The organism is Acinetobacter sp. YH12129 (assembly GCF_013418685.1).
In the GTDB taxonomy this organism is placed as follows: Bacteria; Pseudomonadota; Gammaproteobacteria; order Pseudomonadales; family Moraxellaceae; genus Acinetobacter; species Acinetobacter amyesii.
This window is the reverse complement of sequence record NZ_VPBP01000010.1, coordinates 1-57,671: the sequence shown is the minus strand read 5'-3', so window position 1 is coordinate 57,671 and position 57,671 is coordinate 1. Positions and strand designations below refer to the sequence as shown.

At 41.0% G+C, this 57,671-nt stretch carries 52 protein-coding genes, 3 tRNA genes and 1 pseudogene (1 of these 56 running past the window's edge); 29 read left to right on the top strand and 27 right to left on the bottom strand.

Annotated elements, in window-relative coordinates; genetic code table 11:
- The 3 genes from pgi to FTU65_RS07335 form a co-directional block, all read left to right on the top strand.
- Positions 1-1,548 carry the 3' portion of a glucose-6-phosphate isomerase gene (gene pgi / locus FTU65_RS07345; RefSeq protein WP_373886726.1) on the top strand. It extends 120 nt beyond the left edge of the window, so 1,548 of the gene's 1,668 nt are visible here — the last part of the coding sequence; its start codon lies beyond the left edge, outside the window; its stop codon occupies positions 1,546-1,548.
- Positions 1,541-2,557, top strand: a complete 1,017-nt coding sequence (galE, locus tag FTU65_RS07340) for a UDP-glucose 4-epimerase GalE (RefSeq protein WP_180066557.1) — start codon at positions 1,541-1,543, stop codon at positions 2,555-2,557. Before pgi ends, galE begins: the two co-directional genes overlap by 8 nt.
- A 183-nt stretch (positions 2,558-2,740) precedes the next feature.
- Complete coding sequence (locus FTU65_RS07335; RefSeq protein ID WP_180066555.1) at positions 2,741-4,198, top strand: capsule assembly Wzi family protein; 1,458 nt, start codon at positions 2,741-2,743, stop codon at positions 4,196-4,198.
- Positions 4,199-4,301: 103 nt separating this feature from the next.
- Here the strand turns inward: FTU65_RS07335 and FTU65_RS07330 are convergent, their stop codons facing one another.
- The 7 genes from FTU65_RS07330 to FTU65_RS07305 all read right to left on the bottom strand — a co-directional run bounded on the left by FTU65_RS07330 (position 4,302) and on the right by FTU65_RS07305 (position 13,475).
- Positions 4,302-5,672, bottom strand: a complete 1,371-nt coding sequence (locus FTU65_RS07330) for a phosphomannomutase CpsG (protein ID WP_180066552.1) — start codon at positions 5,670-5,672, stop codon at positions 4,302-4,304.
- A gap of 88 nt (positions 5,673-5,760) precedes the next feature.
- Entirely contained in the window at positions 5,761-7,356 is a 1,596-nt protein-coding gene (locus tag FTU65_RS07325) for a Tn7-like element transposition protein TnsE (protein ID WP_026056512.1), read from the bottom strand.
- Positions 7,357-7,364: 8 nt separating this feature from the next.
- Positions 7,365-8,891 (bottom strand): TnsD family Tn7-like transposition protein, encoded by a 1,527-nt coding sequence (locus FTU65_RS07320; protein WP_180066550.1) that lies wholly within the window; start codon positions 8,889-8,891, stop codon positions 7,365-7,367.
- Positions 8,892-8,916: 25 nt separating this feature from the next.
- A complete protein-coding gene (locus tag FTU65_RS16305) occupies positions 8,917-9,627 on the bottom strand; it encodes a hypothetical protein (RefSeq protein WP_257222965.1) in 711 nt (236 codons plus the stop codon).
- The gene (locus tag FTU65_RS16300; protein WP_257222964.1) at positions 9,597-10,568 is read right to left on the bottom strand and encodes an ATP-binding protein; all 972 of its coding nucleotides are present in this window, start codon (positions 10,566-10,568) and stop codon (positions 9,597-9,599) included. Before FTU65_RS16300 ends, FTU65_RS16305 begins: the two co-directional genes overlap by 31 nt.
- Positions 10,565-12,685, bottom strand: a complete 2,121-nt coding sequence (locus tag FTU65_RS07310) for a Mu transposase C-terminal domain-containing protein (RefSeq protein ID WP_180003572.1) — start codon at positions 12,683-12,685, stop codon at positions 10,565-10,567. Before FTU65_RS07310 ends, FTU65_RS16300 begins: the two co-directional genes overlap by 4 nt.
- A complete protein-coding gene (locus FTU65_RS07305; protein ID WP_180003570.1) occupies positions 12,672-13,475 on the bottom strand; it encodes a TnsA endonuclease C-terminal domain-containing protein in 804 nt (267 codons plus the stop codon). The genes FTU65_RS07310 and FTU65_RS07305 overlap by 14 nt, the downstream gene beginning before the upstream one ends.
- A gap of 429 nt (positions 13,476-13,904) precedes the next feature.
- Between FTU65_RS07305 and FTU65_RS07300 the strand changes: the two genes are divergently transcribed.
- Positions 13,905-14,171, top strand: coding sequence for a DUF1778 domain-containing protein (locus tag FTU65_RS07300; protein ID WP_039890759.1), 267 nt, complete (start codon positions 13,905-13,907; stop codon positions 14,169-14,171).
- Complete coding sequence (locus FTU65_RS07295) at positions 14,161-14,637, top strand: GNAT family N-acetyltransferase (RefSeq protein WP_180066548.1); 477 nt, start codon at positions 14,161-14,163, stop codon at positions 14,635-14,637. The genes FTU65_RS07300 and FTU65_RS07295 overlap by 11 nt, the downstream gene beginning before the upstream one ends.
- A gap of 592 nt (positions 14,638-15,229) precedes the next feature.
- Here the strand turns inward: FTU65_RS07295 and glmS are convergent.
- From glmS to FTU65_RS07255, 8 genes are all read right to left on the bottom strand, one after another.
- Positions 15,230-17,068, bottom strand: a complete 1,839-nt coding sequence (gene glmS / locus FTU65_RS07290) for a glutamine--fructose-6-phosphate transaminase (isomerizing) (protein ID WP_180065122.1) — start codon at positions 17,066-17,068, stop codon at positions 15,230-15,232.
- Positions 17,069-17,080: 12 nt separating this feature from the next.
- On the bottom strand, positions 17,081-18,445 hold the full coding sequence (gene glmU, locus FTU65_RS07285; RefSeq protein ID WP_180065121.1) for a bifunctional UDP-N-acetylglucosamine diphosphorylase/glucosamine-1-phosphate N-acetyltransferase GlmU: 1,365 nt from the start codon (positions 18,443-18,445) through the stop codon (positions 17,081-17,083).
- A gap of 21 nt (positions 18,446-18,466) precedes the next feature.
- Positions 18,467-18,943, bottom strand: a complete 477-nt coding sequence (locus FTU65_RS07280; protein WP_180065166.1) for a phosphatidylglycerophosphatase A — start codon at positions 18,941-18,943, stop codon at positions 18,467-18,469.
- Between the two features lie 22 nt (positions 18,944-18,965).
- Positions 18,966-19,883, bottom strand: coding sequence for a thiamine-phosphate kinase (gene thiL / locus FTU65_RS07275; protein ID WP_180041647.1), 918 nt, complete (start codon positions 19,881-19,883; stop codon positions 18,966-18,968).
- Between the two features lie 20 nt (positions 19,884-19,903).
- Positions 19,904-20,353, bottom strand: a complete 450-nt coding sequence (gene nusB / locus FTU65_RS07270; RefSeq protein ID WP_067765594.1) for a transcription antitermination factor NusB — start codon at positions 20,351-20,353, stop codon at positions 19,904-19,906.
- A 4-nt stretch (positions 20,354-20,357) separates the two neighbouring features.
- The gene (gene ribE / locus FTU65_RS07265) at positions 20,358-20,828 is read right to left on the bottom strand and encodes a 6,7-dimethyl-8-ribityllumazine synthase (protein ID WP_067765591.1); all 471 of its coding nucleotides are present in this window, start codon (positions 20,826-20,828) and stop codon (positions 20,358-20,360) included.
- Between the two features lie 11 nt (positions 20,829-20,839).
- Complete coding sequence (gene ribBA / locus FTU65_RS07260) at positions 20,840-21,961, bottom strand: bifunctional 3,4-dihydroxy-2-butanone-4-phosphate synthase/GTP cyclohydrolase II (protein ID WP_067765588.1); 1,122 nt, start codon at positions 21,959-21,961, stop codon at positions 20,840-20,842.
- A gap of 309 nt (positions 21,962-22,270) precedes the next feature.
- Complete coding sequence (locus FTU65_RS07255) at positions 22,271-22,849, bottom strand: TetR/AcrR family transcriptional regulator (RefSeq protein WP_180066546.1); 579 nt, start codon at positions 22,847-22,849, stop codon at positions 22,271-22,273.
- A gap of 151 nt (positions 22,850-23,000) precedes the next feature.
- On the opposite strand from FTU65_RS07255, the gene FTU65_RS07250 reads away from it, so the two are divergent.
- Together FTU65_RS07250 and FTU65_RS07245 are read left to right on the top strand one after the other, a co-directional pair.
- Entirely contained in the window at positions 23,001-23,744 is a 744-nt protein-coding gene (locus tag FTU65_RS07250) for an SDR family oxidoreductase (RefSeq protein ID WP_180066544.1), read from the top strand.
- Between the two features lie 48 nt (positions 23,745-23,792).
- Positions 23,793-24,386, top strand: coding sequence for a 2-hydroxychromene-2-carboxylate isomerase (locus tag FTU65_RS07245; protein WP_180010826.1), 594 nt, complete (start codon positions 23,793-23,795; stop codon positions 24,384-24,386).
- Between the two features lie 91 nt (positions 24,387-24,477).
- Here FTU65_RS07245 and FTU65_RS07240 read toward each other — a convergent pair whose 3' ends face one another.
- Positions 24,478-25,989 (bottom strand): aldehyde dehydrogenase family protein, encoded by a 1,512-nt coding sequence (locus tag FTU65_RS07240; protein WP_180003560.1) that lies wholly within the window; start codon positions 25,987-25,989, stop codon positions 24,478-24,480.
- A gap of 221 nt (positions 25,990-26,210) precedes the next feature.
- On the opposite strand from FTU65_RS07240, the gene FTU65_RS07235 reads away from it, so the two are divergent.
- Positions 26,211-27,392, top strand: coding sequence for a transcriptional regulator (locus FTU65_RS07235; RefSeq protein ID WP_180065117.1), 1,182 nt, complete (start codon positions 26,211-26,213; stop codon positions 27,390-27,392).
- A 21-nt stretch (positions 27,393-27,413) separates the two neighbouring features.
- Here the strand turns inward: FTU65_RS07235 and FTU65_RS07230 are convergent, their stop codons facing one another.
- The gene (locus FTU65_RS07230) at positions 27,414-28,376 is read right to left on the bottom strand and encodes an alpha/beta hydrolase (protein WP_180066542.1); all 963 of its coding nucleotides are present in this window, start codon (positions 28,374-28,376) and stop codon (positions 27,414-27,416) included.
- A 246-nt stretch (positions 28,377-28,622) separates the two neighbouring features.
- Positions 28,623-29,834, bottom strand: coding sequence for an iron-containing alcohol dehydrogenase (locus FTU65_RS07225; RefSeq protein WP_180010822.1), 1,212 nt, complete (start codon positions 29,832-29,834; stop codon positions 28,623-28,625).
- 400 nt (positions 29,835-30,234) lie between these two features.
- Between FTU65_RS07225 and FTU65_RS07220 the strand changes: the two genes are divergently transcribed.
- On the top strand, positions 30,235-31,935 hold the full coding sequence (locus FTU65_RS07220) for an NAD-dependent malic enzyme (RefSeq protein ID WP_180010820.1): 1,701 nt from the start codon (positions 30,235-30,237) through the stop codon (positions 31,933-31,935).
- Between the two features lie 138 nt (positions 31,936-32,073).
- Here FTU65_RS07220 and FTU65_RS07215 read toward each other — a convergent pair.
- The 3 genes from FTU65_RS07215 to FTU65_RS07205 all read right to left on the bottom strand — a co-directional run bounded on the left by FTU65_RS07215 (position 32,074) and on the right by FTU65_RS07205 (position 32,391).
- Positions 32,074-32,149, bottom strand: a tRNA-Gly gene (locus FTU65_RS07215).
- A gap of 46 nt (positions 32,150-32,195) precedes the next feature.
- A tRNA-Gly gene (locus FTU65_RS07210) sits at positions 32,196-32,271 on the bottom strand.
- Positions 32,272-32,318: 47 nt separating this feature from the next.
- Positions 32,319-32,391 (bottom strand) — tRNA-Gly (locus FTU65_RS07205).
- Positions 32,392-32,632: 241 nt separating this feature from the next.
- Here FTU65_RS07205 and FTU65_RS07200 point away from each other — a divergent pair.
- The 5 genes from FTU65_RS07200 (at position 32,633) to FTU65_RS07180 (ending at position 35,564) form a co-directional block, all read left to right on the top strand.
- Positions 32,633-32,944 carry a BolA family transcriptional regulator gene (locus FTU65_RS07200; RefSeq protein ID WP_078191519.1) on the top strand — a complete coding sequence of 104 codons (312 nt, stop codon included), beginning with the start codon at positions 32,633-32,635 and terminating at the stop codon, positions 32,942-32,944.
- Between the two features lie 8 nt (positions 32,945-32,952).
- The gene (locus FTU65_RS07195) at positions 32,953-33,345 is read left to right on the top strand and encodes a SirB2 family protein (RefSeq protein WP_180066540.1); all 393 of its coding nucleotides are present in this window, start codon (positions 32,953-32,955) and stop codon (positions 33,343-33,345) included.
- A gap of 63 nt (positions 33,346-33,408) precedes the next feature.
- Positions 33,409-34,245 (top strand): ParA family protein, encoded by an 837-nt coding sequence (locus FTU65_RS07190; RefSeq protein WP_180066538.1) that lies wholly within the window; start codon positions 33,409-33,411, stop codon positions 34,243-34,245.
- A gap of 13 nt (positions 34,246-34,258) precedes the next feature.
- A complete protein-coding gene (locus FTU65_RS07185) occupies positions 34,259-34,663 on the top strand; it encodes a hypothetical protein (RefSeq protein WP_180066537.1) in 405 nt (134 codons plus the stop codon).
- Positions 34,664-34,970: 307 nt separating this feature from the next.
- Positions 34,971-35,564: a LysE family translocator gene (locus FTU65_RS07180; protein WP_180035118.1), complete on the top strand. Its 594-nt coding sequence runs from the start codon at positions 34,971-34,973 to the stop codon at positions 35,562-35,564.
- A gap of 19 nt (positions 35,565-35,583) precedes the next feature.
- Here the strand turns inward: FTU65_RS07180 and FTU65_RS07175 are convergent, their stop codons facing one another.
- The gene (locus tag FTU65_RS07175; protein WP_078191514.1) at positions 35,584-36,210 is read right to left on the bottom strand and encodes a DedA family protein; all 627 of its coding nucleotides are present in this window, start codon (positions 36,208-36,210) and stop codon (positions 35,584-35,586) included.
- 194 nt (positions 36,211-36,404) lie between these two features.
- Between FTU65_RS07175 and FTU65_RS07170 the strand changes: the two genes are divergently transcribed.
- The 3 genes from FTU65_RS07170 (at position 36,405) to FTU65_RS07160 (ending at position 39,767) form a co-directional block, all read left to right on the top strand.
- Positions 36,405-36,827, top strand: a complete 423-nt coding sequence (locus FTU65_RS07170; RefSeq protein ID WP_180022191.1) for a DoxX family protein — start codon at positions 36,405-36,407, stop codon at positions 36,825-36,827.
- Between the two features lie 212 nt (positions 36,828-37,039).
- Positions 37,040-38,608 carry a glutamine-hydrolyzing GMP synthase gene (gene guaA, locus FTU65_RS07165; protein WP_078194056.1) on the top strand — a complete coding sequence of 523 codons (1,569 nt, stop codon included), beginning with the start codon at positions 37,040-37,042 and terminating at the stop codon, positions 38,606-38,608.
- A 223-nt stretch (positions 38,609-38,831) separates the two neighbouring features.
- Positions 38,832-39,767: a restriction endonuclease gene (locus FTU65_RS07160; RefSeq protein WP_180065112.1), complete on the top strand. Its 936-nt coding sequence runs from the start codon at positions 38,832-38,834 to the stop codon at positions 39,765-39,767.
- A 47-nt stretch (positions 39,768-39,814) separates the two neighbouring features.
- Here the strand turns inward: FTU65_RS07160 and FTU65_RS07155 are convergent, their stop codons facing one another.
- Both FTU65_RS07155 and FTU65_RS07150 read right to left on the bottom strand, forming a co-directional pair.
- Positions 39,815-41,149: a GGDEF domain-containing protein gene (locus FTU65_RS07155; RefSeq protein WP_257222971.1), complete on the bottom strand. Its 1,335-nt coding sequence runs from the start codon at positions 41,147-41,149 to the stop codon at positions 39,815-39,817.
- 143 nt (positions 41,150-41,292) lie between these two features.
- On the bottom strand, positions 41,293-42,468 hold the full coding sequence (locus FTU65_RS07150; protein ID WP_180010806.1) for a diguanylate cyclase: 1,176 nt from the start codon (positions 42,466-42,468) through the stop codon (positions 41,293-41,295).
- 392 nt (positions 42,469-42,860) lie between these two features.
- On the opposite strand from FTU65_RS07150, the gene FTU65_RS07145 reads away from it, so the two are divergent.
- From FTU65_RS07145 to FTU65_RS07135, 3 genes and pseudogenes are all read left to right on the top strand, one after another.
- The gene (locus FTU65_RS07145) at positions 42,861-43,808 is read left to right on the top strand and encodes a pirin family protein (RefSeq protein WP_078194052.1); all 948 of its coding nucleotides are present in this window, start codon (positions 42,861-42,863) and stop codon (positions 43,806-43,808) included.
- A gap of 68 nt (positions 43,809-43,876) precedes the next feature.
- Positions 43,877-44,275, top strand: a pseudogene (locus tag FTU65_RS07140) (OsmC family protein).
- Positions 44,276-44,426: 151 nt separating this feature from the next.
- Entirely contained in the window at positions 44,427-45,104 is a 678-nt protein-coding gene (locus FTU65_RS07135) for a glutathione S-transferase family protein (RefSeq protein ID WP_180010804.1), read from the top strand.
- On the opposite strand, the gene phoR is transcribed toward FTU65_RS07135, so the two are convergent.
- From phoR to FTU65_RS07120, 3 genes are all read right to left on the bottom strand, one after another.
- Positions 45,101-46,459, bottom strand: coding sequence for a phosphate regulon sensor histidine kinase PhoR (phoR, locus tag FTU65_RS07130; protein WP_180065111.1), 1,359 nt, complete (start codon positions 46,457-46,459; stop codon positions 45,101-45,103). The two genes, FTU65_RS07135 and phoR, sit on opposite strands and share 4 nt — an antisense overlap.
- Before the next feature lie 23 nt (positions 46,460-46,482).
- Positions 46,483-47,193 (bottom strand): phosphate regulon transcriptional regulator PhoB, encoded by a 711-nt coding sequence (phoB, locus tag FTU65_RS07125; protein ID WP_078191504.1) that lies wholly within the window; start codon positions 47,191-47,193, stop codon positions 46,483-46,485.
- 228 nt (positions 47,194-47,421) lie between these two features.
- On the bottom strand, positions 47,422-48,105 hold the full coding sequence (locus tag FTU65_RS07120; RefSeq protein WP_180065110.1) for a TetR/AcrR family transcriptional regulator: 684 nt from the start codon (positions 48,103-48,105) through the stop codon (positions 47,422-47,424).
- A 224-nt stretch (positions 48,106-48,329) separates the two neighbouring features.
- Here FTU65_RS07120 and FTU65_RS07115 point away from each other — a divergent pair, with 224 nt between their 5' ends.
- The 9 genes from FTU65_RS07115 to FTU65_RS07080 all read left to right on the top strand — a co-directional run bounded on the left by FTU65_RS07115 (position 48,330) and on the right by FTU65_RS07080 (position 57,415).
- Positions 48,330-49,160, top strand: coding sequence for an SDR family oxidoreductase (locus tag FTU65_RS07115; RefSeq protein ID WP_180010800.1), 831 nt, complete (start codon positions 48,330-48,332; stop codon positions 49,158-49,160).
- An 881-nt stretch (positions 49,161-50,041) separates the two neighbouring features.
- Positions 50,042-51,523 (top strand): carbohydrate porin, encoded by a 1,482-nt coding sequence (locus tag FTU65_RS07110; protein WP_180065109.1) that lies wholly within the window; start codon positions 50,042-50,044, stop codon positions 51,521-51,523.
- Positions 51,524-51,555: 32 nt separating this feature from the next.
- A complete protein-coding gene (locus tag FTU65_RS07105; RefSeq protein WP_257222628.1) occupies positions 51,556-52,296 on the top strand; it encodes an ABC transporter substrate-binding protein in 741 nt (246 codons plus the stop codon).
- Positions 52,244-52,612, top strand: coding sequence for a hypothetical protein (locus tag FTU65_RS16295; RefSeq protein WP_257222627.1), 369 nt, complete (start codon positions 52,244-52,246; stop codon positions 52,610-52,612). Before FTU65_RS07105 ends, FTU65_RS16295 begins: the two co-directional genes overlap by 53 nt.
- 9 nt (positions 52,613-52,621) lie before the next feature.
- Positions 52,622-53,875, top strand: a complete 1,254-nt coding sequence (locus FTU65_RS07100; protein WP_180010794.1) for an MFS transporter — start codon at positions 52,622-52,624, stop codon at positions 53,873-53,875.
- A complete protein-coding gene (locus tag FTU65_RS07095) occupies positions 53,872-54,720 on the top strand; it encodes an ABC transporter permease (RefSeq protein WP_180010791.1) in 849 nt (282 codons plus the stop codon). The genes FTU65_RS07100 and FTU65_RS07095 overlap by 4 nt, the downstream gene beginning before the upstream one ends.
- Positions 54,717-55,511: an ABC transporter permease gene (locus FTU65_RS07090; RefSeq protein ID WP_180010789.1), complete on the top strand. Its 795-nt coding sequence runs from the start codon at positions 54,717-54,719 to the stop codon at positions 55,509-55,511. The genes FTU65_RS07095 and FTU65_RS07090 overlap by 4 nt, the downstream gene beginning before the upstream one ends.
- A gap of 12 nt (positions 55,512-55,523) precedes the next feature.
- Complete coding sequence (locus FTU65_RS07085) at positions 55,524-56,579, top strand: ABC transporter substrate-binding protein (RefSeq protein WP_180010787.1); 1,056 nt, start codon at positions 55,524-55,526, stop codon at positions 56,577-56,579.
- Between the two features lie 2 nt (positions 56,580-56,581).
- Positions 56,582-57,415, top strand: a complete 834-nt coding sequence (locus tag FTU65_RS07080) for an ABC transporter ATP-binding protein (RefSeq protein ID WP_180010785.1) — start codon at positions 56,582-56,584, stop codon at positions 57,413-57,415.
- Positions 57,416-57,671: the final 256 nt, after the last annotated feature.

Here is a 57,671-nt window from a genome sequence, read left to right as displayed (position 1 = left end):
TTCGAAAAATTCTCTGTAACTTTAGAGCCGGTGGTTTTTGATTTTAGTAAACATAGAGTCAATCAGCCCGTTGTCAAAAATCTAGTCCAGTGGGCACAGACACAAGATTTAACGTCGTGGATAAAGCGTTTATTTTCTACTGAAGAAATTAACTATACCGAACAGCGTGCAGCCATGCATTGGGCGCTACGGTTACCTAAAGATGATCAGTCTCATCCTGAATTAGCAGAACAAGTGCATACACAACTTGAGCGTATGTATGCTTTGGTAGAAAAAATTCATGCCGGCCAATGCCGCGGTGCAACGGGTGAAGTCATTCAAGACGTGGTGAATATTGGGGTCGGAGGGTCAGACTTAGGACCACTGATGGTCAGTCATGCCTTATCTGATTTCAAAAAATCCACACATAAGCCACTCGATGTACATTTTGTTTCGACCATTGATGGTAGTCAGCTTTCAGATTTATTGCATCAACTTCGCCCCGAAACCACGCTATTTATTATTTCTTCAAAATCGTTCGGGACCATTGATACCTTATCCAATGCGCAAACAGTGCGTTTATGGCTCGAAAAAGCACTTGGACAAGAATCACAAATTTTAAAGCATCATTTTATTGGCGTATCTACCAAAGCAGATAAAATGACAGAATGGGGTATTGCAGCCGAAAACCAATTTTTGCTCTGGGATTGGGTAGGCGGTCGTTATTCACTTTGGTCATGTATTGGTTTACCGATTGCACTGACAATTGGTGTTGATGGCTTTAAACAACTGTTAGCTGGCGCATATGCAGTAGACCAGCATTTTCAGACGGCACCTTTCGAACAAAATATTCCTGTATTAATGGGCTTATTGGGTGCGTGGAATAATAATTTCCTTGATATTCAGACTCATGCAGTACTGCCCTATGATGGGCGTTTGAAATATTTCGCCTCTTATTTGCAGCAGTTGGAAATGGAGTCGAATGGTAAATCGATTCAGCGTAATGGTCGAAAAGTGGACTGGGATACTTGCCCGATTATATGGGGCGAAGTGGGACCAAATGCGCAGCATGCTTTTTATCAATTGCTGCATCAAGGCAGTCAAGCAGTGAGTTGTGATTTCATTGCGCCAGTGCAGCGTTATCAGGCCCAACAATTTACCTATGTCGATAATGCAGAGGCGCTGGTGGCACAGCATCATTTGGCCTTATCCAATTGTTTGGCTCAATCGCGCTTGCTGGCATTTGGTAATCAGGCTTTGGATCAACAAGAAGTACAAGATTTGCCGGAATATAAACAATATGAAGGCAATCAACCAAGTTCAACCATTTTATTGCAAGAGCTAAATCCATATAGTTTGGGCATGTTGATCGCAATGTATGAACATAAAGTTTTTGTACAGTCCGTGCTTTGGAACATTAACCCGTTTGATCAATGGGGTGTAGAGAAAGGCAAAGAAATTGCCAATCAGCTACTTCCAATATTAAATGGTGATCGAAAGGATATTTCGGATTTAGATGGCTCAACGCAAGGCTTACTACACATATTATTAGGAAAAACCAATGGCTAAAATTTTAGTAACAGGTGGTGCAGGTTATATTGGTTCACATACTTGTATTCAACTTTTGAGCGCAGGGCATGAGGTTGTTGTACTGGATAATTTGTCCAACAGTTCTGTCGAATCTTTAGCACGTGTTCAAGCGTTGGCAGCTAAAAAATTAGATTTTGTTGAAGGTGATATTCTCGATCAGCAAATTTTAGATCAAATTTTTCAGCATCATTCTATTGATGCAGTGATTCACTTTGCAGGCTTAAAAGCTGTGGGTGAAAGCCAAAAAGAGCCACTAAAATATTTTGAAAATAATATCTCAGGTTCTATTAGCTTAGTTAAAGCGATGGAGCGTGCTCAAGTCTTTAAGTTGGTCTTTAGTTCATCGGCAACAGTCTATGATGAAGCCAATATTTCACCCTTGAATGAAACCATGCCTACAGGTATGCCAAGTAATAACTATGGCTATACCAAACTGATTGTCGAGCAATTACTAGAGAAATTATCGGCTGCAGATGAGCGCTGGTCAATTGCATTGCTGCGTTATTTTAACCCTGTAGGGGCACATCAAAGTGGTCAAATGGGTGAAGACCCACAAGGGATACCCAATAATTTGATGCCTTATGTCACACAGGTGGCAGTCGGCCGTCGTGATAAGTTGTCAATTTTTGGCAATGATTATGACACGGTAGATGGTACAGGTGTGCGTGATTATATTCATGTAGTTGATTTGGCCAATGCACATTTATGCGCATTGAATCATCGTTTAAAAACGCAAGGATGCCGCGCTTGGAATATTGGTACAGGCAATGGGATTTCAGTAAAACAAATTCGAGATACTTTTGAGAGGGTAAATGGTGTTGAGATACCATTTGAATATGTACCTCGTCGAGAAGGTGATGTTGCTACTTCATTTGCTGATAATGCCCGTGCTGTCGCAGAGTTAGATTGGCAGCCTCAATATGGTTTAGAAGATATGTTGAAGGATAGCTGGAACTGGCAAAAGCAAAATCCAAATGGTTATAACTAATATTAAAATTTAGTATGTAAATTCATTAAAGACAGTATGGCAAATTTTGTATTTGCCATACTTCTCACTATTTAACTTAAGTATTGAATCATGTATGGATTGTGCAAAAATGATGATAGATCTTATCTTTTATTTGAAAAAAATCGTTATCATATGTGAAAGATAAATTGACTGAAATAATATATGAAATATCAAACCCTTAGAGTTCTATCGCTTGCGATTTTTTCTTCTCTAGCTCTGCCGGTTTACGCTCAAGGGATCATTTTGAATAATAATGATCTACGTACAGATCTAAATTGGCTAAACCAACAAGGTGTGATCCAAATCAGTACCTCGACTTGGCCATTGAGTGGTGAAGAAATTCAGCGTGCATTATCTACTGCGAAAATTGAAAATAATGCTCAGCAGAAAGTTGTCAATTCGGTTATGGCAAATTTAGAAGCAGAAAATACCTCTATTAAGCTGGCTTTATTTGCTGAAACAGATCCACAAAATATCCCGCAAAAATTTGCAGATGAGCAAAAATCGCAATATCAAGCGGCACTTGAATTGAATGCAGGTGGAACGCAGTGGGATGCAAGACTGCGAGTCAATGCTGAAAAAGATCCAATCATTGACCATGGACATGATGTCAATTTAGAAGGTTCTTATATTGCAGGAAAATTGTGGAATCAATGGTTGATTGCGGGACAAATCCCAACCTATTGGGGACCTGGACATGAAGGAAGCCTAATCCGTGGTGATGCAAGCCGCCCAGTTTATGGTTTGACCATGCAGCGTGCTGAACAACAGGCCTTTGAAACAAAGTGGCTGTCATGGATTGGACCTTGGCAATATCAAGCTTTTGCTGGCCGATTAGATGATTATAAAGCCGTTCCTGATACGAATTTATTAGGCCTACGCTTAACTGCACAGCCATTACCTTATCTTGAGCTCGGTGCCTCAAGAACTTTTCAAATTGATGGTCAAGGGCAACCAGGTAGCTTAAAAGCATATTGGAATGCTTTTGTTGGGAAAGATAATGGATGTAATGATGGAGTATGTGTTGGTGAAGACAATGCATCGAATCAAATAGCAGGTTTTGATGCGCGCTTGAATCTGAATCATTTTACAGACATCCCTATGAGTATGTATGCTCAATATGTGGGTGAGGATGAGGCAGGACTTCTACCTTCTAAGAAAATGTATTTGGCTGGAGTTGATTATTCCTCTCAACTGAATAGCATGCCTTATCAAATTTATGCAGAGTGGGCAGATACACGAACCAATGGTGATGCACTTGGTATTTCTTACGATCATCATATATATACAGATGGCTATTACCAACACGGCTTCCCGTTAGGGCATACCATGGGTGGGGATGGTCAAATGCTAAGTCTCGGTGGAGACATTCGCTTTGATGTTATGAATCGCTTAAATGGTCGAGTAATGATGGCCAAAGTGAATCAGTCAAATTCAATAAATAATCATGCATTTGCGCAAAAAGATGAAATTAAAGCTTTAGATCTTACTTGGACACATTACTTAAAACCAAATGCGCCATTGAAGCTGAATGGATGGGTGAGTGATTCTGATGTCTATGGTCAAGATGCGGGAGTGTCTATCGGAGTCGAAATTCCATTGGATCGTTCATTATTTTAATCAGTTGTCAGCTTAAATAGAATTTCTTTCTAGTTGAGCTAAGAAAAAAACCATTCAACTTAATGAATAAGTTGAATGGTTTTTTATTAGCATGCAGAAAAATTTACCCTTGAATCAACTGCGTTAATTCATCGACATAATCTTGCATTGGTTTTGGATTTTGGTCTTTTCGGCTTTCAATATTTAAGCGTAAAAGTGGTTCAGTATTCGATGCTCGAACATTGAGACGCCATGCACCAAAATTCAGACTGACACCATCCGTTTCATCAATTGCAGGATGTTGATCGGCAAAGTGATCAAAAATCTTTTGAATGGTGGCTTGAGTATCCGCAACTTTAAAATTGATTTCACCCGAACAAGGGAACTTTTCAATCATACCTTCAACCAGTGAAGACAATGTTTGCTGGGTTTCTGAGAGTACAGAAATTGCCAATAACCAAGGAATCATACCGCTATCACAATAAGAGAAATCACGGAAGTAATGATGTGCTGACATTTCACCGCCATACACTGCATTGTGCTCACGCATTTTTTCTTTAATGTATGAATGCCCTGATTTAGACTGAATCGCTTCACCTTGGTATTGTTCAATGACATCAAAGGTATTCCAAACCAGACGAGGGTCATGCACAATTTTTTCACCAGCTTGCTTGAGTAAAAATGCTTGAGCTAAGAGTCCAACAATATAATAGCCTTCAATAAATTGACCTTTCTCATCAAACAGGAAACAGCGGTCAAAGTCACCATCCCAAGCAATGCCCATATCCGCAGCATGTTCAAGCACTGCATTTTGAGTACTGTCACGATTTTCAACTAAAATTGGGTTGGGAATACCATTCGGGAAAGTACCATCGGCATCATTGTGAATTTTGACAAATTCAACAGGCATATTGAGCTGTTTAAATTTTGCTTCAATGGCATCAACCACATGACCAGCCGCGCCATTGCCTGCATTCATGACCAATTTAAGTGGGCGAATTTTGGCAGGATCAATATAAGACATTAAATGATCAATATATTCAGGAAGAATATTGTATTTTTCAGTTTTGCCTTTAGTGATAACTTCATTAAAGTTGCCTGATTCAGCCAATAAGCGAATTTCTTTTAACCCTGAATCGGCTCCAATCGGACGTGCATTTTCGCGGACCAATTTCATGCCGTTATAGTCCATCGGGTTGTGGCTTGCCGTGATTTCGATCCCACCTTGAACATCTAGATGAAAGGCACCGAAATAGACTTCTTCAGTCCCCGTCATACCTAAATCTAATACATCAACACCCGCATCATTCAGACCTTTGATGGTGGCTTGTTTTAAATCTTCACTGCTGAGACGGATGTCGCAGCCCACAACCACTGTTTTAGGTTGATAAATTTGCCCATAGGCACGGCCAATTTTATAAGCAATCTCTTCATTGAGTTCTGTACCAAGTTTGCCGCGAATGTCATAGGCTTTAAAACAAGTAAGTTGTGTCATCTAAATTCTCGAAATAATTCCTGCGAAGTAAGGAAGGTATGATTATAGAAGGAAAATCGCTCCTATATGCCAAGATACTGTTTAACCTTTATATTGATTTTGCTTTTGCTAAGATCCGTTGAGCCCAGTCAACATAATAATTTACATCGTCTAGTTGTTCCTTTTTTGAAGGATGATTAATTGTAGTAAAGGCGGTAATACCTCTTACTTCAGATATAAACTTTTTAGGCCAACTGAGTGATTGAGAAAGTATTGAATTGTTTAATTTTTCGAAATCTATCTCAATTAATAATTGAGTTTTTTCTTCATATCGGAGTAATAGTGTAGAGATGTTCTTTTTTCCATCTGATGTATCAATTTCACATAGATAGAATTGTTCATCATTTTTTGTGTTTATAATTCTATAGACATAAAAGTATCGTAGTTGATTGGCGTTAGAAAACTTGTGGCCTCGGAAACGTTTATATTTTTTAAACGGTGAATTCTTAATTTCTTTGATTTCATATCCTTTTTGTTCAATTTTGTCCAATACCTTAATCAAGTCTTTATGAGTGACTCGCTCTAGTTGAATATCTGATTCTGTTGTAACTCCAGGCAGAGTACCCTCTATATCTCCTTCTCCGCCAGCAAATCCTTCTTCTTGATTTTGGTCTTTATCCATCTGCTTTCGTCTTTGCCGTATGGTAGTTTCGGAAGGGGGCGTCTCTAAAGAAATTTTTAATTCTTCTATCGTATAAATTTTTCCTGGGAGGTTTCTTAGTTTGGCTATTAGTTTATCGATATCTGCATCAGCTTTTTGATTTAATTTTTCTCTAGGTGGACATGTTGGTGTTGACTGCTTGGGATTTTGTCCTTGAGCATTTTTTATTTGTTGTATAATCTTTTTTGAAGTGAAATGAAATTGAATAGGGCGGTTGATAGCTGTATCAAGATTTTTGAAAGACGTGATGCGCTCAATTCTGTAAATACCTGTTTTTTTATTAAAAATACCCTCTACTGTTAGGTTAATATTTTTGATATTAGGAGCTTCCATATCAAAATTAAAGCTTTTAACACCTTTTTGATCAACAATTGTTTTTTGATAAATACTAAGGAAGGCCTTATTTAAGTCCGGCTGTAATAAAATTAAAGCTAGCTTCTTTAAAAAATGAGGATCAGAGATATCAGCTCTCATAATTTTTTTGTTTTGCGCAATATTAATATGTATAGCATTTTCATCATTCATATCCACTAAAATATCTGTTGAATAATTTTCTGCAAAAAGTGCTGCACGTAAAAGATAGGGGTGTGAAAAAAATAGATCCCGAGCAAGAATAAGCTTAGGTAAAAGAATTGTCATATTTTTCTTTAATATGGGTGAATCATAATTAAACTCAAAGTATAACTGACCGTTATGCGTTTTTTGATAATTGTTCTTGGATAAATCTAAAACGTTGAGCGCTGAAAAATCCACTGATTTCAGGGTGTGGTTAAATAATTTCTGTGGATCAGGATTGGCAATTGGAGTTTTATGGTAATAAAGAAGAATACTTTCAATTGGCAATTTAAGATGAATATACCGTTTAATAAGAGGGTTAAATAAACAAGTATCAATATCAAACCGAGTTTGACCATGTCGACTAATTTTTTTCGCAGTATAATAAATCATATCTTTCGGTAAATATTCGATCAGACAATCACTCATTTTTAATTTCACCCCCAAATACTATTAAAAAATCTACGAGCTTCTGGCGTTAATCGTTCAGGGCTTAATCCGGATAGTCGAAGAAAAACACTCGGTGGATAGAACTGATTTTCAGTGTATTGGCGAATAAATGTTCGTGTCAGACGACGTATTTGATAACAATCCACCGACTCAGCGTAGCGCTCCAAAAATGCTTTGGTCAACGGCAGAAAATGCCAGTTTTTTTCAATTAGGCTGACATGCCCAAGTTGTTTAATTAAAAACTTTTTGGTCCATTGTGGGGAGTCTAAGTCTTCTAATAATTCATCACGTATTTTAATCAATTGTTTCATAAACTGACGATCCCGAATACTCCAATCGACACGTGGTTTGGGTAGAGAGAGTGGTGTCATGATAGCGGTTTGATTGATTTGTAACAGCCAATCTTTATGATTGCGATATAAACGTGCGTACAGTGCACCATCATGTTTACGAGCTAGTTTGACTGACATATCCTGAATCAATTGTATCCATTTCAGTTGATCATCTGACAGGACTTGGTAAGTCTTGTGTTTTACAGTGACAGGAATGGCTTGTTCCTCTATACCTACTGTCGCTAGATCCAAATACTGTTGGTATGTATAAATAGGACTTTGTTCGGGAACAAGTGCCTTTAATACGATGAGATGCTCAAGATAAGAAAATGCTTTACGATGTTTTCTACAGATATTCTTGAGCCAGCAGTTCTCAGAGCTCAGATCACCTAATTGATAATATTGAAGAAAACTTTCGCCCCAATAATCGACAACAAGCTGACGGACTTTTTCGTAATTGATATTTTTTTGACCTGACAGTAAGTCTCTGTCTTTCAATAGATTGAAGTAGGCATTTGATAAAATCGAAACATCTTGTACTGCATTATGGCTAGATTGAATAAGTAGATCCTCGATTATTTTTGCTAACTCTAGATGACGCTTTAAGTCTTGTGAATTAATAAAAAGTTGTGAGGAGTCAATAAGGACATTTAAATGAGCATTATAAAATCTTCGGTCTAGCCCATTGCAAGGAACAGAGCTGACAAAAAGGGCAGATTCATGCTTTATGCAATATTCATATCCTGTAATCTGCCAGCTACGTTTCCAATACACTTCACCATATTGTTCCATCTGTTCTTGCCAACAATGCGGACAGAACCGAAAAAAATTCACAGATTTGATTCGCGACGCATTTTTTCCCAACTTGGTATGTAATGATTGATACTGTTCACCCTGTAATACATGTACAGCATAACGCATCACTGTATCAGGTTGAAATGGTTGATAAATTGGTAATAAGGTGTGGTGGTTGATTAAATAGAGTGCATCATAGCAATCGGGTAAATAACTAGCCAATTTTCCTATATGAGATGGTAAATCGTAAGTTGGCGTCAAATTTCTATTATTGAATAATTCTTCAGTAAGGTATTTGGGACTTAAAATTCCATTGTGAATAGCATAACGTGCAATCACACTGTAAATTAACTCATCTGGATATGGTATTGGAAAATTTGAAATCATAATACACTTACTCTCTATTTTTTGTTTAATGCAACACAGGAGAGGTGGGATCAAACAAATAGTGAGATGATTTTAATAGCTCATAAACATCTACTTCCTTTTCTTGTGCTTGACTGAAAAAATTCCGTAAGTCATTGGCTTCAGTGCTCTTCCATTCTTCTGCTTTCATGACTTTGCGTGATGTTCTTGGTTTTCTTACCGAAGTTGTGGTCTGAGGCTGGTCCAATTTATCTTTTGCTACAGAGCCGTCTAATACTTCCAGAATATGCTGGAGTAGTACCTGTAAGTTCTCGTTTGGATATTTTTTTAATGCAGAAGTGACATGCAGATCTATTGTAGCAGCGGGGTGACCTAAGGCCGTTAGCATACCTATAAGTGTGGAATAATGTGGTCCTAGATCTTTACGCTGTATTTCCGTTTTTAATGCAGCTTTTAAACGGTGTTGTTCAACATATTCCTCAATTTGAACTTGAGGGATAGTTAAGTCAGAATACCGTGCAATACGTGTGGGGTTGCCTGAGCGGAGTGCATCCAAAATATCGTGGACTGGCTGTAATTGTTCTTCGTAGACTTTTTTAAAAAGTTCAGATGTAATTTTTTCCAGACCAATGGTGATTGCATGAATCTGCACCAAGCAGAACAGTTTAACCACTAAATCTGGAATGCCCTGCGTATAATAATACCAAGTGTTTCTTAATTCATCGGTCAGTTCAGCTTGTTGGTGAAAGCATACCATTCAGAAATGATCATTTGATCAGGGGTGCTAGGATCGGGAGTGGGTACTTCATTGCGCATAGGTTCCCAGATTAAAGAGCCTAATCCCGCACTGCGTCTAGCTGATCTTAAGTCTTCTTGCAGAATTTCATTGGCTTTGGGTGTCCCAATCATCACAATTGGAATGGATGCCACATTCACAAGGGTGACAAAGAAATTAAGAATGATTTCAGCCCCGCCAGATTTTTTTGTATTCAAATGCTGGATTTCATCAATGATTAAAAGTCCAATTGAATAATTATTTGCGATAATTTTCATCTGCTGCAGCATGGCATTCACATTTAAGCGACTTCTGGTGAAACGATGCTCGAAGTTCGTATCTCCTAATGCTAAATCTACTGCTCTAAAAAAGTTTGAGCATAAGTTTTTTAAAGAGCTGTCATGCGGACAATCAATTTTAAGGTAAACAATTTGTTTTAATCCCAGCTCTCTATGTTCAATCACTTGCGGGTAATAACGCAAAATTTTGTTCATTGTCGTTGTTTTACCGCTTCCCGAACATCCTATAATTGACATGCTAGTTGCAGTCGACTCTGGAGGTGCATAGCGGTAACAGCTTTCATTTGATGGTTCTAGTTGCTGAAAAGCAGCGTGTAAATGTCGATGTCTATCACCATTAGTGATGTTTCTACTCACATAACCTTGCCGAATCATAATAGAAATTTTTTGCTCAAGGGATAGATGTTTGGTCAGTGGTTGAAAAAAATCATGAGGCAACTGAGCAATCAGATGGATTCTTTCTGGTTGGGGTAAGAAACGCTGTTCTGGAATAAATTTCAGTTTCCCTCGTAGGTGTTTAATGACCGATTTTGTGTCAAGGATAGGCGGTAATTGAGTAATGAGAGGATTATCCCCATAGATATCTTCTATCGATGTGTTGACCGCGAGTTCATTATTATTCATTCTTCATCGTCCTCTTCAAATAATTGTCTCATTAAGTCTGGTTGACTGGTCAAATCCAGATTGCTGCTGTGAGATGGGGGTGTTGGAGTATTGTCTTGGTTGGAATGGATAGTCCGGATAGAATTGACGGACCTATTTTGGAGATGTTCCTCACGTTCCACCTGAATTGCTTCTTGTTTGTTCTGACGAATATCCCGAGTACGTTGTGCTTTAGAAAGTTGGTGAACTCCTGCTTGAGCCTGCCGGCTCTGTGCTGTGTGGATGATTTTGTCAGTAAAATCCTGTAATTCACTAATGGCTACAGACTTTAGTTGTGAATGTTGTTTTTCAACAGTTTTGATTGCTTTTTGAATTTGTTCAGCTTCCCACCAGGTCAGATGCTGATATTGACGTGAGGCATCACTTAAGTGCGCTTCCCAGTATTCCAACTTATTTTCATCAAAGAAAACATAAATGGTATTTACTGAGTATGGGTCAAAACCAATCCGCAACTTTTTCGGGCGGGATTTGGTCGTGTTACGAATAAACCAGCCTTGTTGATGCATTTCCAGACATTGATAGAGTAAGCCTTTGACTTTAAGTCCCTTGTCACTTAAGGAGGCGTCGGTCCTAGGTAACAAGCCAACATATAGTGATTTGTTATCCACTTGTCTTAACATCCCAGTACGGTGCTGTAGACCCCACTGCCAGAGCTTAAGGGGGATAGAAGGCAGGTCAGTCGGCATATCGGCACTACGATCGTATTTCGTCAAAATATCAAAATTATTGCGTAACAAGACGCAGCTTAAGATGATTTTTCTGAACTCTTCCAGAGTTAGACAAGCTTCTAGTCGATAATCATGTCCGCCTTTCTTTTTTTCCTTGAATCCAGAAACAACACCAATATTCTCGTAGGATTTAAAGCGTGACTGAATGATTCCAAAAGCCCTCTCCACAATACCTTTGGCATCGCTTCGATACGGTGGCGCATTTTCAATACGAACAGAAAAGTTTTTTTCAAGAAGTTCAATTTGATAGCCAATTAGTTCACCGCGGTCTGCAAGTATGGCACCAGGTAAACCATAAATAGGCCAGTCTTCTGGTTGTATTTGCAAGCCATAACTCTGACAGAATGTCACTTTATCTTGGATTGCAACGCTGAGGCATTGTATAGCTGTGTTAAATGAACTGTTTTCCATACCGACATAAAGTCCAGTAATCATCCTGCTGAATACATCGATAACAATATATACGGTAGGTCGGCCAATAATCTGTGATGGATCTCGTGATGATACTAGATAGATGTCAGCGACTGTTGAATCTATCTCATAACGTGCACCAGGACCATTTGCTTGCTTGGTCGCTGTTGAAGTCAGAGGTTTGTGATCTTTCAGGGTTTTCTGATTCTTCAGAATTTCCTTGGAATTGTTCTTATTTCTATATCGCGTATTATAAAAGTAGTAGAATTGAGCATACGTTGGAATATCTCCAGCTTGCACTTGATGAAAGTGCTTGGAAAATAAATTTTTAAACCGAAGATAAGTTTCGTTAATGGATTGTTTTTTGACAGGAACTAAATACTCTTCGATGGCTTTCTTAAAATATAATTCAACCTGTTCAGTAACATTCTTACCTTCATTTGATTCATAGATGCGTGGTCTGCCAATTTTTTTATCACCTATCGTTCTTTTTTGGCCTTTTCCACCTGAGTTTTCATAGTCCGGTACCAAAGCATTTATCGTTTGACCACGCTGCCAGTAGCGTCTTAGGAGTCGTAGAATTTTATTAATTGATACTTCTTTCTCTAGATGTAGAGTTTTAATTTTTGCAGTCCTGATTTTTGCATTGATAAGAACTTGTTCATCATTAATTAAATCTTGAATAATTAAAAAGTTTTCATCTCTTTTTTTGAGTTGAATAGAATCTTCACTCAAGTTTAATCGTTTTAAGTATTCATAAGGATCTTGCGCTGGTATCAGGCTTTGATCATCTGAGAGAGTTTGAAGTTCCTTAGACAAAATGAGTTCAGGAAAAGCATTTTTATTATCAATCGCAATCCATACCGTATACTGCGGTAAGAATTTGAGTATTCGGTATTGTGTTGAATTCAAGATGTAAACTGAATTAATTAGTTGCATGGACTGTATTCTCATTCTGGAGCAAATTACTTGCATGAATATCAGAGAGTTTAAGCTCCAAGTACGAAATTTCTAGATTAAATTGAAGTATTCGCAGTGCAAATAATTTTCTAAACAATGCGAGCGTCGCTCCGATACCCATTTTTTGAGTTTGGTCAAAATGCTTACAAAATTGGATTAATGAGCTTTGAGGGTACTGGCTAATTTCTTCCATAAAATAAACTGCTAGATCGATCATGTGATTTGTTATTTCAAGGTCATTTTTTTCTACATACAACCATTTAATGTTCTCTAGTACCGTAGCAGGAATGTCTTTTTCAGTAATCAACTTGAACGGCGTATTGTGCTCTTCTTCCCAGTAGCGACGTTTAATTTCTAATGACTCAATAACATGAGCTTTATTCAGATCTTTGCTGTAAAGAGTGTCAAGGGCTATAGAAAACTTACCAAAATCAACTAAAAAATCTGAAGATAGGGTAAAAGGTATATAGTCAATCGACACTTTTTTCATTCGGAAACGAGAACAGATGGAGTTAAGATCATAGATATCCAAAGGATAATGCTCGCGAATATCTGTAACGTTCTGATTCCAGTCAAGCAGTAAAAAGGTAGATAGCTCTAGATCAGAAAATAAGTGATGAAGACGTTTACTGACACGGCCTTGTACTCTGTGAGAGCGACCAATTGAACTGAAGTTTTGAACAGTTTTACAAGGTTTATAATCGCGTCCATGGCCCTGGCCATACCCTTCTGTTACTAGTTCTTCATAGTTTTTTATAATTTTTGCCATACAGAAGACCTGTGGGTTTTGGTGGATAATTAATCATATCTGAAGCGGGTTAATTTTGTATTTAGCAAAAACATACAAACTTAAATATATTTATATACAAACAAAATTTTATAATTTTTATTTAATTATTTATTTAATTCAGCAACTTAATAATTAATATGGTATTTTAATACTCAATTAATGAGTTTAAAAAAACGTTGATGATAGGCAAAAGTATTCAAATTACATCTTAGTAAACATCGTTGCATATTCTTATGTAAACCAATTGCATATTCAGACTCAAACCCGACCATTCATTTTGGTTCATAGTAAAATGCTTATTTTCTATTCCAAATATTTTAGAACAAAATATGTAAATTTGGATCTTAAAGTACTACCTTAATCTGCTATAATTTGTACATCATTATGATGTACAAATTGGTGGAAAATATGGCTAACTTAGCAACAGAACGAATCAATGTTCGTTCAACCGTAGATGCAAAGAATGTAATTGAGCAAGCTGCGAATTTATTGGGTCTTAGTGTGAGTTCCTTTATGATCCAATCCTCATTTGAACGAGCAAAAGAATTACTTAAATCTAATCACGAGTTAAAAGTAAATAATGCTGATCGTGATATGTTAATGAATTTGCTTGAAAATCCACGCCCTGCAAATGATGAGATGAAAAATTTAATGAGTTTATTGGATGAAAATTGAGGTTTTACAAGCCCATCATCAGAAAAAATCATTTAATTGTGGGCAAGATGATTTAAATAAGTTCATAAAACAATACGCATCCCAACATCAGAAATCAGGAACAAGTAAAACCTATGTTGCTATTGATGATGCACAGGTGAGGGGATTTTATTGTCTATCAAGTACCTCTATAGGATTTGATGCTGTTCTCACTAAACGATTACCTCGTTATCCCTTACCTTGTGTGGTTGTGGGTCGCTTTGCCGTTGATCAAGCAGCACAGGGGCAAGGAGTTGGAAAAGTACTTTTAGCACATGCTCTTAAACAAGTTTCAAAAGTTGCTCAAATTATTGGCGTAAATTTTGTTGTAATACATGCTAAGGATCAAAAAGCTATGGAGTTTTATCAGCGGTTTGGCTTTATCTCATTAACATCAAATCCATTAACATTAATATATCCAGTGAATGAAATACCTCATTTTAAATAAGGTGGGCTGCTAGTAACAGGAATAGCTAATAGACTTATTCAGAGTTTGCACATAGTTCCTTATCCCTTATTTTGCTTTATGACCAAATACTGCGTCTAATTATGGTAATTTAATTAAGTTTGTTTTATTTTTTATCTTAAGTTGTTGATATATCTTATTCATTATTTTTTATTTTTAAAATTAAGTTTGTATTAATATTTACTATCTTTAATTCTAGATGAAATTAAGTTTGCATAATATTCTTCCGCATTTAAAATGCGAATTCTTGCGCAGAAAGGCGAAGCATACTTTAAATAAAAATGAAATTTTTTCAAGGTGAGGTCAAAAAGGAATGCTTTTTGAATCTAGGGTGAGATTTTTATATATTTATCTAATTGAATATATTAGTAATAATTTTATATTTCTGGTTTGACTCTAATTTGAATTTAATTATATTAAAAACCCTGTAGACTTGGTGAAGAATCACTGGTTCTACAGGGTGGGGGGTTATTCGTTTACTTCATTAATATCCAAACTTAAATAATTAAATCTAAACTTAATTATTTGGTACAAACTTAATTATACGAACACACCAGCCCTTGATCAAAAATTATTATTCCACCGTCACTGACTTCGCCAAGTTACGTGGCTGATCGACATCTGTTCCACGCAGCACGGCAACATGGTATGAGAGTAATTGCACGGGTACGCTGTATACGATTGGTGACAATATTTCATTCACACTTGGCACATAAACCACGTGTTGACGATCTTTCGCTTTGATGCCGCTGTTTTCATCTGCAAAAACAAACAACTCACCACCACGCGCTTGCACTTCTTCCATATTCGATTTGAGTTTATCCAACATGTCATCTTGTGGAGCAAGAATCACCACAGGCATATCATTATCAACCAGTGCCAATGGACCATGTTTTAACTCACCAGCCGCATAGCCTTCAGCATGGATGTATGAAATCTCTTTAAGTTTCAAAGCACCTTCAAGGGCGATAGGGAACTCAGTTCCACGACCCAAGAATAGACAGTGATTTTTTTCAACAAATAATTCTGATAGACGTAGAATCTCAGCATTATTTTGTAAAGTATCTAAAATCACTTTCGGTGTATGCCAAAGCGCAGCAATAATTTCAGAGACACGGTCAGTTGAAATGCTTTGCTTAATTTGACCAATTTTCAATACCAATAGCATCAATGCCGCAAGCTGTGTGGTAAAGGCTTTGGTCGAAGCAACACCAATTTCAGGGCCTGCAAGCGTCAACAAACTGTAGTTGGTTTCACGTACCATTGACGAAGTTGCCACGTTGCAAATAGTCATGGTCGTGATATTCAAGCTCTTCGCTGCTGCACGTTTTTGCGTATCACGCAGTGCAGCTAAAGTATCGGCTGTTTCACCTGATTGAGAAATACAAACATACAGTGTGTTATTCACAATCACAGGCGAGCGATAACGGAATTCACTGGCAATTTCGACTTGGCAAGGCACATCAATCAGTTGTTCAAACCAATATTTGGCAATCATGCCGGCATGGTAGCTAGTACCACAAGCGATGATTTGCACTTGTTGAATTTGGCTGAAATCTTGAGCTGCATTGGCAAGGAAATCATCACGAAGCGCATTACCATTTAAGGCTTGTGAAATCGTTTGTTTAATCGCTTCAGGCTGCTCATAAATTTCTTTGAGCATATAGTGTTTATATTCACCTTTTGAAGCATTGCTTACAGTCGCATCAAGCTCTTTGATTGGACGATTCACCAATTTACCCTCGACGAATACTTCAATGGTATGACGTGTTAAACGTGCAATATCACCTTCTTCAAGGTAGATAAAACGGTTGGTAATCGGTAAAAGTGCCAATTGATCCGAGCTAATAAAGTTCTCGCCAATACCGACACCAATCACAAGAGGTGAACCTTCACGCACCGTGATTAATTCATCAGGATGGTCGGTATGTACGATACCCAGTGCATAAGCACCTTTGAGTTGAGGCACGACACTTTTAACTGCTTCTAAAAGACTCGGAGTGCTTTTTAAAGCATCATTGACTAAATGCGCGACAACTTCTGTATCTGTTTGTGAGGTAAAGACATAACCAAGTGCTTCAAGATCATCTTTAAGCTCTTGATAGTTTTCAATAATACCGTTATGAACAACAGCCACATTGCCTGAGATATGCGGATGGGCATTATTTTCAGTCGGTTTACCATGGGTTGCCCAGCGTGTATGTGCAATACCGACCGAACCTGCGATATCTGCTTCTTCAACGGCTTGTTCAAGATTTGCAACTTTACCTACGCGACGTTCACGTAGAACATGGCCTTTATTAATCAGCGCTAAACCCGCAGAGTCATAGCCACGATATTCAAGACGCTTTAAGCCTTCAATTAAAATATTGGTAATACTACGTTCTGCAACGCCGCCGACGATACCACACATAATGAATTCCTCTTATTTCTTAATCTTTTGCGGACGCGGATAGTTTTCTTTGGCAAATTGCTTTGAACGCTCCACCGCTAAACTGTTGTCTGCTACATCGCGTGTAATCGTTGAACCGGCACCGACAGTTGCGCTATTCCCAATGTGTACTGGAGCAACCAAAGAGCTGTTTGAGCCGATAAAGGCGCGATCACCAATGATGGTTTTAAATTTGTTGGCGCCGTCATAATTGCAGGTAATGGTGCCTGCGCCAATGTTTGAACCTGCGCCTACTTCTGCATCGCCTAAATAGGTAAAGTGGTTGGCTTTTGAACCTATGCCAATGCTTGAGTTTTTGACTTCAACAAAGTTGCCGATGTGCACTTCATTCGCAAGTTTTGCACCTGGACGCAAGCGCGCAAACGGGCCGATTTGCACATCTTCGCCGACAATGGCGCTGTCAAAAACGCTATATGGTTGAACTTTAGTACCTGCCGCAATCTTGGTGTCTTTAATGATACAACCTGCACCAATTTCTACGTTATCACCGAGTTCAACATCACCTTCAATAATCACGTTAATATCGATACGGACATCTTGACCAACAGTCAATGTACCACGTAAGTCGAAACGTGCAGGATCAATCAGGTGAACGCCTTGTTGCATCAGTTGTTTAGCTTGGAATGCTTGAAATTCACGTTCAAGTGCAGCTAACTGTACACGGTCATTGACACCTTCCACTTCGAACGCACGTTCTGGTTCAACAGATGCCACTTCGAGACCGTCTGCAATCGCCATGGCAACGATATCGGTCAGGTAATATTCACCTTGCGCATTGTTGTTGCTTAATTTTGGCAACCATTCGTGCAATTTAGCATTACTTACGGCATAAATACCGGTATTAAATTCTTTGATTTTACGTTGTTCTTCAGAGGCATCTTTGTGTTCAACAATGGCTTGAATTTTGCCATTTTCACGTACAATACGACCATAACCAGTCGCATCATTAACCGTTAAAGTTACTAAGCCAATACCTGTTTGAGCAGATGCATCTAATAGTTTTTGTAATGTTGTTTCAGTGATACAAGGCACATCACCTGAGAGAATCAAAGAAATCCCGGTTTTTGCTAGGACAGGCAGAGTCACTTTGACTGCATGGCCTGTACCCAATTGTTCTGCTTGTTCAACCCATTTGACATTTTCATGTGCAAACGCGTTTTGAACCAATTCACCGCCATGCCCATAGATGGTAATTATTTCTTCTGCATTTAGTTTTTTCGCAGTGTTGATGACATGGCCGAGTAGAGGTTGTCCTGCGAGTGGTTGTAATACTTTGGGTAAACGAGAACGCATACGTGTCCCTTTACCTGCAGCAAGAATAATAACGCTAGTAGACATGTTTAATCCTAGGTGTTTCTATTACATAGACAAAATATAAAAATAAATACAGATGCAAAGCGCGGCCCAAAGACCCGCAATGATGTCGTCAAACATGATGCCAAAGCCACCACCGACTTGACGGTCAATGACACGAATAGGCCACGGTTTCCATACATCGAATAGACGGAATAGGGCAAAACCAATCAGTGCCCAAGTCCAGCTCATTTGCCCAAGATATAAAATTGGGAGGAAGGTAATGGACTGACCGGCAAATTCATCCCATACGATGCGGCCATCGTCATGAACACCCATGACTTTGGCGGTTTGACCGCAAATAAAAATGCCGACAATTGACATGATGATCATGACAATAATGGAGTTGATAAATCCAATTGCAAGCCAACCAGGAATAAACAATAAAGCAAACGCAGAGCCAAATGTTCCCGGTGCTTTGGGAGCAAGACCAGAACCAAAGCCCACGCCACAGAATGCGATGACTCGGTTAAACCAAGACATGGATTTAAAGTTAATGGCTGGTTTATGCAAAATGCTGATATCCCTGAAATTTTATGACTTGGTCCACACCGTGGTTGTTATAACGGATTCCCAAATTTGGGGTGATTTGACCGATTTTACTAATGTTTACATCTAATTTTAGTTGCAGAATTTTTTGATAATTCTGCGGGCTTATTGTAAAGCATAACTCATAGTCATCACCACCCGCGAGTGCGTACTGCCATTGGGATTCTTGTTGTAATTGTTTTACATGGTCGTCGATAGGAAGTTGATCTAACTCGATTTCTGCACCCACTTTAGAGGCATGCAAAATATGTCCTAAGTCCTGAGCCAAGCCGTCAGAGACATCGATCATGCTATGAGCTAAGCCTTTGAGCTGTTGACCAAGTTGGCAACGTGGTGTTGGATAATCTAAACGCTTTTGCAGTGGGTGTCCTAAATGCTGTAATCCGTACGCAGCATCGCCAACTTGACCGCTGACACAAATGAAATCACCAACTTGAGCGCCTGAGCGGGTTACTGCTTTGCCTATATCGACCCAGCCTAATGCTGTGACTGAAATCGTCAGATGAGGACTTTGTGTGGTATCACCACCGATTAAACTCACACCAAATTGATCGCAACAATCATATAAACCCTGACTAAAGCCTTTGAGCCAGTCATGATCAATTTGGGGTAGGCTCAATGCCAATAAAATACTGTGTGGTTTGGCACCCATTGCAGCAATGTCAGAGAGGTTGACAGCAACAGATTTCCAGCCGATGGCATGTGGTTTTGTGTCGAGAGGGAAGTGACGTCCAGCAACCAGTGTATCAGCACAGATGACCAATTGTTGCTGTGGAGGAGGGGTGAGCAAGGCTGAGTCATCACCGACCCCTAAATCGACAGAATTAATATTCTGACGATTAAAATAGGTATCAATGATCGAGAACTCAGCCATACAACGTACTACTTAAAAAATTAATTAGCTTGTTGTTTTTCTGCTGCACGCAATGTAGTCGCTAAACGATCCAATACACCATTGATGTATTTATGGCTGTCTGCACCGCCAAAATGTTTAGCTAACTCGATCGCTTCATCTAACACGACGCGATATGGAATCTCAAGGTGTTCTTTGAGTTCATATGCACCAAGACGAAGTGTTGCAAGTTCAACGCCATCTAAGGCTTCAACTTCGCGATCGAGTACAGGGATTAAAAGCGCATCCAATGCTTCATGATTGGCAACAACCTCGGTCAATAACTCGTGGTAATAGCCGAGATCGACCTTGTGCATGGCATTTTCCACACGCGTACGTGCTTCAATCTCATGCACAGGATTGCGGCTCATTTGCCATTCATAAATTCCTTGTACAGCAAAGCGACGTGCTTTACGTTTTGCTGCATAAGTTGCTTGAAGTGTTTGCGACATAGCGTTAAATAGCCTTTAACAAGTTAACCATTTCAATAGCAGTTAAGGCAGCTTCACTACCTTTATTGCCTGCTTTTGTACCTGAGCGTTCAATCGCTTGTTCAATACTATCCGTAGTCAATACACCATTAATTACTGGTAAGCCAGTATCTAGACCAACAACGCCTAAACCTTTGGCACATTCGCCAGCAACAAAATCGAAGTGAGGCGTGCTACCACGAATCACTGCGCCAAGCGCGATGATGGCATCGAAACGATCTGAAGCTGCAAGTTTCTTTGCAACCACTGGAAGTTCCCAAGCACCCGGTGCATGAACAACAGTGATATTATCCTCTGATACGCCATGACGTTTCAATGTATCAACGGCACCTTCTAGCAAATGTTCAACAACAAAGCTATTAAAACGACCAACTAAAATCGCATAACGGTCTTCGTTCGCGAGATGTAACATACCTTCAATACGGCGAACTGCCATAGCAACCTCGATTATTTCTCTGATGTTTGATTTGCGGTGATGTATTCCACCACTTCTAAGTTAAAACCTGATAGTGCATTAAAGCGTAATGGCGAGCTAAGAAGCTTCATTTTTTCCACGCCTAAATCACGTAAAATTTGTGCGCCGACACCAATGGTTTGGTACTGCTGTGACAGTGCTGCATTGGATTTAACATTTTTCGGTGCAGTTAAATTTTCTAAAGCAGGGCCTAAGTCCTGTAAATGACGCTGACCAATCCACACTAAAACACCACGATCGCTGGATGCGATTTCTTTGAGTGCTTTATCGAGATTCCACGCTGGAGCGCCATCTTGTTTATTCAGTTTTAATAAGTCACGAACTGGGCTGAAACCGTGTACACGTACAGTGGTCACGCCTTGCTTTGGTTCGCCTTTCACAAGGGCTAAATGAATGTCTGGATTACCAATTTCACGGTAACGGAACAATTCAAATGTACCGTATTCTGTATCTAGTGTTTGCTGGTCTAGACGTTCAACCGTTTGTTCATTGGTCATGCGGTAGTGAATCAGATCTGCAATGGTTCCCATTTTTAAGCCATGCTTTTCAGCAAACACTTCAAGGTCTGGGCGACGCGCCATAGTGCCGTCTTCATTGATGATTTCACAAATCACAGATGCGGGTTCTAGGCCGGCTAAACGCGATAAATCACAGCCTGCTTCAGTATGACCGGCACGGTGAAGGACACCACCAGGCTGTGCCATCAGCGGGAAAATATGGCCTGGCTGTACGATATCAGCCGGTTTAGCATGTGCAGCCACCGCTGTTTGAATGGTGTGCGCACGTTCAGCAGGAGAAATACCTGTTGAAATGCCATTTGCTGCTTCAATAGACAAGGTAAAGTTTGTACCGTGCTGTGCACCGTTTGCATCAACCATGAGTGGTAAATTTAACTGTTGGCAACGCTCTTTGCTGAGCGTTAAGCACACAAGACCACGCGCATGCGTAATCATGAAGTTGATATCTTCAGGGCGTACGTGGGTCGCAGCAATAACAAGGTCGCCTTCATTTTCACGATCTTCATCATCCATCAGGATGACCATTTTTCCTGCACGAATATCAGCTACGAGCTCTTCAACAGTATTGAGCGGCATCAATCTTCACCTTTTTGTTTGTCTCGAATGACATTTACTTGCATTGATTGTTGCATAGTCTAACGTTTTTTTGCGTTCTTTGCCTATGCTTATCATTTTCCTTTAATGGCTCATTGTTATACACAGTCGCCAGAACCTTGAAAAGAGGACTTTATTTGAATTGTGCCATTTATGCCCAATCTTTAAGCGATTGAAAAGCATAAAAATGGGTAAGCTTATACAGATTTTAAATAATTCAAATGAAAGAGATGAACAGTTTGTCGGAAAACTGTCGGTCTTTAACTCCATGAACTGTCACATAAAAATCAATCACGTTGATGCAGCCACATGGCTCTCTAAATATTGCCGAATCATCATCTTATTGGCGTTTAAAATAGTTTTTTGCAAATGTGGATCTGCGGCTGCACGCGCAATTAAAATGGCACCGGCAAGTTGGCAGATGATGGCCCAAGCATGTTCTTCGCTACCGAGATGCTGACTAAATAAAGCGTGACCACGCAGTAATTCAGTTTCATATACCAACTTGGTGTCCTGATCTGCACGCGCTATTTCACTCGCAAGCGTGGGGAGTGAACAACCTTGCTCGGGATGCTGAACATGTGCAGGGGTTAAATAGCGGTCAAGCTCAAATTCAATCCAATCTTGCGCATTATCATGTGGATTGTTTTGCCACGTATCAAAACTGTGTTGTAACTCATGTTCAATTAAGGCTTTAAGTAGCTCTTGTTTAGACGAAAAATGTGAGTAAAAGGCGCCACTGGTGACGCCGGCGGCTTTCATAAATCCATCCACACCTGTTGCGGCAAAGCCGTCTTTTTTCGCAATTTGTCCGCTGATGGTTAAAAGTTCTTGGCGTTTTTTTTGTTTGTATTCGGGTTTGTAGCGCATCTGCAACCCCCTTGAAAATAAGATTGACGATAAATTAACCATAACATAGTATTCGTTATAGTAACGATCGTTATTTAATAATGTGTAGTTTAAAACCGACGCTTAAATAAAAGGAGCGTGGAATAAAAATAAACAGTAATGGAGTGAGACTATGCAACAACTCAATCAGATTTCGTCAAAAGTCGCTTTAGTGATTGGTGCAGGTGATGCAACTGGTGGTGAAATAGCCAAACGTTTTGCCCGCGAGGGTTATCTTGCTTGTATGACACGACGAAATGCAGACAAATTAAAGCCTTTAATTGCTGAAATTCAAGCACAGGGAGGGACTGCTTTTGGCTTTGGTTCAGATGCTCGAAAAGAAGAGAAAGTGATTGAACTCATCGAGCATATCGAATCAAATATTGGCCCGATTGAGGTGATGGTCTTTAATATTGGTGCCAACGTCCCTTGTAGTATTTTGGAAGAAACCGCACGTAAATATTTCAAGATTTGGGAAATGGCATGTTTCTCGGCATTTTTAACGGGTCGGGAAGTGGCGAAGCGCATGGTGAGCCGTGAATCTGGCACAATTATTTTTACGGGTGCGACGGCTGGGGTTCGTGGTGCCGCAGGCTTTGCCGCTTTTGCTGGCGCAAAACATGCGCTTCGTGCCTTGGCACAAAGCATGGCGCGTGAACTTGGGCCTAGAAATATTCATGTGGCGCATGTGGTGGTTGATGGGGCGATTGATACCGACTTTATTAAAGATACTTTTCCCGATTTGTACGTGAAAAAAGCGCAAGATGGTATTTTAAATCCAGTACATATTGCAGAAAATTATTGGCATCTCTCACAGCAACCACGAGATGCATGGACGCATGAATTAGATCTGCGACCGTGGATGGAACGCTGGTAAGCACTGATTTAAAAATATTAGGAAAATAAGCAAAAAAAGGACGAAAAAATGAAAGTCATTGAATTTTATTTTGATGTCGGCAGCCCATATAGCTATATCGGTTTTCATCGCATTCAACAGATTGCACAGCAGTATCAAGCAGAGCTGATCTGGAAGCCGATGCTACTCGGTGGGGTGTTTAAAGCCACAGGCAATAGTAGCCCGATGGCGGTACCTGCGAAGGCACGTTATTCCATGATTGATCTTCAACGTTGGGCAAAGCTATGGCAGATACCCGTACAGATGAATCCTTATTTTCCAATCAATACCTTACAATTGATGCGCTTACTCACAGCCGTTCAGCTGTTTCAGCCTGAAAACTTCGTACAAGTGGCGACGGGTATTTTTGATGCCATGTTTGGGCAACCCCGTAATTTAAATGATCTCACCATCTTCATTCAACTCATGCAAGAACTGGGGTTAGATGCAGAACAAGTGAAACAGTGGTTGGATGATGAAAAAGTCAAATCTGAGCTGAAAGTGGTGACCGAAGAAGCCATTGAACGAGGTGTTTTTGGCGCACCGAGTTGGTTTGTGAATGATGAGCTGTATTGGGGTGTGGATCATCTACATTTCGTAGAGGATGCGTTACAAGCGCAGTAACGCTTGGTGATACATGCCTAGATCCATTCAAAAATTGAAATAAAAAAGCGAACCTCGGTTCGCTTTTTTATGGTCTGGATCAAATCAAGATTTAGAAGAAGCCCATTGGTTTGGTGTTATAGCTCACCAACAAGTTTTTGGTTTGTTGATAATGATCAAGCATCATTTTGTGGTTTTCCCGGCCGATCCCTGATTTTTTGTAGCCACCGAATGCTGCGTGTGCAGGGTAGATATGATAACAGTTGGTCCATACACGACCTGCCTGAATAGCACGACCCGCACGATATGAAGTATGCGCTGAACGCGACCAAACCCCTGCACCTAGACCATAAATCGTGTCATTGGCAATTTTAATGGCATCATCAAAGTCTTTAAAGGTTGCTACTGAAAGCACAGGGCCGAAGATTTCTTCTTGGAAAATCTTCATGTCATTGGTGCCTTTGAAAATGGTTGGTTCAATATAGAAACCTGTACCGACTTCATTTCGTGGGTCACCACCAGTAATGAGCTGTGCACCTTCATTTTTACCTGTCGCGATACAGCCCAAGATTTTGTCTTGCTGCTCTTGCGATGCCTGTGCACCAATCATGGTATCGGTATCGAGTGGATGACCCGTCTTAATACGTTTCACACGTTCTACTGCCATTTCCAAGAATCGATCAGCAATGCTTTCTTGTACCAATGCACGTGAAGGACAGGTACAGATTTCACCTTGGTTCAGCGCAAACATGGCAAAACCTTCGAGCGTTTTATCTAAGAATTCATCGTCTTTGTCCATGATGTCTTCAAAGAAGATATTTGGTGATTTTCCACCAAGTTCTAAAGTCACAGGAATGATATTTTCAGTCGCATATTGCATGATCATTTGACCCACAGCGGTTGAACCGGTGAAGGCGATTTTTGAGATGCGTGGATTGGTCGCCAATGGACGACCGACTTCAACACCATAACCATTCACAATATTCAGCACGCCCGGTGGGAGTAGATCTTGAATGAGTTCAGCCAAGACCAAGATGCTGACAGGCGTTTGCTCCGCAGGTTTCAACACGATGCAGTTACCCGCAGCCAATGCTGGAGCAAGTTTCCAAGCCGCCATCAAGATTGGGAAATTCCACGGAATAATTTGACCGACCACACCAAGTGGTTCATGGAAATGGTAAGCAATAGTATTTTCATCAATTTCAGAAATGCCGCCTTCTTGGGCACGGATACAGCCGGCAAAATAACGGAAGTGATCGATACAGAGTGGAATATCAGCGGCTAAGGTTTCACGAATCGGTTTACCGTTGTCCCATGTTTCTGCAACTGCAAGGAGCTCTAGGTTTTCTTCAAGTCGATCGGCAATTTTTAATAAAATATTTGAGCGTGTGGTTGGGGAAGAGGCGTTCCATTGGGCTTTGGCTTTATGCGCTGCATCCAAAGCCAATTCAATATCTTCAGCAGAAGAACGTGGCACTTTGGTAAAAACTTTACCGTCTACAGGGGAGATATTTTCAAAGTATTCACCTTTCACTGGCGCGACCCATTGGCCACCAATCAGGTTTTCATACTGAGCTTTAAACTGAACTTTTGAACCGGGTTGATTAGGATCGACATAACGCATATGAATTTTCCTTTGCTTGTTTATTATGATCTTGTTGGGCTGCCCATCTGTGGCAATCTACAGCTTTGGTATAAGGTACTTTTGTACATTATTTGATTAGCATAGCCTGTATAAGGTTGGAAAAAGGTTGGAGACAAGAAGGTTTACAATATTTTTTTTCAGTCTTAAAAACAAAAGCCAGGAAACGGATTTTTAGTCATGAATTGTTGTGAGAATAATGAATGATGATACAGAAGGATTTATCTGAAAAACGACAGAATGTCGAACGGTTAAGGCAGGGCATGAGTCTGTCAAAGCAGCAAACTTCGCAATTGAATGAGAGCATTGCGAGTTCTTGGCAGCGATCGGCGCAGGCAGAAATTCCGGAAAATCGGAGTGCTGCGCCTTTGGTAAATTTAAGCCCTCAAAGTCAACAACAGTCGGCATTGCATCATGCCTTGCAACATTGTGCCGAAGATTTAAAACACATTGCCGAACAGTCGTCGATGGTACTTGCCGTGGGCGATGTGGGGAGCACGATTATTTGGAGTGCGTCGAGTCGGCAAATGCAAAGTGCTGCGGAAAGTGTGCATTTTATTGCGGGTGGGCAATGGCGCGAAGAATTGGTCGGAACCAATGCATTAGCGTTGTCTTTAAAAACCCAACAGTCGAGTTGTGTGTTTTCAAATGAACATTACATGCCATCAGTACATGAATGGGTCTGCTATGCAGCACCGATTATCGATCCACATACGCAGCAAATTTTAGGCGTGGTTGATTTATCCACCGTCTGGAAAAACCACAATAGTTTAGGGCTACTTGCGGCTGAACGCTGCGCTTCGATTATTCAATCGGCTTTGCTCGATTTTCAAAAACAGCATTTGTATATTCGGGCCTTTGCAGTGCCGCAAGTGTTATTTAATGGCAAAGTGATGGTGCTGACCCCACGGCAAATTGAAATTTTGACTATCTTGGCGCTATGTCCGCAAGGCATGACCTTAGATACTTTGCATCAAGCCTTATATGGTGAACGTAAGGTGAGTGTTGGGACTTTAAAAGCGGAAATGTCGCAGCTACGCGATATTTTGGGCGGCATGTTAGGCTCACGTCCCTATCGGTTATTGGCACAAGTCGAAGCCGATTTTTTGCAAGCTGAGCAAGCTTTAGATGCAGGTTATATCGATTCGGCCTTAAAACTGTGTTCAGGGGTTTTCTTGGCTAAAACTGAAAGCCCATTTTTAGGGGCATGGCGTGATTGTCTTGAGTCACGATTGAGCCAAGCGATTTTTAATGCCAAAGAAACGGATGTTCTACTCAAACATGTCGCGCGTTTCCCTGAAGCTATCGATGCGGTTGAACGCCTTATTGAGCTGATGCCGAGATCACATCCCGTACATCAGACTTTGTTGAAACTAAAACATTAATTTGCAATGTGATTCAGGCTATTAAAGGCCTTTATTGGCCAGCCATTGAAAGAGCTGGGTATAGACTTGTTCTCGCGCGGTTTTTTTCGAAAGTACTAAATCATGCAAGCCATTGTGAATGCTTTGAATGGTGACATCGCCTTGAATTTTCTTGGCATATTTTTGGATATCTTTTACACCCAAAATCACATCACTGGTCTGCGCTGCTTTACCCCATTTTTTGGGATTTTTAGTTTGATGCGAGTGCATGACCAAGACCGGTACATCTAGGCTGATACCTCGATGAATCTCTTTTTGAGCCTCATAAATTGTCCGCACGAAACTTAAATACACCATTGGATAGCGGGTCTTTTTCCAGTCTAAATTGAAGTCCCATTCACCCTTGAGTTCACGGTGTAAGCTGGCGGTGTACCATTTATTCAGTTCACTTGGAAATTTTAAATTGGGAAAGGTTTTTGCCAATTTACTCAGCTGTGGAATACCCAGTGCGCGTTTCACTGGATTCATGTTGAAATCATAAAATGGGCTATTGACCCAAAGGGCTTGAATTAAAGGATGATTTTGATGATGTGCCGCATACAAGGTGGTAGTTAAGCCTCCCGTTGAATGACCACAGAGCAACAAGGCATCATGACCTTCATCAGCAATGATCGTTAGGGCTTGATCTATTTCGGCATCGTATTCAGACAGTGCATGCACATTATAGTATTTTTGATGCGGGCGGATTGAGCGACCATATTTTCTTAAATCTAAGGCATAAAAGTCGAAACCGTGCTGATTGAAGCGTTCGGCCATTTCAGTTTGGAAAAAATAATCGATAAAGCCATGGATATAGAGCACCGCTTTGGAGGTGGGAGCTGTGGCTTTTTTGCGAACCAGTGTGGCAACCACTGGGCCTTCATAATCATCCGGGAAGGTCAGCGTGGCTTGTTCATAGCCTGCGCCCAAAATGTCAGGCTGATACTGAATATGTGAATGGCTCATTATTATACTCATCAATATTATTGGACATTATACTTTATCCTTGATGAGCCATGAGCTTTTGTCAAATGAATAATCGATGCTGTTATGCGAACTAAAAAAGAGTGACCTCAGTATGAAAACGACCAATCTAGAGTCGCTTCCCTGAAATAAAAAGTGAAATGGATTCAGTTGAGCCTACATCACCAGACTCAAAGGGTAATGTAGGCACTTAGGTCACTTAAACATGAAGACCTTTGAGGGCTTAACTTAAACAGCCGCTTTGAAGTCGACCACAGAAGCATTGGCTTTAAGCGCTGCCTTGAAAATATCAACCACTTGAGCATGATTCGCTTTACGTGGGTTGGTGAGCATACAGGCATCTTTTTGCGCATTTTCAGACATGATGCTGAGGTCTTGTTCTTTCACACCAAGTTCAGAAAGGCTCGATGGAATGCCAATCGAAGCAGAGAGTTCACGGATTGCTGCAATCGCTGCATAAGCCGCTTCAGTCACCGTTAAACCGTCGGTTGGCACACCCATGAGCTGTGCGATACGTGCATAGCGGTCAGGGCAGGCGATCAGGTTAAATTCGCAAACGTGTGGTAGCAGCACGGCATTACATACGCCATGTGGCAAGTTGTAGAAGCCACCCAGTTGGTGTGCCATTGCGTGAACATAACCTAAAGATGCATTGTTAAATGCCATCCCTGCTAAGTACTGTGCATAGCTCATCGCATCACGTGCTTCTAGGTTTTCGCCATTGGCTACGGCAGGGCTGAGCCATTCACTGATCATTGCAATGGCCTTTTCAGCACAAGCATCGGTAATAGGATTGGCTGCTGTAGAAACATAAGCTTCGACCGCATGTGTTAATGCATCCATACCGGTTGCTGCAGTGAGCGCCGCAGGTTTCGCAATCATCAGTTTCGGGTCATCAATAGCGATAAGTGGGGTACAACGCCAATCGACAATCGCCATTTTAACGTGGGTGTCGGTATTGGTAATAATACAGAAACGGGTCATTTCTGATGCCGTACCTGCGGTGGTATTAATCGCAATCAGCGGGGTCATTGGGACTGTGCTTTTATCGATGCCTTCATAGTCACGAATATGGCCACCACCCGCAGTGACTAAGCCAATGCCTTTGGCACAGTCATGAGAAGAGCCGCCACCGAGAGAGACAATAAAATCACAGCCATTGTCATTGTAGGCATCTACACCGCTATGTACGTTGGTGTCAGTTGGGTTGGGTTCTGCGCCCGGGAATATATGACTTTCTACGCCAGCTTCAGTTAAATATGAGGCAATGGTGTCTGCCACACCAAATTTGTAAAGACCGGCATCGGTCACGATAAGCGCTTTCTTTGCGCCAAGATTTTGCGCTTTTGCACCAATTTCTTTAGCACAGCCGGGGCCAAAAAGTGAAACACAAGGGATGTAAAAACCGTTTGTTTGATCTGCAATATTTTTAAAAGCCATGGTGCGATTCCTTCTACCATTCATTGTCATTTGTTATGGGTGATACTCACCTAAACTGAGTATTGCGAGGGATGTTTTAAATTCACACCTACCAAAGACCTACCAAATTTAGGGCTTTGTATTGAGTTTATTTAATTGACTGAAATTTAATCATTAATTATTTTTGCTATTTTCTAAAATTCGCTAAAAGTCGTATATGTTTAAGCCAAAATAGGCGTTGCGATGATTGGATGCATGATCGAGTTATCAGATTATAAAATCTAACTAAAACTACTATCAATTTACTAAATGCCCCAAAGCGCTCGAATCAGGATAGGCTATAACAAATAACGAGATAGTCACTTTTGTGCATTTCGCTTTTTGCAGTGCGAAACAAAAGATTAATTAAACGAGTTAAATAATGCCCAGTGAAAATTTGAAAACGAAACGACCTTTATATATTCCTTATGCCGGAAATACACTTTTAGAACTCCCACTTTTAAATAAAGGTTCTGCGTTTAATGAAGATGAACGTAAGAGCTTTAATTTACACGGTTTGATTCCACACGTAACAGAAAGCATTGAAGAACAAAGTCAGCGTTCTTATCAACAATATTGTGCATTTAATAGTGATATCAATAAGCATATTTACCTGCGCAATATTCAAGATACCAATGAAACATTGTTCTATCACTTAATTGAAAACCACCTTAGTGAGATGATGCCGATCATCTATACACCAACAGTGGGTGAAGCTTGTCAGCGCTTTTCAGATATTTACCGTCGTCATCGTGGGATTTTTATTTCATATCCTGACCGTGATCATATTGACCAAATTATTCATAACGTGAATAAAAAGAACGTGAAAGTGATCGTTATTACGGACGGTGAACGTATTCTTGGACTTGGTGACCAAGGCATTGGCGGGATGGGGATTCCAATTGGTAAGTTGTCGCTGTACACCGCATGTGGTGGGATCAGTCCAGCTTATACATTGCCGATTACTTTAGATGTCGGAACCAATAACCAACAGCTGTTGAATGACCCGATTTATATGGGATGGAGTCAGCCTCGTATCAGCGGTGAAGAATATTATCAATTTGTCGATGACGTGATTAAAGCCATACAACAACGTTGGCCTAAAGCGCTGATTCAATTTGAAGACTTTGCACAAAAAAATGCGATGCCTTTACTGGAAAAATATCGCGATAAAATTTGCTGCTTCAATGACGATATTCAAGGGACAGCAGCAGTGTCTGTCGGAAGTTTAATAGCAGCATCACGCGCAGCAGGTAAACAGCTCAAAGATCAAATCGTCACCTTCTTAGGGGCGGGTTCAGCAGGTTGTGGGATTGCAGAACAGATCATCAAGCAAATGGTGGCGGAAGGTTTAACCGATGCTCAAGCGCGTGCGCGGGTGTTTATGGTCGATCGCTTTGGTTTAATTACTGAAAATCAGCCGAATCTTTTAGATTTCCAACGCAAACTTGCACAAGCACCAGATAACGTTGCTCATTGGGCAAATGCAGATTCGGTTATTTCACTCTTGGATGTAGTTACACATGCCAAACCGACTGTATTGATTGGGGTTTCGGGACAACCGGGACTGTTTAGCCAAGAGGTCATTGAAACGATGGCTGCGAATTGTGAACAGCCTATTGTGTTGCCACTGTCTAATCCAACATCGCGTGTCGAAGCGGTGCCTGCAGATATTATCGAGTGGACCAAAGGTAAGGCTCTGATTGCGACTGGTAGTCCATTTGCACCAGTGAATTATCACGGCAAGATTCATCATATTTCACAGTGCAATAACTCCTATATTTTCCCGGGGATTGGACTGGGTGTGATTGCATCTGGGGCGAAACGTGTGACGGAAAATATGCTGATGGCATCTAGTACGGCGTTGGCAGACTGTTCACCAAAATTGGCAGATCCAAATGCCGATTTATTGCCAAGTTTGGATTATTTACAGGATATTTCGAAGAAAATCGCATTGAAAGTGGCATTAGCTGCGATTGCTGATGGTGTTGCGCCAAATGTCAGCATTGAAGTGCTCGAACATGCGATTGAAGCGAATTTCTGGAAACCTGAATATCGTGATTATGTCCGTGTGACCTATTAACGCAATTTTAATTTTTATTCATATTTGTGGAACCTGACTCAAACCATGTTCCACATACTGAATAAATATAGATTGATTTTGATTGGTGTAAGCGATAGATAAAAAAGCCCCCATCTTTCGATGAGGGCTTTTTGAATTTGGAGCGGGAAAGGAGACTCGAACTCCCGACCCCAACCTTGGCAAGGTTATGCTCTACCAACTGAGCTATTCCCGCGGAGTCTATCCTGTTTTTTTACTAAAAAACTGAATCGAAAAAAATTTGGAGCGGGAAAGGAGACTCGAACTCCCGACCCCAACCTTGGCAAGGTTATGCTCTACCAACTGAGCTATTCCCGCGGAGTCTATCCAATTTTTTAAATAAAAAACCGAATGAAAAAATTTTGAGCGGGAAAGGAGACTCGAACTCCCGACCCCAACCTTGGCAAGGTTATGCTCTACCAACTGAGCTATTCCCGCATAGCCACGTATAATACATTAAGGATTTTTCAGGTCAATAACTTTATGAAAATCTGTGCATCGTTTGCATAAAATAAAAACAATTTGTTTGAAAATTGGAAGATTTTTGCAGGTCAAAGGCTTCCATTTTGATGAAATCATGCAATTCAGATGGTTTCAGCAAGTTTGCGACACAAGAACTTGAACAAATACAGGCTATACTAAGATCAGTTAAACCTTTTTTGAATTTGGGAGAGTCGTTTTGAGTTTAGAACAGCAATTAATTGAGCGTCTACAGACATTAGCGCCTACACATCTTGAAGTGGTGAATGAGTCCGCAGGTCATGGTGGTTATTTCCCAGGTAAAGAGTCGCATTTTAAAGCGGTGATCGTGAGTGAGGCTTTTGCAGGCTTGCGTTTGGTGCAACGTCATCAAAAAGTCTATGCCGCAGCAGGTGATTTACTCAGTCCGGGGCAAATTCATGCCTTGGCTATTCATGCGTTTTTACCCGAAGAATGGAAAGGTCAAGACACCACTAGCCCTGAATGTGCGCATGCACCAAAGTCATCTTAAGGTGAGCCATGGAAACGCAATTAATCATTAAAATCATTCATATGTGTGGCGTGGCTTTAGGCTGTGCTGCCATTTTCATTCGTGCTTTTACGCTGTTTAAAGGGACGCAGGGCAATTTACCCAATCCGGCAGGACGGAAGTTTTTTGTTGCTTTGCAACATGGCTCAATGACATTAATTGCTGTGACAGGAATTATCTTATTGTTTATGAAGAACTTTGATGTGCAGCCATGGTTCTATGCCAAAGTTGTACTATTTCTAGCGTTGCTGTCTTCTTTATCTAAAGCGTATAAAAAAGATGACAGTGTTTTATTGGTTCAGCGCCGTGCGGGCTTATTTATTGCAGCTGTTGCACTTATTTTCATCATTGCATTGGTTATAATTAAACCAGTTTTTGGATAAATGGCTTATCCACATGGCCGATTTCAAGGCTTGAGTAAAAAAACAAAGATTAGAGGGTTTTGAATGCGTACGCGTGTGGTATTTAACCAAAAAGGTGGTGTGGGGAAATCGAGTATTACGGTCAATTTAGCTGCGATAAGCGCGCACCAAGGTTTAAAAACTTTGGTGATTGACCTCGACCCTCAAGCCAATTCAAGTCAATATTTGTTGGGGGATGATGCGACGTATTCGGCAGATAAGCCTGCACTTGAACCCAATATTGAAAATTATTTTGATGAAGTCTTGGGGACACAACAAAGTAAAGGATTGTTGGGAAATGCCATCGGTTCGATTTTGAAAGGTCGTGCCAAAGGTTTGGAAAGTTATGTGCATGCATCGCCTTATCCACGTTTAGATGTAATTCCTGCAAGCCCAAATTTGGGTGCGTTGGCACATGCTTTAGAATCTAAGCATAAAATTTACAAACTGCGTGATGCTTTGCAGCAGATGAGCGGTCAATATGATCGAGTGTTTATTGATACACCGCCGGCCTTTAACTTTTTTACTTTATCTGCGTTGATTGCGGCAGATCGCGTGCTGATTCCATTTGACTGTGACGTGTTTTCAAAACGAGCTTTACAGACCCTGATCGAAAATGTGTTGGAAACGCAGGATGATCATAATGATCGTTTGGAAATTGAAGGCATTGTGGTCAATCAATTTCAAGCACAGGCGAAGTTACCGCGTGAAGTTGTACAACAACTCAAAGATGAAGGTCTTCCTGTATTGGACAGCATGTTACCGCCTTCAGTGCTGATGAAAGAATCTCATCATAAAAATCAACCTTTAATCCATTTGGCTGCAGATCATAAATTGACGCAAGCCTATCAATCATTGTTCAATGAAATTGAGCAAAAGTAGTATCGAGAAAAGTATGAATGCACTTAAATGTGGTCTAGTTGCTTTCACTGCTGGTGTATTGGGTGCATGTGCAAGTACGCCTAAACCAAGCTATGTTTCACCTACACAGTATCAGTCTTTGAGTTGCCAACAATTGCAAAGCGAATACAACCGGATCCACGACTATATTCAAAATGGTGTAGAAACACCGAAGCGCACAGGCGTTGGTGTCGGTGTTGGCCTCGGTGGTGGCTGGGGCAGCCGTGGAGGTTGGGGAATTGGTCCGAGTATTTCGGTCAATATGGGACAATCTTCAAATACCAAACGTACCGAACTTTCACGCGTTCTAGGTGAGCAAGAAGCGATTGTACAGGCAGCAAAATTTAAAGGTTGTCCGATTATCGTTCGCGCAAATTCGGCTACCGCAGCAAAATCATAAACGGATCATGAGCAGAAGGTTAGGCCTGTGCTATGAGAAAAGTGTAATAAAATTTGTCAGTAGGCGAGGCGTCTACTGGCATTTTTTTTGAGCCAAATAAACTGCACTATTTAGAGCCAATAAAATATTTAAATCTATGAAAAAATTAAATTAAATATTATTCGTAAATTTTAATACCTCCTACTGGTCTTGAACATTCAGCGTGAGTGCATTGACTTGTACAAGGATAAAACTGACCTAGCGCGTACTTGTTTTTTTAAATTCATTTCGGCTAAGGTGTGCGCTTTGAAAAATTGTCTGGGTATTTATGATTGAGAGTTGGCTTTTTGTATTTGCAATGATTGCGGTGATGATGACGCCGGGACCTAGCAATGCACTAATGGCAAGCTCTGCACATCAACAAGGTATTGCAAAGACGTGCATGCTGATTCCTGCAGAATTATTGGGCTATTTCTATGCCATTAATTTGTGGGCGTTGATTATTCATTTAAGCGCTCCAGTGTGGCCGAATTTAATTCACTTACTGCATTTTCTCAGTATTGCCTATGTTTTATGGTTGGCTTTTCATTTGTGGAAATCGACGCATTTACATCAGTACAATCAAAAACATCCTTCAATTCAACCACGTGAATTATTCATTTCTTCATTAAAAAATCCGAAAGCCTTGCTTTTTGCTGCAGGTATTTTCCCGATTGAAACTTGGGCTAGCCCATTAAATTTTATTTTGGTTTTCGCTGTATTTAGTGTGGTTTTGCTGCCTGTTGCGTTATTTTGGATGTCATTTGGACGGACGATTTTGGCCGGTAAGACCCAAAAAATTAAGGCCGATCTTCTGTATAAAGGGTCGGCCCTGATGCTGATTTTATGTATGTTCCCTGTGGTTTTGCGCTTTTTTGCTTAAAGGTGTTCACCACATCGGTTTATTTCTTTAATTTTGCTCGAATAAAACCAATCACACCCGGTAAAACACTAATAATAATGATGCCGAAGATCAGATGGGTGAAGTTATCTTTCACGATGGGCATATTGCCAAATAAATAACCCAAAGTGATAAATGAGCCAACCCAGCAAATCGCACCAATCATGTTAAAAGTCAGGAAGTACTTGTAGTTCATGCTGCCTGCACCTGCGACAAAAGGCGCGAAGGTTCGTGCAAAAGGAATAAAGCGGGCAAAAATAATGGTTTTACCACCGTGTTTTTCAAAGAATTTTTGCGTATTCACCAAATGTTGACGGTTAATAAAGCGTGATTCAATTTCAAAGACACGTGGGCCAATATATTTACCAATATGGTAATTCAGCGTGTCGCCCAAGACCGCAGCGATAAACAGCAAAATCACCAAAACCCATGGATCCATGGCACCTGTTGACGCAGCGAGCGCGCCTGCTGCAAACAGAAGACTATCACCCGGTAAAAAGGGCATGACCACTAAACCGGTTTCAACAAAAATAATCAGGAACAGAATTGCATAAATCCATACGCCATAATTGGTAATGAACTCGAGTAAATGGTCATCAACATGTAGTATAAAATCAATCAGTTCCATGGGGCTTATATGCGTAAAATAGTGGTCTGATGCTATCAGTCTGGGGCAGCAAAGTCAGTATTAAAACGTAATTAATTATCAGTAAAATCGTTCTATATATGGAATGATGAATATTATAAAAGCATATTTAAAGAGAATAAGAAACGACCTAATCTAAGCACATCTTTTGAACAGTATTAAAAATAGGTTTCAGTATGTTTAATCCAAATCTTATAGTGAAAAATCTGAGTCAACAGCCGCAAATCAATGCAGTGATCAGTCTGGTTGCACGTATTTTGATGGCTTATATTTTTATTGTGGCAGGTTGGGGCAAAATTACCGCTTACACTGCAACCGCAGGTTATATGGAGTCAATGGGTGTACCGGCAGGGCTACTTCCGATCACCATTTTAGTCGAGTTGGGTGGTGGCTTAGCTTTATTGTTTGGTTTTCAAGCGCGTTTTGCGGCACTGGGTCTAACCGTATTTAGTTTAATCACTGCATTTTTATTCCATGGTGGTGCAGAAGATGGCATTAACTTTATGAAAAATTTGGCGATGTCAGGCGGCTTATTATTTCTCATGTTACATGGTGCAGGTAAATTCAGTTTTGATCATTGGATCGAAAAATCAAAATAAAGCGGTCATGAGTCCGAGCATCCATCAAAGCGGCGTTCTGCCGCTTTTTTCATGTCTATCGCTGATTTAAAGTAAATCAATAAAGCCCTGAAATGTGTTGTAAAAAACACCGTTTGGCTTGGGATTTTTGCCCCTGTCCGAATAGTGTGCGAAAGTCCAAGAAAAATGTTAGAATACGGCGCTTATATTCGTTGCCTGCATAGTTGTTTGCCATGACTACCAATACCCAAATTACTGAAGACCGTATCCTGATTTTGGATTTCGGTTCTCAATATAGCCAGCTTATTGCACGTCGTGTACGTGAAGCTGGTGTTTATTCAGAAATGTACGCATTTGATATGTCTGAAGAAGACATTCGTGCATTTAACCCAAACGGGATCATTCTTTCAGGTGGTCCAGAAAGTGTTCATGAAGAAGGTAGTCCGCGCGCACCACAAGTTGTATTTGAACTTGGTGTACCTGTTTTAGGTATTTGCTATGGTCTACAAACCATGTCAGAACAACTTGGCGGTAAAGTTGAGCCAGGTACTGTGCATGAATTTGGTTATGCAGAAGTTGATATTAAAGTCCGTGATGCTTTAATTGGTGATCTTGAAGATACCAAAGACCAATTAAAAGTATGGATGAGTCATGGCGATAAAGTGACTCAAATTCCTGAAGGTTTCCAAATCACTGCCAGCACACCAAGCTGCCCAGTGGCGATGGTTTCTGATGAAAAACGTCGTTTCTATGGTATCCAATTCCACCCAGAAGTGACACACACTGCGAAAGGTGCTGAGTTATTGTCTAACTTCGTACATGGCGTATGTGGTTGCCGTAACTTGTGGAACTCAGAAAACATCATCGATCTTCGCGTAGAACAACTTCGTGAGCAAATTGGTGATCAAAAAGTTCTCTTGGGTCTTTCAGGCGGTGTCGATTCATCTGTTGTAGCTGCACTTTTACACCGTGCGATTGGCGACCAATTGACTTGTGTATTCGTAGATAACGGTTTACTTCGTTTGAACGAAGGCGAGCAAGTGATGGACATGTTTGCGAAAAACATGGGTATTCGCGTGATTCGTGCCGACGCTGAAAATCGCTTCTTAACAGCGCTTGCTGGTGAAGTTGATCCAGAGAAAAAACGTAAAATCATCGGTCGTGAATTCATTGAAGTGTTTGCTGAAGAAGCACGTAAGCTTGACGGTGTGAACTTCCTTGCTCAAGGTACCATTTACCCAGACGTAATTGAATCTGCAGCAAGCAAACAAGGTAAAGCACACGTGATTAAATCACACCACAACGTGGGTGGTTTACCTGAAGATTTAGCATTCGAATTGGTTGAGCCAATCCGTGATTTATTCAAAGACGAAGTACGCCGTTTAGGTACAACTTTAGGTCTTCCATTTGAAATGCTTTACCGTCATCCATTCCCAGGCCCAGGTCTAGGTGTACGTATTCTTGGTGAAGTGAAAAAAGAATATGCAGATATCCTTCGTCTAGCAGATGACATCTTCATGCAAGAACTTCGCGCAAGCGGCTGGTATGACAAAACTGCGCAAGCATTTGCTGTATTCCAACCCGTGAAATCGGTTGGTGTGGTGGGTGATGGCCGCCGTTATGCATGGGTGATCGCGCTTCGTGCTGTAGAAACTGTGGACTTTATGACTGCACGTTTTGCACACCTTCCTTATGATCTTGTAGACAAGATTTCTACACGTATCATGAACGAGATTGCTGAAGTTTCTCGTGTTGTTTATGACGTATCGTCTAAACCACCAGCAACGATTGAATGGGAGTAAAACTGGGGTTTCACGAAGCACTGCTTCGTGCCAGTTTTACGCCAAGAGCTATGCTCGCGGCAGTTTTGGATTTCAAGAAACAACATTTCTTGCCTAAATTACGGCAAAGGCTATGCCTGTGGCTATTTAGGGAAACCTAAATATTTCTAATAAAAAAAGGACGCTTCAGTGTCCTTTTTTTATTTATAATTATGAAAAATACTATTTTAAAAGAGCAAGTTAAATGTCATTGCCTACATACGATCAGTTGATGCTTCCATTAATGAAACTTTTAGCAGAACAAAAAGAGGCAATAAAATTAAGTTCTGCCACAAAAATTTTAGCTGAAAGATCTGGGTTATCTGAAGCTGATTTAAATTTAAGGCTATCTAGTGGTACAAAAACAGTATTTTATGATCGTGTTGGCTGGGCGAAAACATATTTGGTTAAAGCAGGTTTGATACAACAACCATCACGTGGTCTTTGCGAATTAAGTACTTTAGGTTGGTCTATTGATTTTTCTAGCTTATCCAATATAACTAATCAGTATTTGATGCAGTTTGAAGGGTTTTCTGATTATAAAATTGGTTCTAACCATAATAAAAATATTCAAAATCTAGTTCTAAAAGAAGAGCATGCTACATCTATTCAAACAGAACATTTGACGCCTGCAGAAATAATCGAACAATCATCAACGGAGCTTAATCAAACAATTAAAGATGAGCTATTAAATAAAATTAAAAGTAATTCACCCAAATTCTTTGAGCAATTAGTTGTCGATTTGTTGGTAATAATGGGTTATGGCGGTTCACATCAAGACGCAGCCCAAGCAATAGGTAAAACCAGTGATGGTGGCATTGACGGTATTATCAGTGAAGATCGTTTAGGTTTAGATAAAATATATATTCAAGCTAAACGTTGGGAAAATACGGTGGGGCGCCCTGACATTCAACAGTTTAAGGGAGCTTTGGCTGATCAAGTGGCGAAAAAGGGCGTATTTATTACTACTTCTAGTTTTAGTAAAGAAGCAATTGAGTCAGCAAAGAAATCAGGCATTGTTTTAATTGATGGTGACAAGCTTACATCTCTCATGATTGAATTTGGCTTGGGTATTCAAATTGAAAGAAGTTTCCATATTTATAAAATAGATCAAGACCGTTTTGATGAAGATAGTTTTTAAATAAACTTAAAGGACGCTTCAGCGTCCTTTTTTTATATCTCAACATTCTATTTATAAACAATTGACCAACTACTATCGCTTTCATTATTCGGTTCAGCTTTAGGCTTCGCTTTATGGGTAAAGCTTTGCCAAGACTTCGTCGATTTACGTTCGGGTTTCATGCTTGAATCATAGCGCTCTACACGGTTACGGCCATTTTCTTTTGCCTGATACAGCGCAATATCCGCTTGCTTAATCAGTTCAGTTAAATTTTGCTTATGTGATTTAAGCTGTGAAACACCAATGGAAACGGTAAATTGGATCGGGTGATTTGCGACATTCAGCAATGATTGATTTTGAAGCGTTAGACGAATACGTTCTGCGATTAACATTGCATCCTGTATTTGCGTTTCCGACAGCAGCACAATAAATTCTTCGCCACCAAAGCGAGCCAAGACATCTTTTTGGCGCATTTCTTTGCGGGTGGTTTCAGCGATACATTGCAGTACCTGATCACCAACATCATGCCCGTAATTATCATTAATATGTTTAAAATGATCGACATCAAACATCAATAAGCAAGTACTTGCAGGCGTTGGCCATTCATGGATGCGATGCTCAGCCAACTGAACAAACTGACGACGGTTGTATAACTGGGTGAGCTCATCTGTATGCGCTAAATTTTTCAGTGTATGCATATTCCAGTCGTCAAGTAGGGTACGTAAAAAATGACGACGTGCATTGAGTGTATTGTTCCAACTCATATGCAGGCTGATCATCCAAACAGGAATAGACACCACCACAAAAATCAGTGCTTCTTGCCATGATAAAAGCTGACTCACCGCAAAATATACCAATAGCGAAATGAGGCCCGAACAATACAAGGCTGGCTTAAATTGTGTTTGTACGCAGACATTGGCAATCAAGATAAAGATCGACGCACCATAGATATAGGACGAGACCATTGGGCTATTTGAAGCCAGTAATAAGCCAATCCAAATCGCGGTACTGCAGACTGTCCCAATCGGTAAGATCATGTCGAGCACACGAATATCTTTTTTGTATTTAAACAGATAGAAGCTGACCAATAGGGCAGCAATAATCATGGCCACTCGAGAAAGACCTGACCAAAAGAACATGTCAGGGATAATAAAAATGTCAGCAAAGAAATAAAGAAGAAACGTAATCTGCGCCATGTAATTCACTTGACGTAAATAAGGTAACTGATGGGCATACTGATGTTGTAGAAAATAGTTTCTAAACTGCGTAGGAATACGTGCAAAAGGATCTGCAATGGCTTGTTCAATCTCGGCACGATTGGCAAGATCACACTCAGAAAGTTTCAAAGTATGATTATGATTTTTACGAACTTCCTGAGCAGACGAATTAGTCCGAGAACTCATTCGTACATCAACAGACATGTCCCTTCTCCATAAATGGCTTAGGAAAATTATGAATAAAAAACATACAAAAATATCTACCTGAAACTTGGGATTTTTCGAATGAATGATAAAAAATCGTCTGTTGAATGTTACAAAATATATTATTAACTTGCTGTTTTATAAGTTGATATTTGATTTCTTCCTGCAGATTTTGCTTGGTAAAGTGCCTGATCGGCCATGCGAATTACACTTTGTAAATCTCGGTTTTTTTGACCAAATTCGGCAACACCAATTGAAACGGTAAATTTAAGTTTTTGTAGTGTATCAAGTTCTAAATAATCATCGGCTATTGCCCGTCGCAGACGTTCGGCAATATCTTGAGCCTGACGCAGGTGTGTCTGCGGTAAAAGGATAATAAATTCTTCACCACCGAAGCGGGCAATGATGTCTTGGCTACGTAAAGTATGTCGGCACGTTTCGGCAATTTGTTGTAAAACATGATCACCAATATAGTGCCCAAACTGATCATTAATATTTTTAAATTTGTCGACATCAAAAATCAGTAATGAAAGTGGCTGTAACGGTTTGGACTGATGCTGAATATGATAATTGGCAAGTTGAATAAATTGACGTCGATTGTTTAAGCCGGTCAGCACGTCGGTATGCGCCATAATATTGAGCGCTTCTCGGTTCAACTGATCGAGTTTACTGTGTAAAAACACAATTCTGGATTTTTGTGTTGAATTCCAACTGATATACAAACTAAATAACAATACGGGCGAATAGATCAATATAAACAGTTGCAGTTGATGGATATTGCCAGAAATGGCGAAATACACCCCAATCAGTAAAATTAGACTGATACATAGAGAAATGAGCACAGCAGCCTTAAAGCGGATTTGCACACATAAATTGGCTAACACAATAAAAACCAAAGATGCATATAAATAGATCGGCACATCGGGGCTATTGGATAAATTGAGTAGGCTAAACCACAGGGCAGAAGCGCCAACGATCGATAGGGGAAGCATCAAGTCAAAGAGTAAAATGCTCTTGCTATATGTATAAATGACCCATGTGATGCCCATCATCAGTAAGGTATAGGCCGTTTTTAAGCCTATCGCGAGCAAACCCACATCGGGCAACATAAACCAATCCGCTATGGCATAAGAGAGATAGGCCAATTGTGCAACGATGTTGACTTGGAAAAAGAATTTAAAAAGTTGACGACGATGGTAGTGGAAAAATTCTTGACGAAATTGAGCAGGAACGCGAACAACGGTTCCTTTCAAGGCTTTTTGGATCAGTGCACGTGATTCTTTCTTATACTCATTGATCATGCAAGATTACCGACGGGTGAGCATGGTTTGTATGTAATTTTATGTAACTCAAATAATCTATATCATTTTTGTTTAAAATTAAACACGTTATTTCAATGATTTGTGAATTATTTGGTATTGTTTGGTCAAAAGTGAGTGTTAATTTATGTTACTTAAATTTACATTTCACGTGATTTGAACAAGTAATTTCGCATTGGATGTTGTCTAAATAAGCATCGAAAACTGTTATGCTGTATGTCATATTAGGCAACAAAAAAACGATTGTCCTATCTCTGTGATTCAGCGTATTAATGACAGCTGAAGAAGATTGAGTTAATGCAGATATAATGGAAAAAATGCATAGCTCTAGCCGATAGTCCTTGCATCGGCTTAGCCAAATTTAGGGTAAGAATATGACCAATACCAATTACACAGAAATATCTCATTCCGACGATTGTGAAAAATACGTCAATCAGTTCATTCAAGAATTTCCACTGCGCCGTGCTGAAATTGGTCAAGGCACAGTGATTAAACGAGCTTTACCAAGTCGTCATAAACGAATGATTGGTGCATGGTGTTTCCTTGATCATGCTGGTCCAGTGCATTTTCCTCAAGGTGATGGCTTAGATGTTGGGCCGCATCCACATATTGGTTTGCAAACATTTACATGGATGATTGATGGCACCATGATGCATACCGACAGTTTGGGCACACATCAGTTAATCCAGCCCAAACAAGTCAATCTCATGACGGCGGGTTATGGTATTTCGCATACTGAGGTTGCTCCAGAGTCTGAAACGCAAATGCATGCTGCGCAGCTTTGGATTGCATTGCCAGATGACAAAATCAATATGGCGCCCCAGTTTGACCATTACCCAGAGTTGCCTGTGGTGACACAAGACGGGATTGAATTGACGGTCTTGGTGGGTGAATTTTTACAGACTAAATCGCCGGTAAAAGTACATAGTGAATTATTGGGGGTCGATCTGCGTAGTTCGGAAAGCCAAAGTACCGTCTTGCCGCTCAATCCAAAATTTGAATATGGCTTTATGGCCCTCGAAGGGACTGCCAGTATCAATGGTCACGAGCTAAATGAAGACAATATGGTGGTACTTGAGCCGGGCTTAACCCAAGTCAAAATTGACCTACATGCAGGTGGCCGTGTTTTATTATTAGGAGGCGAACCTTTTGAATCACCGATTCTGCTGTGGTGGAATTTTGTGGGGCGCACACAAGAAGAATTGAATATTGCCCGTGAGCAGTGGATTAATCAGGACGAACGTTTTGGCTCTATTCCAGACTATGATGGTCCACGACTAGAAGCACCGGCTTTCCCTGATAAAATGCGTCCATCACGTTAACTTGAGAATAAAAATGAACAGCCGTACCCGTGGTGAACATGGTGCGGCATAACCAAGAGGGAGTCATTATGGGTATCGTCGCAACGGCAACAGTAAATACCTTAGAAGCACCGTGGTCAGGTGAAGTTCAGAGTGGAAAACATCAACTTATTACCGATAAGCCCGAATCATTTGGTGGCGGGGATTAAGGTTTAGCACCGTATGATTTACTGTGTGCCTCCTTAATTTCATGCACCATGATTACCTTGCGCATGTATGCAGCACATAAACAAATCCAATTGGGGGAGTTTCGTGTTGAGGCAGACTTTTGTGCGAACCGTGAAGGTGCTGAATGGGTTGAGCGACGCCTGCATTTTCAAACATCCTTGGATGCAGAATTAGAGCAAAAGATCTTGTCCATTTGTGAAAAAACTCCAGTGACAAAAACTTTATTGCGCAGTGTAGACATTAAAACCACTCTAGTTTAATTTAAAAGCAGGTCGCTGCTGTACTGTGCAAAATTTAGTTTTGATATAGCCCTAAGCAGTGATCTGACACTTTTTATGATTTAAGTACTTCAAAATAATAATGGCTTGCTAGAAATAAGAAAATTTTAGACTTCATATAGGAGATGAACCCATGCGGGTGCTACATCATCTAGAAAAATCTCGTTCATTTCGTATTTTATGGGCAATGCAGGAATTAGGACTGGATTATCAGGTTCAGTTTTATCTGCGCCAGCCAAATTTGTCTGCTCCCCCTGAGCTTAAAGTCATCCATCCTTTAGGGAAGTCGCCCATATTGCAGGATGATGGACTGGTCTTGGTAGAATCTGCAGCGATCTTGGAGTATTTACAAGAGAAGTATGATCGCCATGATTTTTTTGCAGCCAAGGCGGAACATTCAAAACAACAATATCGCTTTTGGATGCATTATGCCGAAGGTTCTCTAATGCCGTTGTTGGTGATGCAGTTGGTCATGAGCAATGTGCCACGCCATGTACCTTGGGTCATCAAACCCGTAGCTAATCGCATTTGTGATGGGGTCAAAAAAGGTTTTGTACGACCTCGCTTAAAAGAACATATCGAGTTTTTAGAAAACCATTTAGCGGAAAATGAATATTTTGCGGGACCGTTTAGCTTTGCGGATATTCAGATGACGTTTCCATTAGAAGCCGTCATGACCCGAACGCAAGGGCGATATCCACAAATTCAGGCTTTCTTACAACGGATGCAACAGCGTCCTGCATATCGCCGTGCCAAACAACAAGAACAACAGTTGGAAGCACAGCAAGACCGGCAGGATGATTCTGCTTAGCTCACATGATACAAGCGTTCTTTAGGGAAGACCACCTTAAACAGTGAGCCACGATTTTCTTTGGACTCAATTTCAAGGTGTGCCTGATGTTGCATTAAAACGTGTTTTACAATGGCAAGACCTAAACCTGTGCCCCCCGTTTGGCGGCTACGGGCGCTATCCACACGGTAAAACCGTTCCGTTAAACGGGGTAAGTGTTTCGGGTCAATCCCGATACCCGTATCTTCAACGGTAAAATAACCATGCGTACCATCATCATGCCAACCAATGGTCACAGTACCGCCTTTCGGGGTGTATTTAATCGCATTGGTGATGAGGTTACTAAAGGCACTCGCCAATTCCATATCTGATCCGATTAGGTCACAGTGACTATCAATCTCGAGATTCAGTGTATGTCCATAATCCACATTGTAAGCATGTGCATCGTCATACAGTTGGTTCATTAAACTTGGCATTTCAATGATTTGATTTTTAGCGACTTTTTTATCATTTTCCAGACGAGATAATAATAACAAGTCATTGACCAAAGCATTCATACGGCGGGTTTGAGATTGCATTTGATCGAATGCACGTTTCCAGCGTGGATTTAAATCTTCCTGATCGGTAAAGGTTTCGATATAACCACTTAAAACTGTGAGCGGTGTGCGTAACTCATGTGAAATATTATCGACAAAGTCTTTACGCATCTGCTCAAGGTTATGCATGCGTGTGACGTCATAGGCCACCAGTAAACGACTTTCGCGACCAAAACGGGTCAATTTCACTTGCACATAATGGTCTTCAAGCACCGATGATTTCATTTTCAAACCATCGGGGGCTAAATCGATATTGGTAAAGTATTCGATAAAACTGGGCTGTCTTAAAATGCTTAAAATATTGCGCCCTTGATCGAGCTGTTGAATCCCCAAAAGCTTTTCTGCGGCAGGGTTCCACCATTCGATTTGGTGTAATTCATCAATCAATACCACAGCTTCAGCAAGTGCCACCAAGGAAGATTGAGCGCGGTCGATCAGACCAACCATTTCAGCTTGTACAATGCGTTCTTGACGCTGCGCACGGTATACATTAAAGAGCAAAGCCCCCCAAATACCGTCTAAATTTGGCGGGACATCATAGGGACGATTTGAAATCCATTCGTTGACCAAGTACAGCGAACGCATTTGCAATGCAAAGAACACTGCAAAGGCGATTAAGATGCAGATCCATAAGTACCCGATACCAAAGCCGATGAATGCAGCAATGAGTAGGAAAAATGCCAGAAGTCTCAAATCCTGCTTGGCAAAAGTCCATAAACTGCTGTAACGGAATTTTTTATGTTCACTGGCAAGTTCAGGGACGGGATACGGTTCGTACATAGAAAATTAAAGACCTAAAATGACTAACCCATCACAGCGTCTGCACGGGTAGAGAAACGGTAACCTGTACCACGAACAGTTTGGACATAACGATCGGCTTGGAAAGGTTCAAGAACTTTACGCAAACGACGAATATGAACGTCAATGGTACGGTCCTCAATATACACGTTTCCACCCCAAACCTGATCTAATAATTGAGCACGGGTATAGGCACGTTCAGGATGAGTCATGAAAAAGGCCAATAGACGATATTCAGTTGGTCCCATATCTAAAATGGTGTTGCCAAAGCTGACACGTTGGCTGACTGGATCGAGGATTAAGCCATTGGCATCAATGGTTTTTTCTCCACCCAAGGCATTTGAGCGACGCAGCACCGCTTTGATGCGTGACACCAATTCACGGGTGGAAAAAGGTTTGGTCATGTAGTCATCTGCACCCGCGTCTAGACCTTGGACTTTATGGTCTTCTTCACCGCGTGCAGTGAGCATGATGACTGGAATTTCTGACAAATTTTCATCGCGTTTTAAACGACGACAAAGGTCTACACCACTCACGCCACCAGGCATCATCCAATCCAATAAAACCAGTGCAGGACGCTGATCTACAATCATTTGGTGCGCTTGTTTGGCATCTTCAGCTTGCTGACATTGAAAACCAGCCATATCCAGTGAAGTATGGATCATTTCCCGAATCGGGAGTTCGTCGTCGACGATTAAAATATAGTCATCTTTCACAGCGCAATACCCTATTTTATGTAAACGGTAGACCGTTTTATATTTATGACAGGCTTATTACAAAGATTAATTATGACAGTATCATTGCAAAAATGATCTTTCATTGGGGTTTAGAAAGAAATTGTGACAATTTAAATCCTGAAATATTCAACAACATGGGCTGTGCATCATGCTGTTGTCACAAAAAATCATTCAAAAAATTGTAAAGATCAGTGTTGAGCTCAGAATTTATTTCCTGGGTTTTTCAGAAAAAGCATCCAACAAGGCCAAAAAGACCACGCTACATGACGATAAAACTTCGTCCATCGGTTGTTTATAATCACTCATGACCCAGCGAATCGCGATTTGGGTGACATAACCATTGAGACCTGTTGCGACCATTGAAATTTCGCGTTCTGAACGATCAATATTCGGCATCATCAGCATGACAAAGGCATGAATCATACGGTCAAAGCGCATCATGGTTTCATGAATTGTGGCTTGGTTATGTAGCTCTTGTACCAACATGGCATCGATGTAAATGATGCGCGCCATGCGAGGATTATTTTTTAAAGTTAACAATAGGGCGGTTAAACCCGCTTCAATCATTTTTTTAGAATCGGTAGATGCTTGCATGATGGCTTGCATCACATTTTGTTGCAGTTCATCGATTAATTTTAAAAAAATGGTCTGGAACAGTTGCTCACTTTTCTTAAATGATTCATAAAAATAGCGTTCGGTCAGCTTGGCTTCCAAACAAATATCTTTCACGGTCACGGAAAAAAAGCCATGTGTTCCATAGGCTTCTATACCGGCTTCAATCAGTTTTTCACGTCGCGCTTGCTTACGTTCACTGAGAGAAAGCCCTTTAAATTGACGTTCCTTCACAATTTTTGCCTGTTGTTGTTCTGTGTGATTTGTTGCATCTGTCATGAAAATATACGCTGAACTAAAGCAGAATTTTGTCTTATTTTAGCAATAATTTCAGTTTAAACCTATGTTTAAGCATTGGCGATTTCAACAGCTTAGCACGTCCTAAGATGACATTGACAATATGTATTGTCAAAACTATATTAAGTCGACGAACTGCACACATTGGCAAATGAGATCACGCTGTGATAAAGCCAAGCGGCAGCATAAAGGAATAAGGAATCACAATGAAAAACTTCAAAAATAAAGTGGCTGCCATTACAGGTGCAGGTTCAGGTATTGGTCAGCAATTGGCTGTGCTTTTGGCGAAACAAGGCTGCCATCTGTCTTTAAGCGATGTGAATGAACAGGGTCTAGCGGCAACCGTTGAATTGGTGAAAGCCAGCAATGTACGTGTAACCACGCAAAAACTCGATGTGTCAGACCTTGCGGCAATGAAAGCATGGGCAGCACAGACCGTTAAAGATCATGGTTCGGTGAATATGATTTTTAACAATGCGGGTGTGGCATTGGGCACGACCGTTGAAGGCGCAAGCTATGAAGAGCTGGAGTGGATTGTCAATATTAACTTTTGGGGCGTGGTTTATGGCACCAAAGAATTTTTACCGTATATCAAGCAAAGTGGTGAAGGTCATATCATCAATATTTCCAGCTTGTTTGGTCTAACTGCACAGCCAACACAGTCGGCATATAATGCCACTAAATTTGCAGTACGTGGCTTTACCGAATCTTTACGCCAAGAATTGGATATTGAAAACTGTGGCGTGAGTGCGCTATGTGTACATCCGGGCGGGATTCGTACCAATATTGCCAATGCCGCAAAAATGAATGACAGCTTGAAAAGTTTAGGCATGAACCCGCAAAAATCGGCACAATCCTTTAATAAATTCTTGCGTTGTCCACCTGAAGAAGCGGCTCGTCAAATCATTGCAGCAGTACAAAAAGATAAGCGCCGTTTATTGATTGGTAATGATGCAAAAGCGATTGATTTAATTCAACGTTTGCTACCGACGGGTTATCAAAAATTAACTGCCATGGCGACTAAATTTGGTCAATAAGCGGTAATTAAAATCAATTGAAAAGAGCCCACGTCAGTGGGTTTTTTTATGCTCTAGTAATATCAGAAGCGCAATTTGATCCAAATAAAAGAACGATACGCGGTAGTGTCATCCGCAATTGTTTGAGACAAGACGACTTTTAATCACAAATGTTTTTGCGATCCTTTGAATCATTTGATGGTATTGAACGAGTTTTGTCGGTGAGGTGTATTGCACCGCAAGATGGTTTCCTTGCGAAGCACGCTTCTCATTTTGTCGAATGAGAAACAACGTTTCGTAAGAGTACCTCCAGCCGAAGGCTAATCCCGTTATTCAATCCCTAGATGTAAGACTCCATCGAATAGATTTAAAAATCATTTTAAAAATCCGAAATTACTTTTACAGGCGTAACATCAGTTATTAAAAGCCCAAAGCGTATTTCTTATTTCATAAAATGAGATATAAAAATGGAAATAACTGATGATTTGAAATAAGCAACTGTTGAATAACCAACAGTTTTTTGGCGTTAAAACCAACAGAATTTATCAGATTTAAATAATAAAACTTTAAAAAATAAATACTTAAAATGTTGGCACATTTGTTGCCATATTAGAGTGAACAAAACTCACCACTGTATGGAACATTTATGAGTACTTTTACGCATCGATATCTTTCTGCTTTTCGTGTCCTACAACAGGCATGTTGTTGTGCTATGACACTCGCGATGATGCGCGCTTAAATTCTAAAAGCTGTCTTCGAGTTTTGGTCGTGCATAAGTTGAATAAAACCTACGACCACTCAGATTAATTTTTAAAAAAACCCACGCAGTACATTCACTTCATGCACCTTGCATGGGGTTGGGGGATTTTGCGCTTTGGGAAAAATGTTAGTGAAACCAAATCATGAAAAAAACCACATTAACCGTTGCGGTCGGACTGATTTTATCCGCAACCAGTCAGCTGAGTTTTGCATCGGATGAAGCACTTCAGCAAGAACTGAGTAGCTTAAAACAACAAATTGAGAGTTTGCAAAAACGCTTAAATGCCGTGGAATCTGGGACGACCAAAAGCCAAGTCGTCGAAACGGCCGCTGTGACGACAGACGATACGAGCAACGCCGATGATATTGAAGGTGAAACGCAGGTTGCAGAAGTGACCACAGCAACATCCGAAGATATCGACGGCTTACGTGCAGATATTGAAAACTATAAGTACGATCAGTCACGTCAATATGAACGTCAAACTACAAAATCGACTCGTGATACAACCCTGTATGGCACAGTTCAACTACGTGCCAGTGCGCTCGATGAAACGGGTGTGTTGGGTGCAACCAAATCGACATTTGATATTGGGACTGCGCTGATTGGTGTGCGCGGGAATTTATTCCGTGATTATAACGAAGGCAAAAACCTCGATTATCAATTGTCCTTTGGTTATGGCAAACGCAATGATGGCACCAATAACAGTAACTTTAACTTACTAGATGCCTTTGTTCGCTATAACGCTTTTGCCACCAATGCGGGCCCTGAAACTGCCAAACTCAACTTTACGCTCGGTCAGCAGTTATTGCCCTTTGGTCTAGATGTGCAGTCTCCTGAAGATTTGCGTCCGACCATTAATACCGCTGCAGCTTCGACCTTTCTAGGACTGTTTAACCGTCAAAATGGATTTATCGTCCGTGGAGATGCCAAACCTTTTGTCGACTTTGCATCGAACTACCGTGCGCCGCTATTTGAGTATGCCTTAGGGTTGACTAATGGGAACGCCAGTAATAAGGCAGATGACAACAATGGCAAAGATTATATCGGTCGTGTGGCTTTTACATTGCCAGTGGACTACGCCAGCATTTTCCGTGAGTTAAAGTTTGGGGCCTCTTATATCAAAGGTGAATCGAAAATTTCAGCCGGCGGAATAACTGATAATGCTGCAAAACGCGATCGTTTGGGTTTCGATATTTATTATAACCACGCTCCATTTGGCGTGACCTATGAATATCTGCAAGGCAAGACCGATTATGTCGACACTGTAGCCCAAGACATCAAAGAAGCCAAAGCGGAAGGACATACTTTTACCGCTTTCTACACCTTGGGTGATCAGTTCTACAACAGTATTAAATCCAACGCCAAATTTGATGATTTCTGGCCGAAGTCAGTCCAAGGTTATTACCGTTTTGACCGCTATAACCCGAATAAAAACAACGCAAGCTATCTCGATACCGCGAGCGGTCGTATTGGTGAATATGACATTCACTCTTTGGGTTTAAACCTATTTTTTGCGCAAACCACAAAATTCCAATTACAGCTGAATCACTATCTGTTTGATGTCGAAACGGCAAATCAAAAAGACACCAATGAGCTGCAAGCTCAAGTTCAGTACACCTTTTAATTCAAAAATTTAAATCATTAAGGACATTCGATATGAATAACTTTTCTAAAAAAATCGCAGCCACATTCTTGGCACTTTCAGCACTTGGTTTAAGCGTTCAATTGCATGCTACCAATCCCAAAGAAATTCGTATTTCTGTATCAGGCGCGGGTGAGGGGGGTAAACCACGTGTAGGTGGAGGCTTTTTAGCGACAGCCCAAGCGCGAGGGGTGTTGGAACAAGAGTTTAAAAAAGACGGCATTAAGGTGACTTGGCTGTTCTTCCCCGGAGCAGGACCAGCGACTAACGAAGCTTTAGCCAATGGCAAAGTGGACTTTGCAGGACATGGCGATTTGCCCTCATTGGTTGGACGTTCAACGGGATTAAAAACCAAAGTGTTGTTCTCGACAGGGCGTTTTGGTCCTACCTATGTGGTGGTGCCTGCCGGATCAAATGCTAAATCCTTTGCAGATCTAAAAGGCAAAAAATTCTCCGTCTTTAAAGGCACCAATCGTCAGATCGTCTTTAACCGTGTATTAGCAAAATACAATTTAACTGAGCGCGATTTACGAGTGATTTCGCAAGATGCCTATTCGGCGCGTACTGCGTTAGCGACAGGTGATATTGATGCCACGATTACTTCACCGTTTAGTTTGCAAGCGCGTGGTGTGGCGAAAACATTACTAGAAATTAAAGATCCCAAAGTTGCACCGATTGCGCACTTTTGGGTGACAGAAAGTTTTGAAAAAACAATATCCAGAGGTGGTGCAACGTGTCGTGACGACACTGATTAAACAAGCGCAGTGGAGTTCTCAAGAAGCTAACCGTAGTGCGCAATATAAACTTTGGGCACAAAGTGGCATTCCGTTGGTGGATTATCAAAAAACGTGGGATGGCTGGAATTTAAAAGACCGTACTACACCGCTATTAGACGAGTTCCACCGTTCACAAATTGACAGTGCTTTAAAAATTGCCAAAGACGCTCGTTTAATCCGTCGTGATGTAGATACCAAAACATGGTATGAGCCGAAGTATCTAAATAATGCCTTGAAAGAGCTGAAGTTAGAGGGTTACTGGCGCCAATTTAATGCTCAAGGTCAACCGAAGTAAGTCGCAGCCATGAGTCGTCCGATTGAAAGCAATGTGATTGCCAGTCCATTAACCACCAAATTTATGAGCAGTTTTGTGCTGCTCACGATTTTGGCTGGACTAGGGGTAGGCATAGCACGGGTATTAATTTCCTTGTATGCCGTGCATTTAGAAGCCACCGAATTGCAATTGGGGTTAATTTCAGCAGCGCAAAATTTTGGCATTTTGATCATGGCATTGCCGATTGGCGTGTTGGTACAGCGCTTTGGATCTTTGAAAATATTCTGCATCGGCAGTGTGTTGGGCGCTGTGGTCTATAGCTTAACGCCACTCAAAGCCGGTGCATGGTATCTCTTTGCAGTCACAGCCTTAGTAAGTTTTGTCCTACCCATGCGCTTTGTTTCGATCAATACCGTTTTTTTGAGCAACTTAAAACGTTTAGGTCCAGCCCGTGCGGGTTGGTTTCGCGGTTCGCACATGATGGGATATTTCCTGATTGCGCCTGCATTGAGCGTGTTGTTGATCGAACATTTCGGCTATGGCGGAAGTTTTTATGTGGTGTCTTTGCTTTTTTTAGGCGCCTTGCTGTTGGCTCCGTGGTGCTTTCAACGTAGCACTCCGCAAGCGACGAATCGCCCGCATTTTCAATGGCGGGATATTGTGGCGCCTTTGGCACTCATCAAAACCCATGCCTCATTACGGATTGTTTGCACATTGGAATTTTTGAGCAGCGTGGCAAATAACTACTTTGGCTTTTTCATTGTGGTGATTGCTATCCAAAGTTTTGCACTTTCAGAGCCTATGGCGGTGATGCTGCTGACCGTACAAGGCATCGTCTTTGTGGGGTCTCTATTCAGTATGGGGGGGTTGGCTGAGCTGATGGGTTATCAAAAGTTTTATTTAATTGGCCTAAGCCTGATGGCAACGGCATTACTGATTTTAGCCCTAACCAAGATCACGCTGTTGATGTGGCCTGCTTCGGTCATGTTTGGACTAGGGCTCGGTATGTTGCATATCGCCAATTTTATGTCTTTCGCCCGAGTGGGTGAGCAAACCGCGATGGCAAAGATTTCTCCAATTTTAGCCCTCGTCGGACCTTCGGGTGGATTGTTGGGTGGCTTGATAGGCGCCGTATTTGGCGCACAGGTTGGACTACAAAATTTATTTTTACCGATCGGGCTGGTGTTTATTGGTCTGATTATTTTGATCAGCAAAGATCAGGAATTTATTCAATTTTTAAAACCTGATGTCTCAGAACAGAGCGTAAAAGGACAAGAATTATGAGCCTTACGGATGTATCTGCACATTCGGTTCCCTTGCAAAGTGACCGAAGTGCGTTGGATTTTTTTAAGACCTATTTAAAACTAACTTTGCAAGTGGCGTGTGGACTCCTGATGCCAGTTTTGTTGTTCGGTCTATGGTATGTGGCAACACTTAAACAGTGGTTGCCTGAGCAGATTTTACCTGCACCGAGTCTGGTGTGGCAAAGCACAGTCGAATTATGGCAAAGCGGTGAATTGAGTTTTCATTTTGCCATCAGTGCCAAACGTATTTTATGGAGTGTCTTGCTTGGTGCCAGTGTCGGGATTTTGCTTGGTACTGTGTTGGGATTAGCAAAGCGTAGTCGGGACTTTATTTTTCCGACGGTGAATCTTGTTGCGCAATTTCCCATAGTTGGCTGGATTCCATTATTGATGATTTTCTTGGGTATAGATGAAGCTTTAAAAATTGCAGCGATTTCTTTAGCGGTATTACCACCGCTGCTGATTGCAACTTATAAAGGTATTACTCATGTGCCGAATAGTTTGATGGAAGTGGCAGAGGTTTACCAATACAGCAATTGGCAGAAACTCAAAGAAGTGATTTTCCCAGCTGCACTACCCAGTGTGATCAGTGGTTTACGTCAAGGCATTATGCAGGCGTGGTTGGCATTGGTTTTTGTCGAGTTATTAGCAAGTAGTGAAGGAATTGGTTATCTCATGGTGTGGGGACGTCAGCTAATGCAGATGGACTTGATCTTCATGGCGATCATTCTGATTGGTATTACGGGCTATGTCTTAGATACCTTGCTGGCTTGGTTAGAAAAAACTGCGCGCTTTCACGCAACCCGAGTAGGAGGCAACTCATGAGCATTCTTTCATTACACGGGGCAGCGCACCAAGTCTTAGTTAAAGCAGCAAAAGCACTCGTTCTACCTGTGGCATTTATCGCACTGTGGGCTGTGGCTTCACAGCAAAATTGGGTTGATCCAAAGTTGATTCCTAGTCCATGGCTCGTGCTGCAAAAAGCAGTAACCGTGCTCCAACAACCGAGCTTTTTGACAGGCTTTGGCGAAAGTTTGGCGCGTAATTTTATTGGCTATGGCATAGGTGCGATAGCGGGTGTGTTATTTGGCATCTTGATCGCGAGTTCACGCCTTTCGAATTGGTTATTTGCACCGAGCTTTCATGTATTGCGTCAAATTTCGCTGTTTGCATGGTTGCCACTAATTTCGACCTTTTTAGGTGAGGGACATGGCGCCAAAGTGCTGTTTATTACCTTATCGGTGTTTTATCCCGTGGCGCTACACACCTTTGAAGGTGTGAGCAGTATTTCGCATAAATATCGTGAAGTGGCCGAAGTCTACCAATTTCCCAAGATATACGCGTTTCGTAAATTGATATTACCCGGTGCTTCGGCGCAGATTTTTGTCGGTTTACAACTTGGGCTGATTTTCGCATGGCTTGCCACCATTGGCTCTGAATTTTTATTGGCGAACTATGGCAATGGTCTGGGCAATATCGTGATTCAAGGGCGTCAGGCTTTTGATGTCGAACTGATTATTTTTGGCATGTTGCTGATTGGTGCTGTAGGCGTGTTGCTCAATACGGTACTGACTTGGGTTGAACGTAAAGTTTTAGCTTGGCAGCAGGTTGGATAGGAGAACATAACAATGAAAAAAAAGACAATCCATAAAATTCCCCAACTCTGGCGTAGCCTATTTTTAGCTGCCTTGATCGGTGGCACAGCCTTGGTTGGTTGCAGCACACAGCAAGTGGATGAACCTCAGCAAGTGGCTTTAAAAGAACTACGCTATCAAAGCTATCCGGGACTGGTATCTTTGCCTGAGTTGGCACAAGACTTGGGCTATTTAGGCGACATTAAACTCAGTTATGTCGGCACAGTACAAGGTGGGCCACAAGATTTACTCACCTTGGTGGCAGGAGATGTTGATTTCGCTGGAGCCTTTAATGGCGCTGTGGTGAAAGTTATTGCCGCGGGTCTAGATGTGGTCCCCGTAGTGGCATCTTATGGCAGTGATGCTGAACAAAACGTGGGTTTCTACGTGCTAGAAAATAGTCCTATTCGTAGCCCACGAGACTTTATTGGCAAGAAAGTCGCAGTGAATGCCTACGGGGCGCATTATGACTTTGTGGTGAAAGACTATTTGGCCCGTCATGGCTTAACTGATGATGAAATCCGTCAGGTCGAACTGATTATGTTGCCACCGGTGAGCTCAGAACAAGCTCTACGGAATGGGCAAATTGATATTGCGGTGTTCTCAGGCATTTTGGAAAAACGGGCCTTAAAACATGGTGGTGTACGTAGCATCTTTAAAGATATTGATTTATACGGCCCCTTTACCGCAGGGAGTTTTTCGATGCGTGGAGAGTTTATTCAAGAACATCCTGAGTTGGCTCGTACTTTTGTCAGTGGCGTAGCCAAAGCACAGGAATGGTTACACAACACACCGAAAGAGCAAATCATTGCTCGTATGGAAAATATTATCGAAAAACGCCAACGCAATGAAAATACAGCACTTATTCCATATTACACAGGTACAGGTGTTCACGAAGTCGGTGGTGTGCAAAAAGATCAGGATTTTGCCCCATGGGTGAGTGCCTTAGAAAAAGAACACAAATTAAAACCGAATCAAATTGAGGTCAGTCGTATCTATAGCAATGAATTTAATCCCTATGCGAAAGACCAAAAATCAAAAGGAATATAACAATGACCAGTGCATTACATTTAGATCACGTGCGTAAGGTATTTTCTGCACAAAACCATGTCGGCAGTAAAAACTATAAGCCTGAATTTGTTGCCGTAGAAAATGTCACTTTGGATATTCAGCCGGGTGAATTTGTTTCAATCGTGGGGCCAAGTGGCTGCGGAAAATCTACATTATTAGACTTAATTGCGGGTTTAACCAAACCGTCGACAGGGCAGATTTTACTGAGTGGCAAGCAGATTACTCAACCGGGTTTAGACCGTGGCATTGTGTTCCAGCAATATGCGCTCTATCCATGGTTAACCGCACTGGAAAATATCGAATTTGGTCTAGAAGCCAAAGGCGTAGCAAAAAAAGAACGCCGTGAAAAAGCCGAATACTATTTGCAGCTTGTGGGTCTCAGTGGCTTTGAAAAGCATTATCCAAATGAACTTTCAGGTGGGATGAAGCAGCGGGTTGCGATTGCCCGAAGTTTGGCTTATGAACCAGAAATTTTATTGATGGATGAACCTTTTGCAGCCCTAGATGCGCAAACCCGAGAAACCTTGCAAGCCGAGTTGATCAATATCTGGAAAAGCTCGAAAAAAACCATCGTTTTTATTACTCACAGTATTGATGAAGCGATTTATCTGAGTCAGCGCGTGGCGATTATGACCTCAAGACCGGGGCGAATTAAGGAAGTGATTGAAATTCCTCAAAGCCTGCGCAGCTCCAGTGAAGATGTCCGTTCATTGCCTGAATATGGCCGAATTCGCCATAAAATTTGGTCATTGCTCAGTGAAGAAGTGATTAAAGCGCAAGCCCTCGAAAAACATAAACAGCTTGCACATAACTAAAATATTCAGAGGATTTATTTATGTCATCGACTAAACAAGCCATCAGTTATACGCAATCGTATAACGACATTAAACCCAGACTACAATTCACTTGGTTAAACACGGTCTTTAAACGCACCATTGCCATTGTATAGCTAAATACCAAATAAATCATTACAGTAATCTTTAAATAATTTATCAATATCTTTAACTCTAAACTTAGTTCGAATCGCCTTGACTCGTGACCACATATTTTCTATTGGATTTAAATCTGGAC

Excerpts from the sequence above, each read along its gene's own strand:
- phoR (WP_180065111.1), bottom strand. The coding sequence starts at position 46,459 with ATGTACGAACCGTATCCCGTCCCTGAACTTGCCAGTGAACATAAAAAA.
- thiL (WP_180041647.1), bottom strand. The coding sequence starts at position 19,883 with ATGGCTGAGTTCTCGATCATTGATACCTATTTTAATCGTCAGAATATT.
- FTU65_RS07160 (WP_180065112.1), top strand. The coding sequence starts at position 38,832 with ATGTCATTGCCTACATACGATCAGTTGATGCTTCCATTAATGAAACTT.
- FTU65_RS07335 (WP_180066555.1), top strand. The coding sequence starts at position 2,741 with ATGAAATATCAAACCCTTAGAGTTCTATCGCTTGCGATTTTTTCTTCT.
- FTU65_RS07100 (WP_180010794.1), top strand. The coding sequence starts at position 52,622 with ATGAGTCGTCCGATTGAAAGCAATGTGATTGCCAGTCCATTAACCACC.
- FTU65_RS07255 (WP_180066546.1), bottom strand. The coding sequence starts at position 22,849 with ATGCGCTACAAACCCGAATACAAACAAAAAAAACGCCAAGAACTTTTA.
- FTU65_RS07115 (WP_180010800.1), top strand. The coding sequence starts at position 48,330 with ATGAAAAACTTCAAAAATAAAGTGGCTGCCATTACAGGTGCAGGTTCA.
- nusB (WP_067765594.1), bottom strand. The coding sequence starts at position 20,353 with ATGTCGCAAACACTTCAAGCAACTTATGCAGCAAAACGTAAAGCACGT.
- FTU65_RS07245 (WP_180010826.1), top strand. The coding sequence starts at position 23,793 with ATGAAAGTCATTGAATTTTATTTTGATGTCGGCAGCCCATATAGCTAT.
- FTU65_RS07145 (WP_078194052.1), top strand. The coding sequence starts at position 42,861 with ATGACCAATACCAATTACACAGAAATATCTCATTCCGACGATTGTGAA.
- glmS (WP_180065122.1), bottom strand. The coding sequence starts at position 17,068 with ATGTGTGGTATCGTCGGCGGCGTTGCAGAACGTAGTATTACCAATATT.
- FTU65_RS07250 (WP_180066544.1), top strand. The coding sequence starts at position 23,001 with ATGCAACAACTCAATCAGATTTCGTCAAAAGTCGCTTTAGTGATTGGT.
- ribE (WP_067765591.1), bottom strand. The coding sequence starts at position 20,828 with ATGGCAGTTCGCCGTATTGAAGGTATGTTACATCTCGCGAACGAAGAC.
- FTU65_RS07230 (WP_180066542.1), bottom strand. The coding sequence starts at position 28,376 with ATGAGCCATTCACATATTCAGTATCAGCCTGACATTTTGGGCGCAGGC.
- FTU65_RS16305 (WP_257222965.1), bottom strand. The coding sequence starts at position 9,627 with ATGGTATGCTTTCACCAACAAGCTGAACTGACCGATGAATTAAGAAAC.
- FTU65_RS07235 (WP_180065117.1), top strand. The coding sequence starts at position 26,211 with ATGATGATACAGAAGGATTTATCTGAAAAACGACAGAATGTCGAACGG.
- FTU65_RS07085 (WP_180010787.1), top strand. The coding sequence starts at position 55,524 with ATGAAAAAAAAGACAATCCATAAAATTCCCCAACTCTGGCGTAGCCTA.
- FTU65_RS07170 (WP_180022191.1), top strand. The coding sequence starts at position 36,405 with ATGTTTAATCCAAATCTTATAGTGAAAAATCTGAGTCAACAGCCGCAA.
- FTU65_RS07320 (WP_180066550.1), bottom strand. The coding sequence starts at position 8,891 with ATGATTTCAAATTTTCCAATACCATATCCAGATGAGTTAATTTACAGT.
- FTU65_RS07135 (WP_180010804.1), top strand. The coding sequence starts at position 44,427 with ATGCGGGTGCTACATCATCTAGAAAAATCTCGTTCATTTCGTATTTTA.
- FTU65_RS07225 (WP_180010822.1), bottom strand. The coding sequence starts at position 29,834 with ATGGCTTTTAAAAATATTGCAGATCAAACAAACGGTTTTTACATCCCT.
- FTU65_RS07220 (WP_180010820.1), top strand. The coding sequence starts at position 30,235 with ATGCCCAGTGAAAATTTGAAAACGAAACGACCTTTATATATTCCTTAT.
- FTU65_RS07175 (WP_078191514.1), bottom strand. The coding sequence starts at position 36,210 with ATGGAACTGATTGATTTTATACTACATGTTGATGACCATTTACTCGAG.
- FTU65_RS07295 (WP_180066548.1), top strand. The coding sequence starts at position 14,161 with ATGAAAATTGAGGTTTTACAAGCCCATCATCAGAAAAAATCATTTAAT.
- FTU65_RS07080 (WP_180010785.1), top strand. The coding sequence starts at position 56,582 with ATGACCAGTGCATTACATTTAGATCACGTGCGTAAGGTATTTTCTGCA.
- FTU65_RS07300 (WP_039890759.1), top strand. The coding sequence starts at position 13,905 with ATGGCTAACTTAGCAACAGAACGAATCAATGTTCGTTCAACCGTAGAT.
- FTU65_RS07325 (WP_026056512.1), bottom strand. The coding sequence starts at position 7,356 with ATGAGTGATTGTCTGATCGAATATTTACCGAAAGATATGATTTATTAT.
- glmU (WP_180065121.1), bottom strand. The coding sequence starts at position 18,445 with ATGTCTACTAGCGTTATTATTCTTGCTGCAGGTAAAGGGACACGTATG.
- FTU65_RS07240 (WP_180003560.1), bottom strand. The coding sequence starts at position 25,989 with ATGCGTTATGTCGATCCTAATCAACCCGGTTCAAAAGTTCAGTTTAAA.
- FTU65_RS07090 (WP_180010789.1), top strand. The coding sequence starts at position 54,717 with ATGAGCATTCTTTCATTACACGGGGCAGCGCACCAAGTCTTAGTTAAA.
- guaA (WP_078194056.1), top strand. The coding sequence starts at position 37,040 with ATGACTACCAATACCCAAATTACTGAAGACCGTATCCTGATTTTGGAT.
- FTU65_RS07150 (WP_180010806.1), bottom strand. The coding sequence starts at position 42,468 with ATGATCAATGAGTATAAGAAAGAATCACGTGCACTGATCCAAAAAGCC.
- FTU65_RS07305 (WP_180003570.1), bottom strand. The coding sequence starts at position 13,475 with ATGGCAAAAATTATAAAAAACTATGAAGAACTAGTAACAGAAGGGTAT.
- FTU65_RS07190 (WP_180066538.1), top strand. The coding sequence starts at position 33,409 with ATGCGTACGCGTGTGGTATTTAACCAAAAAGGTGGTGTGGGGAAATCG.
- ribBA (WP_067765588.1), bottom strand. The coding sequence starts at position 21,961 with ATGCCGCTCAATACTGTTGAAGAGCTCGTAGCTGATATTCGTGCAGGA.
- FTU65_RS07330 (WP_180066552.1), bottom strand. The coding sequence starts at position 5,672 with ATGACACAACTTACTTGTTTTAAAGCCTATGACATTCGCGGCAAACTT.
- FTU65_RS07095 (WP_180010791.1), top strand. The coding sequence starts at position 53,872 with ATGAGCCTTACGGATGTATCTGCACATTCGGTTCCCTTGCAAAGTGAC.
- FTU65_RS07180 (WP_180035118.1), top strand. The coding sequence starts at position 34,971 with ATGATTGAGAGTTGGCTTTTTGTATTTGCAATGATTGCGGTGATGATG.
- FTU65_RS16300 (WP_257222964.1), bottom strand. The coding sequence starts at position 10,568 with ATGAATAATAATGAACTCGCGGTCAACACATCGATAGAAGATATCTAT.
- FTU65_RS07185 (WP_180066537.1), top strand. The coding sequence starts at position 34,259 with ATGAATGCACTTAAATGTGGTCTAGTTGCTTTCACTGCTGGTGTATTG.
- FTU65_RS07155 (WP_257222971.1), bottom strand. The coding sequence starts at position 41,149 with ATGAGTTCTCGGACTAATTCGTCTGCTCAGGAAGTTCGTAAAAATCAT.
- FTU65_RS07280 (WP_180065166.1), bottom strand. The coding sequence starts at position 18,943 with ATGTCTTGGTTTAACCGAGTCATCGCATTCTGTGGCGTGGGCTTTGGT.
- galE (WP_180066557.1), top strand. The coding sequence starts at position 1,541 with ATGGCTAAAATTTTAGTAACAGGTGGTGCAGGTTATATTGGTTCACAT.
- FTU65_RS07105 (WP_257222628.1), top strand. The coding sequence starts at position 51,556 with ATGAATAACTTTTCTAAAAAAATCGCAGCCACATTCTTGGCACTTTCA.
- FTU65_RS07110 (WP_180065109.1), top strand. The coding sequence starts at position 50,042 with ATGAAAAAAACCACATTAACCGTTGCGGTCGGACTGATTTTATCCGCA.
- FTU65_RS07120 (WP_180065110.1), bottom strand. The coding sequence starts at position 48,105 with ATGACAGATGCAACAAATCACACAGAACAACAACAGGCAAAAATTGTG.
- FTU65_RS07310 (WP_180003572.1), bottom strand. The coding sequence starts at position 12,685 with ATGCAACTAATTAATTCAGTTTACATCTTGAATTCAACACAATACCGA.
- FTU65_RS07195 (WP_180066540.1), top strand. The coding sequence starts at position 32,953 with ATGGAAACGCAATTAATCATTAAAATCATTCATATGTGTGGCGTGGCT.